This window comes from Inquilinus limosus, assembly GCF_051487185.1.
GTDB classification, from domain to species: domain Bacteria; phylum Pseudomonadota; class Alphaproteobacteria; order DSM-16000; family Inquilinaceae; genus Inquilinus; species Inquilinus limosus_F.
Map to the genome: position 1 here is coordinate 1 of NZ_JAHVDK010000041.1, position 50,904 is coordinate 50,904.

At 65.6% G+C, this 50,904-nt stretch carries 45 protein-coding genes and 2 pseudogenes; 36 read left to right on the top strand and 11 right to left on the bottom strand.

The genetic code is table 11. The features are described from left to right. Window positions 1-993: 993 nt before the first annotated feature. The gene (locus tag KXR53_RS32585) at window positions 994-2,394 is read left to right on the top strand and encodes a PAS domain S-box protein (protein ID WP_437379780.1); all 1,401 of its coding nucleotides are present in this window, start codon (window positions 994-996) and stop codon (window positions 2,392-2,394) included. Between the two features lie 279 nt (window positions 2,395-2,673). On the opposite strand, the pseudogene KXR53_RS32590 reads toward KXR53_RS32585, so the two are convergent. Beyond that, window positions 2,674-2,859 (bottom strand): annotated as a pseudogene (locus KXR53_RS32590) (MbtH family protein); the annotation flags it as partial. Between the two features lie 444 nt (window positions 2,860-3,303). On the opposite strand from KXR53_RS32590, the gene KXR53_RS32595 reads away from it, so the two are divergent. Both KXR53_RS32595 and KXR53_RS32600 read left to right on the top strand, forming a co-directional pair. Further along, a complete protein-coding gene (locus KXR53_RS32595) occupies window positions 3,304-3,699 on the top strand; it encodes a hypothetical protein (RefSeq protein WP_437379781.1) in 396 nt (131 codons plus the stop codon). A gap of 162 nt (window positions 3,700-3,861) precedes the next feature. Then, window positions 3,862-4,632, top strand: coding sequence for a hypothetical protein (locus tag KXR53_RS32600; protein WP_437379782.1), 771 nt, complete (start codon window positions 3,862-3,864; stop codon window positions 4,630-4,632). A 20-nt stretch (window positions 4,633-4,652) separates the two neighbouring features. Here the strand turns inward: KXR53_RS32600 and KXR53_RS32605 are convergent, their stop codons facing one another. After that, window positions 4,653-4,925 (bottom strand): spore coat protein U domain-containing protein, encoded by a 273-nt coding sequence (locus KXR53_RS32605; RefSeq protein ID WP_437379783.1) that lies wholly within the window; start codon window positions 4,923-4,925, stop codon window positions 4,653-4,655. A gap of 894 nt (window positions 4,926-5,819) precedes the next feature. After that, window positions 5,820-6,533 carry a GntR family transcriptional regulator gene (locus KXR53_RS32610; RefSeq protein WP_437379785.1) on the bottom strand — a complete coding sequence of 238 codons (714 nt, stop codon included), beginning with the start codon at window positions 6,531-6,533 and terminating at the stop codon, window positions 5,820-5,822. A 252-nt stretch (window positions 6,534-6,785) separates the two neighbouring features. Between KXR53_RS32610 and KXR53_RS32615 the strand changes: the two genes are divergently transcribed. The 15 genes and pseudogenes from KXR53_RS32615 (at window position 6,786) to KXR53_RS32685 (ending at window position 22,170) form a co-directional block, all read left to right on the top strand. Further along, entirely contained in the window at window positions 6,786-7,907 is a 1,122-nt protein-coding gene (locus tag KXR53_RS32615) for a BMP family ABC transporter substrate-binding protein (protein WP_437379786.1), read from the top strand. A gap of 20 nt (window positions 7,908-7,927) precedes the next feature. After that, window positions 7,928-9,064: an ABC transporter permease gene (locus tag KXR53_RS32620; RefSeq protein ID WP_437379788.1), complete on the top strand. Its 1,137-nt coding sequence runs from the start codon at window positions 7,928-7,930 to the stop codon at window positions 9,062-9,064. A gap of 3 nt (window positions 9,065-9,067) precedes the next feature. Then, window positions 9,068-9,994 carry an ABC transporter permease gene (locus KXR53_RS32625; RefSeq protein ID WP_437379790.1) on the top strand — a complete coding sequence of 309 codons (927 nt, stop codon included), beginning with the start codon at window positions 9,068-9,070 and terminating at the stop codon, window positions 9,992-9,994. A gap of 12 nt (window positions 9,995-10,006) precedes the next feature. Beyond that, window positions 10,007-10,738, top strand: coding sequence for a biuret amidohydrolase (biuH, locus tag KXR53_RS32630; RefSeq protein ID WP_437379791.1), 732 nt, complete (start codon window positions 10,007-10,009; stop codon window positions 10,736-10,738). Beyond that, window positions 10,735-12,270 (top strand): ABC transporter ATP-binding protein, encoded by a 1,536-nt coding sequence (locus tag KXR53_RS32635; RefSeq protein ID WP_437379793.1) that lies wholly within the window; start codon window positions 10,735-10,737, stop codon window positions 12,268-12,270. Before biuH ends, KXR53_RS32635 begins: the two co-directional genes overlap by 4 nt. Beyond that, window positions 12,270-12,938 (top strand): cysteine hydrolase family protein, encoded by a 669-nt coding sequence (locus KXR53_RS32640; protein ID WP_437379794.1) that lies wholly within the window; start codon window positions 12,270-12,272, stop codon window positions 12,936-12,938. Before KXR53_RS32635 ends, KXR53_RS32640 begins: the two co-directional genes overlap by 1 nt. Next, window positions 12,931-13,281: a cupin domain-containing protein gene (locus KXR53_RS32645; protein ID WP_437379795.1), complete on the top strand. Its 351-nt coding sequence runs from the start codon at window positions 12,931-12,933 to the stop codon at window positions 13,279-13,281. Before KXR53_RS32640 ends, KXR53_RS32645 begins: the two co-directional genes overlap by 8 nt. Next, entirely contained in the window at window positions 13,278-15,089 is a 1,812-nt protein-coding gene (atzF, locus tag KXR53_RS32650) for an allophanate hydrolase (protein WP_437379797.1), read from the top strand. The genes KXR53_RS32645 and atzF overlap by 4 nt, the downstream gene beginning before the upstream one ends. Before the next feature lie 639 nt (window positions 15,090-15,728). After that, window positions 15,729-15,890, top strand: coding sequence for a hypothetical protein (locus KXR53_RS32655; RefSeq protein WP_437379798.1), 162 nt, complete (start codon window positions 15,729-15,731; stop codon window positions 15,888-15,890). Next, the gene (locus tag KXR53_RS32660) at window positions 15,887-16,009 is read left to right on the top strand and encodes a hypothetical protein (protein WP_437379799.1); all 123 of its coding nucleotides are present in this window, start codon (window positions 15,887-15,889) and stop codon (window positions 16,007-16,009) included. Before KXR53_RS32655 ends, KXR53_RS32660 begins: the two co-directional genes overlap by 4 nt. A gap of 120 nt (window positions 16,010-16,129) precedes the next feature. After that, window positions 16,130-17,002, top strand: coding sequence for a tyrosine-type recombinase/integrase (locus KXR53_RS32665; protein WP_437379800.1), 873 nt, complete (start codon window positions 16,130-16,132; stop codon window positions 17,000-17,002). Window positions 17,003-17,537: 535 nt separating this feature from the next. Next, a pseudogene (locus tag KXR53_RS32670) lies at window positions 17,538-18,906 on the top strand (IS701 family transposase). A 1,498-nt stretch (window positions 18,907-20,404) separates the two neighbouring features. Continuing rightward, window positions 20,405-20,662, top strand: coding sequence for a DUF1127 domain-containing protein (locus KXR53_RS32675; protein ID WP_437379801.1), 258 nt, complete (start codon window positions 20,405-20,407; stop codon window positions 20,660-20,662). Then, the gene (locus tag KXR53_RS32680) at window positions 20,659-21,273 is read left to right on the top strand and encodes a LysE family translocator (protein ID WP_437379803.1); all 615 of its coding nucleotides are present in this window, start codon (window positions 20,659-20,661) and stop codon (window positions 21,271-21,273) included. Before KXR53_RS32675 ends, KXR53_RS32680 begins: the two co-directional genes overlap by 4 nt. Before the next feature lie 375 nt (window positions 21,274-21,648). Then, window positions 21,649-22,170, top strand: coding sequence for a cytochrome c (locus tag KXR53_RS32685; protein ID WP_437379804.1), 522 nt, complete (start codon window positions 21,649-21,651; stop codon window positions 22,168-22,170). A gap of 295 nt (window positions 22,171-22,465) precedes the next feature. Here KXR53_RS32685 and KXR53_RS32690 read toward each other — a convergent pair whose 3' ends face one another. Further along, on the bottom strand, window positions 22,466-23,077 hold the full coding sequence (locus KXR53_RS32690) for a hypothetical protein (protein ID WP_437379805.1): 612 nt from the start codon (window positions 23,075-23,077) through the stop codon (window positions 22,466-22,468). Window positions 23,078-23,424: 347 nt separating this feature from the next. Here KXR53_RS32690 and KXR53_RS32695 point away from each other — a divergent pair, with 347 nt between their 5' ends. From KXR53_RS32695 to KXR53_RS32720, 6 genes are all read left to right on the top strand, one after another. Next, window positions 23,425-24,081 carry a hydrolase gene (locus KXR53_RS32695; protein WP_437379807.1) on the top strand — a complete coding sequence of 219 codons (657 nt, stop codon included), beginning with the start codon at window positions 23,425-23,427 and terminating at the stop codon, window positions 24,079-24,081. A 119-nt stretch (window positions 24,082-24,200) separates the two neighbouring features. Beyond that, on the top strand, window positions 24,201-24,485 hold the full coding sequence (locus KXR53_RS32700) for a XapX domain-containing protein (RefSeq protein WP_437379809.1): 285 nt from the start codon (window positions 24,201-24,203) through the stop codon (window positions 24,483-24,485). Between the two features lie 107 nt (window positions 24,486-24,592). After that, entirely contained in the window at window positions 24,593-26,449 is a 1,857-nt protein-coding gene (locus KXR53_RS32705; RefSeq protein WP_437379811.1) for an amidohydrolase, read from the top strand. Window positions 26,450-26,499: 50 nt separating this feature from the next. Then, window positions 26,500-28,122, top strand: a complete 1,623-nt coding sequence (locus tag KXR53_RS32710; RefSeq protein WP_437379812.1) for an MFS transporter — start codon at window positions 26,500-26,502, stop codon at window positions 28,120-28,122. Next, on the top strand, window positions 28,119-28,568 hold the full coding sequence (locus KXR53_RS32715) for a DoxX family protein (protein ID WP_437379813.1): 450 nt from the start codon (window positions 28,119-28,121) through the stop codon (window positions 28,566-28,568). Before KXR53_RS32710 ends, KXR53_RS32715 begins: the two co-directional genes overlap by 4 nt. Window positions 28,569-28,740: 172 nt before the next feature. After that, window positions 28,741-29,730: a porin gene (locus KXR53_RS32720; protein ID WP_437379837.1), complete on the top strand. Its 990-nt coding sequence runs from the start codon at window positions 28,741-28,743 to the stop codon at window positions 29,728-29,730. Window positions 29,731-29,850: 120 nt separating this feature from the next. Here KXR53_RS32720 and KXR53_RS32725 read toward each other — a convergent pair whose 3' ends face one another. Both KXR53_RS32725 and KXR53_RS32730 read right to left on the bottom strand, forming a co-directional pair. After that, window positions 29,851-30,786, bottom strand: a complete 936-nt coding sequence (locus tag KXR53_RS32725; protein WP_437379814.1) for a helix-turn-helix domain-containing protein — start codon at window positions 30,784-30,786, stop codon at window positions 29,851-29,853. A gap of 422 nt (window positions 30,787-31,208) precedes the next feature. Further along, entirely contained in the window at window positions 31,209-32,138 is a 930-nt protein-coding gene (locus KXR53_RS32730) for a LysR family transcriptional regulator (protein ID WP_437379815.1), read from the bottom strand. Window positions 32,139-32,327: 189 nt separating this feature from the next. Here KXR53_RS32730 and KXR53_RS32735 point away from each other — a divergent pair, with 189 nt between their 5' ends. The 3 genes from KXR53_RS32735 (at window position 32,328) to KXR53_RS32745 (ending at window position 34,521) form a co-directional block, all read left to right on the top strand. Then, window positions 32,328-33,260: a ring-cleaving dioxygenase gene (locus KXR53_RS32735; RefSeq protein WP_437379816.1), complete on the top strand. Its 933-nt coding sequence runs from the start codon at window positions 32,328-32,330 to the stop codon at window positions 33,258-33,260. Window positions 33,261-33,333: 73 nt separating this feature from the next. Next, window positions 33,334-33,984, top strand: a complete 651-nt coding sequence (locus tag KXR53_RS32740; protein WP_437379817.1) for an alpha/beta hydrolase — start codon at window positions 33,334-33,336, stop codon at window positions 33,982-33,984. 144 nt (window positions 33,985-34,128) lie between these two features. Further along, window positions 34,129-34,521, top strand: coding sequence for a hypothetical protein (locus KXR53_RS32745; protein ID WP_437379818.1), 393 nt, complete (start codon window positions 34,129-34,131; stop codon window positions 34,519-34,521). Between the two features lie 526 nt (window positions 34,522-35,047). Here KXR53_RS32745 and KXR53_RS32750 read toward each other — a convergent pair. Further along, window positions 35,048-37,897, bottom strand: coding sequence for an ATP-binding protein (locus KXR53_RS32750; RefSeq protein ID WP_437379819.1), 2,850 nt, complete (start codon window positions 37,895-37,897; stop codon window positions 35,048-35,050). 246 nt (window positions 37,898-38,143) lie between these two features. On the opposite strand from KXR53_RS32750, the gene KXR53_RS32755 reads away from it, so the two are divergent. The 3 genes from KXR53_RS32755 (at window position 38,144) to KXR53_RS32765 (ending at window position 41,543) form a co-directional block, all read left to right on the top strand. Beyond that, the gene (locus KXR53_RS32755) at window positions 38,144-39,517 is read left to right on the top strand and encodes an ABC transporter substrate-binding protein (RefSeq protein ID WP_437379820.1); all 1,374 of its coding nucleotides are present in this window, start codon (window positions 38,144-38,146) and stop codon (window positions 39,515-39,517) included. Window positions 39,518-39,667: 150 nt separating this feature from the next. Then, window positions 39,668-40,618 (top strand): carbohydrate ABC transporter permease, encoded by a 951-nt coding sequence (locus KXR53_RS32760; RefSeq protein ID WP_437379822.1) that lies wholly within the window; start codon window positions 39,668-39,670, stop codon window positions 40,616-40,618. Window positions 40,619-40,637: 19 nt separating this feature from the next. Then, window positions 40,638-41,543 (top strand): carbohydrate ABC transporter permease, encoded by a 906-nt coding sequence (locus tag KXR53_RS32765; RefSeq protein WP_437379823.1) that lies wholly within the window; start codon window positions 40,638-40,640, stop codon window positions 41,541-41,543. 132 nt (window positions 41,544-41,675) lie between these two features. Here KXR53_RS32765 and KXR53_RS32770 read toward each other — a convergent pair whose 3' ends face one another. Further along, complete coding sequence (locus KXR53_RS32770) at window positions 41,676-42,629, bottom strand: alpha/beta hydrolase (RefSeq protein ID WP_437379824.1); 954 nt, start codon at window positions 42,627-42,629, stop codon at window positions 41,676-41,678. Window positions 42,630-43,429: 800 nt separating this feature from the next. Here KXR53_RS32770 and KXR53_RS32775 point away from each other — a divergent pair. From KXR53_RS32775 to KXR53_RS32795, 5 genes are all read left to right on the top strand, one after another. Continuing rightward, a complete protein-coding gene (locus KXR53_RS32775; protein WP_437379825.1) occupies window positions 43,430-44,122 on the top strand; it encodes a response regulator transcription factor in 693 nt (230 codons plus the stop codon). 99 nt (window positions 44,123-44,221) lie between these two features. Then, entirely contained in the window at window positions 44,222-44,620 is a 399-nt protein-coding gene (locus KXR53_RS32780) for a (2Fe-2S)-binding protein (RefSeq protein ID WP_437379827.1), read from the top strand. A 204-nt stretch (window positions 44,621-44,824) separates the two neighbouring features. Then, a complete protein-coding gene (locus tag KXR53_RS32785; protein ID WP_437379829.1) occupies window positions 44,825-45,226 on the top strand; it encodes a GlcG/HbpS family heme-binding protein in 402 nt (133 codons plus the stop codon). Window positions 45,227-45,284: 58 nt separating this feature from the next. Beyond that, entirely contained in the window at window positions 45,285-46,100 is an 816-nt protein-coding gene (locus KXR53_RS32790) for an SDR family oxidoreductase (protein WP_437379830.1), read from the top strand. Window positions 46,101-46,166: 66 nt separating this feature from the next. After that, window positions 46,167-46,700, top strand: a complete 534-nt coding sequence (locus KXR53_RS32795; RefSeq protein WP_437379832.1) for a nuclear transport factor 2 family protein — start codon at window positions 46,167-46,169, stop codon at window positions 46,698-46,700. Window positions 46,701-46,748: 48 nt separating this feature from the next. Here the strand turns inward: KXR53_RS32795 and KXR53_RS32800 are convergent, their stop codons facing one another. Beyond that, window positions 46,749-47,078 carry a hypothetical protein gene (locus tag KXR53_RS32800; protein WP_437379833.1) on the bottom strand — a complete coding sequence of 110 codons (330 nt, stop codon included), beginning with the start codon at window positions 47,076-47,078 and terminating at the stop codon, window positions 46,749-46,751. 784 nt (window positions 47,079-47,862) lie between these two features. Here KXR53_RS32800 and KXR53_RS32805 point away from each other — a divergent pair. Further along, on the top strand, window positions 47,863-48,930 hold the full coding sequence (locus tag KXR53_RS32805) for a hypothetical protein (protein ID WP_437379834.1): 1,068 nt from the start codon (window positions 47,863-47,865) through the stop codon (window positions 48,928-48,930). Between the two features lie 676 nt (window positions 48,931-49,606). Here the strand turns inward: KXR53_RS32805 and KXR53_RS32810 are convergent. Beyond that, complete coding sequence (locus tag KXR53_RS32810; protein ID WP_437379835.1) at window positions 49,607-49,825, bottom strand: MbtH family protein; 219 nt, start codon at window positions 49,823-49,825, stop codon at window positions 49,607-49,609. After that, on the bottom strand, window positions 49,822-50,904 hold a 1,083-nt coding region (locus KXR53_RS32815), incomplete at its 5' end, for an alpha/beta fold hydrolase (RefSeq protein WP_437379836.1). The genes KXR53_RS32815 and KXR53_RS32810, both read right to left, overlap by 4 nt.

Below are 50,904 nucleotides of genomic sequence, written 5' to 3' on the forward strand. Positions count from 1 at the left end.
ATACGGGGTGGCATAGCGTCGGAAGCTCCCGGTACGACCCGCTTCCGGTGTCAACGTCCGCGTCCCAGCAGCCAGTTCCCCTGGGGATGCGCTTGATCTCGGCAGTAACGCAACCTGTCCGCCCTCTGGGTCACGCGCGGCCAGAACCGTGCCCATGAGCACCCCGACCAGCGCTAGCGACGCTGCAACTTCGAGGGCAATCAGGACGAACAGGAAAGGAGCCTCTGCCGGCACAAGATTGTGCGGCAGAGGCCGACCAGCTCGATCTCGCTTGGATGGAGCGTGGCGGCCCAGCAATAGCATCGGCTCCTGAGGCGCTTGGCTTCAAAATCCGGCTTACGGACGGCACGATTAAGGACACCTGCGGGGCAGCCTTGTCCGGCACTGGCATCACGATGGCCTGGAGATCCGCATGACAATCCCTTTGGCCACGCTCTCGTCCGCATCGTAGCGCCACCGCACGGCGCGTCGGCAAACAGGGATCTGATGAGAGAAGATATCGTCTCCTGGCTGGTGGAAGAACGGAGCCGGGGCTAACGACGGCGCGGTCCGAGGGTGACGGCACGGCATCGGCGCCGCCGGGCCAAGCGCATTCTGTTCCCATCTCGACGGAAGAGACCCAGAGCGCAGCCTCAAGCTGGCCGGTATCAGCCTCGTGGCGGTTCCCCGGACGGATCGCAAGCCAAATCTTTGATCAAGAGGGCTCCTGCGTAGGCTGTCATAATAATACTTATATGATATGAACGCGTTCGTTCTAGGAAGTCGGTACTGTTTGCATGTGGATATAGATTGATTGTTCTAAATAGGCGTCGAAAATAGGGAATTGTGAGGGAAGACTCGCATGAGATGTTTCGGCTGAAAAATTAGCACATGATAATTTCTACTTTATTGTCTATGTGGAACGGTCGCGGGGCTCTATGGTGACGGTATGTTCAGTGGAGCCGGCGCCCAAGCGGCGGCGGCATGCTCCGAAGTGCTGGGCGAGGTTAATGCATGGACGTTCTTGAAAGTGGTGGCCTGCCAACGGAAGCAATGCCGCGAGTGGACTGGGGTCGGGCAGCGGAGGCACTCGAAGCTATCGGTGTTGCCGTGTATGTGTCTGATATCGATGGCCGGATCACCTACTTCAACAAGGCGGCAGTCGGTCTCTGGGGGCAGCGTCCAGCGCTCGGCGAGAGCATGTTCGGCCACTCATGGAAGCTCCTCTGGCCGGACGGCAGCCCGCTTCCCGTCGACGAGAGCCCGATGGCGATTGCCCTCCAGGAGGGACGGGCAATTAGAGGAGGGGAGGCGACTGTAGAGCGAGCGGACGGAAGCCAGGTTCCATTCCTGCCCTTTGCTATGCCGGTGTTCGATCGGACCGGTGCCCCGACGGGTGCGGTGAACGTCTTGATTGATCTGAGCGATCGACGTCAAGTTGATCTGGCGGCACACCGGCTCGCGGCTATTGTCGAATCCTCGGACGACGCCATCGTGGCGAAGGATCTGAACGGTGTCATCACCGACTGGAACCGCGGCGCCGAGCAAATCTTCGGCTATACGGCCGAGGAGGCCGTCGGTCGACCGATCACCATCATCATTCCCTCGGATCGGCGGTTGGAGGAAGTGGAAATTCTCACGCGCATCCGGAACGGCGAGCGCGTCGAGCATTTCGAAACAATCCGGAGACGAAAGGACGGCCTCGAGGTCCCGATTTCGCTCACCGTCTCTCCCATCCGCGATCATGCCCGCCGGATCATCGGCGCCTCGAAGATCGCGCGCGACATCTCGGAGCGGTACAAGGCACAGGAGCGCCAGATGCTGCTGCTGCGCGAGATGAGCCACCGGGTAAAGAACCTGTTTGCTTTGTCGAGCGCCGTCGTCACGCTCAGCGCCAGACAGGCGCGAACGCCGGAGGAGCTTGCGACGGCGGTGCGGAGCCGGCTGGGCGCGCTCGCGCGCGCCCATGACCTGATATTAGCGGAGGTAAATCCGAAGCTCGCATCAACCAAGACGACCCTGGCGGCCCTCATCGGGACCATCGTCGCCCCTTACGACGCGACGCAGATTCGCGTCACGCTGGACGGCCCTGATGTGCCGGTCAGCGGGCACGCCGTCACCGGCCTCGCATTGGCGCTGCATGAGTTCGCGACCAACGCGGCGAAATACGGTGCGCTGAGCCACGAGAGCGGTGCAATCGACGTGAGCTGGTCGGTCGAGGACGACGAACTGATCCTTGTCTGGGCGGAGCGAGGCGGTCCCGAGGTGACCGGACCCTCGGAGGTGAAGGGCTTTGGAACGTTTATGGCGGATATGACTGTCTCGGGCCAGCTTGCTGGGGCAATCGCCCGGGATTGGCGAGCCGAGGGTTTGGTGATCACGGTGAAAATCCCGGTTCAGCGCCTGTCCGCTTAGCCCAGGCGGAACAGTCTTTGGTCGTATTGAGGGGCGGTTCGGGATGTGCGGCAGGAACTCGCGCGAGCGAAGGTGACCGGCCGCAATGCAAGTAGTGATTGAGTGTTCTTCAGCCGTAGAGGACAGAAGTCTTGCTCGACGACGCTAACGTATTCATTCAGTCCAGTGGAACGTGTCGCCTAGGATAAGCCGAGCTCCGACCGGCATTGCCTTTGGTCATCTGGTCGGCAGAGCATCCAGTCCGGCCGGGCAGACCCTGGAAAGATCAAGGATGCTTGCTCATGGGGCTGCACCGCGGACTGCGCTGATGAGGCTCAGAGGGCGCATATCGGTCCAGTGAGTGTCGACGTAGTCAAGGCAGGTCCGGCGATCAGCGGGTCCGAAAACGGTGCGCCAGCCCGCGGGGACATCGATGAATTCCGGCCAACGAGAATGCTGTCCCTCATTGTTGACCAGCACGTGGACGCTGCCAGTCTCGGGTCTCGAACGAGTTGCTCATGCGGTGAGCTCCTCGGTGGATGGGGAGTAGCGCGCTTATGAGCGACCATCCGGACTGTTCTGTCTGCTGCCATTCTCCGCGTGTAACGATTACCGGCAGCGCGGCTGGGTATGCTTTACCATCGTGCTCACGGTTGTCGGTGGTCCACCTGGCGAGTTCACGGCAAGGGAAACGGGTGCGATCTCATACCAGGCGGGGCTAACCCGACGCCTGGACCGCCAGCCCGGTAAACCAGAACTCCCGGTGGGCGGCCGTGAAACCATTACGATGTGTTGAAGATCTCCGCTGTATGTCAAATGACACAGGACTGAAATACCAGATGTTGGGAATATTTAACATTTACTCAGAAAGGAACGCGGCACTGATAATTCATATTGTTGAATCAAGGCATAGGGCCTTGGAGAACTGCAATGTCGAAACAAGTTCAGACGTCCGCAAATCAGATGACCAGCCAACCAGAGCCGGGCAGCCCCGGCGACAGAGATCGTCATCAGGCAGATCAGGACCAAGCCACTCTCGGGCGCGACTCTCGGAGTAGTGAAGAAACAGAAGATGAACAACTCGAAACTGTAATGGAAGAATTGGACGAAGACCAAGAGACGCAAGAAGACGAAGAAGGCGAAGGAGAAAAAGAGGAGAAGGAGAAAAAAGAAGACGAAGAAATCGAAGAAGATGAAGAAGATGAAAAAGACGAAAAAGATGAAGGAGGCGAGCAAGACGAGGGAGGGGCTGGTAACATTGATCTGAAAGACGAGCGGCAGTTTCTCAAGGGTCGTCCGACAATTCCGAATACGCCGGAGGTATAAGGCGGATACCGATTAGCAATGCGAATGGGACGGCGAGCGCCCTCGTGCGCTCGCCTCTCGATTCGGTGGTCGGACCTCCACTGCGAGAGGAAGTTGATGTCCCGCTGCTGAGCAGTTCTTGCCGCGTTCGCCCGGCCGCAATACCCCGAACCGAGCGATCGAATGATGTCCTGCAGCTGCAACGCCGAGAACTGGTCGTCCTCGACCAGGATCCGCTTTGTCATCCGCCCGGCCCAAGGCCCCGGCGGGCCGCGACGGCAGCTGGATGCCGCGGAAACAGCCGGTGGCGCGTGGTTCCGGGGCGGTCCGGTCGCCCAAAGCATAGGCTTTGACATTGTGCAACCGTTTCCAAGCGGGAGCCGTCAGGGATCTGCAATCATTGGTTATGAGGCGGAAGAGGCCGGCGCGCTGAAATTCCTGCTGACAGGCTTCGCCGGTGGTTTCCGCCGCTCCGAGCTCGCCGGCTCAGGGCTCACCTGGGACACCGACGTCGAGAGGGTGCGCAAGATTGTCAAGGCGATCGGCCAGGAGCTCGCGGCCGATCCCGTGCATGGACCGAAGTTCCTCGATCCGCTGAAATCGCAAGGTGTCATCGAGACCGATGATTCGGCCATGATCGTCCGCGTCAAGTTCATGACGCGGCCGGGCGACCAGTTCATCCTGCGCCGCCTCGTCTATGCACGCATCAAAGGCGCTTTCGCCGAGGCGGGCATCCGGTTCGCCAGCCGGGAAGTTGTGGTGCGGCTCGCCGGCGACGGCGCCGTTCCTTCCGAAGCGTCCAGCCTGCCCTCGGAGCGGTCGCGACGACGCTCGCTCGAAGCTCCGATTGAGGCCTGCTGCGACCTGATCGTCGCCCGGCTGAGATCCGGAAACACGCTGCTGCATTGGCGACGTGTCACAATTGATCACAGCAAACCTCGTCCAGATCGCTGATGGTATCGCCCGTTTCGCCGCTAGAGGCAGAGCGAGATGCCGCCATAGGTGACGGTCACGTTGACGGTGTCGGTGTAGCTGCCGGGAACCGCGGCGGTGTTGACCGGAATTTGGCCGTAGAGGGTGATCGGCACGACCCAGCTGCTGCCGATGGCGCCGGCCAGCCGGCAGTGTGACTGCATCGCGGTGCTGCCAATGCTGTCGCCCCAGACGGTGGTCACCAGGTTCAGAGCTGGAATGAGTTCGGACTCGATGAACCTGGTGCTTCGCCCGACGAACTGGCACGCCCACATCGGCGCATTCCGACCGTGATGGAGCCCAGCCCAAAACATGGTGAGGGGAGATCCGAGCTGGGCCTAGCGCCGTGTGTCCCTTAGCGCTGCTGGAAGTTGGCCCACATGTCTGACGAATGGGAAAGGGGCGACGACACCCCTCTTCCCCAGCCGCGACTCCTGCAGACCTCGCGCATATCGGCTTTGAAGGCGCGTGCCGAGCAACGGCTTTCGATAGCCATAGGCTGGCGAAGCCTTCAGAGAAGAGTCGACTCCGGTCATGTCTGCTTTGCTGAGCCGCATGCGATGACCGCTTCTGGGCTCTTCAGTCAACCAAATCGGCCGGGAAGGGTTAGATCCAGCCGGTCCCGGCGATGTCCAGTCTAAGGGCGCCACAACCATGTCCGGAAATGGCGCCCTCCAGCCTGATGCACAGACGGGTGAGGGAACTGCGATTGTGGGCCACGAGGGAACATCGGCAGGGCGATCCGAGAGATCGCCTGCCGCGCTGCCCTGCCGGGCCAAGCGAGGCGTCGCCATCTACCGGGGTTATGGCGACTGCCTGCTCGGACCGACTGAAAGCGATTGTCAATGTAAGTTAGTTAGATTAACTAACTCATGTTGATCGGAATCGTGGGAAGCAGCTGTTTGGCGGCCGGCGGTGCAATGTCGAGATCGAGACGGCATCGCCGCTGACGGTCGGCATGACCGTCGTCGACTGGTGGGGCATCTCCGGTCGCCCGGCCAATTGCCTGTGGCTGACCGGATGCGACGCGCCCGTCTTCTACCGTCACATGCTCGGCCGCCTGGCTGAGTTGCGTTAGCGGTGCATATTTGAGCAATGGCCGCCCTGACCAGCGCCGAAACGCCGGTCTTGGCTGGCCCCTGTTGCCGCCTGCAGGCCTGCCGGAACCCCTAGATCGACGATGCCTGGGCCGCGACGAGCGGCTCGCCTCTCGATGGGCCATCCCCTGACACAAAAGCAGCACTGACTTCGCCCACGATCGAGACATGCGCCCGGGCCGCAGCCTCGGCGGCGCTGGCGTCGCCACGCAGGATGCCGGTCACGATGACATCGTGCTCGGTCCAGGATTTGGTGAGGCGGCCGGAGACGCGGAATTGGGCCCGGCGGAACGGTCCGAGGCGGCTGCGAGTCGTCGTCGCCAGCTCCTGGATGTGGCTGCTGTGCGCGCCCTGATAGAGCCGGCTGTGGAACTCCGTGTTGTGGAGCTCGTAGTCTTCCTCGGCCCCCAGCCGGACGAGGCGGGCGGAGTCGAGGTGGGCCCGCTCGAGCGCGCGCCGCTCGCCCGCGGTCATCCGTATCGCACACAGCCGGGCACAGATTCCCTCGAGCTCGGCCATGGCCTCGAAGACCGATGCCAGGTGGTCCGGCGACATCGTCGCGACGGTCGCGCCGCAATTGGGCCGGCGGTCGACCAGCCCCATGGCGACGAGCTGGCGCAGCGCCTCGCGCACCGGCGTGCGCGACACCTCGAAGCGCTTCGCCAGGGTGGCTTCATCCAGCTTCTCGCCCGGCGGGGCCTGGCCCATGACGATCCGGTCGGCGATTGCCCGCACCATCTCGTCGACGATGGTTCCCGACCGTCTCAGCGCTCGTTTGCCCGCCATGCGCTCCGCTCCCGTCAAGCTCCGCGACCCGGCTTCGCCTGGCCGACGCCCCGGTCTCGATGGGCGGTATGAACATCTAGTAGGCACTATGTCAACGGGTTACAAAATAGGCACAAAGTGCATGCAATTGCCGCGCGTCAGAGCAGGGCCGGCGCAACGGCTGCACGATTTTTCCGAGAACCTGTGCTCTTCGGTCCTGGCATGCCGATTGCATGCAATCTACAGCGATAAAAGAATCCAGGGAGCTCTTTCATGTCGGGATCCTTCACGATCAGCCGCCGCCGGCTCCTCGGGACGAGCGCGGGAGCCATGCTCGGCCTCGCCGCGCCGGTGGTGCCGGGCCGCAGGGCCTTCGCCGCCGAGGCCGTCGTGGGCTTCATCTATGTCGGTCCGAAGGACGACTACGGGTACAACCAGGCCCATGCCGAGGGCGCCGCCGCTCTCAAGGGCATGGACGGCATCACCGTGGTCGAGGAGGAGAACGTCCCCGAAACGGTCGACATCCAGAAGACGATGGCGTCGATGATCAATCTCGACGGCGCGGCCCTGCTGTTCCCGACCTCCTTCGGCTACTTCAGCCCCTTCGTTCTCGAGACCGCAGCACAGTATCCGAACGTCCAGTTCCGCCACTGCGGCGGGCTCTGGACCGACAAGGACCCGAAGAACGCCGGCTCGTATTTCGGATACATCGGGATGGGGCAGTATCTGAACGGCATCGTCGCCGGACATATGTCGAAGTCGAAGAGGGTCGGCTTCGTCGCGGCCAAGCCGATCCCGCAGGTCCTGCTGAACGTCAATTCCTTTCTGCTCGGCGCCCGCAGCGTCGACCCGTCGATCACCTGTCAGGTCATCTTCACCGGCGAATGGTCGCTGGCGGTCAAGGAGGCGGAGGCCGCGAACGCGCTGCTCGACCAGGGCGCCGATGTCGTCACCTGCCATGTCGACGGGCCGAAGGTGGTGATCGAGACGGCGGCACGCCGCGGTGCCTTCGTCTGCGGCTACCATGCCAACCAGTCGCCGTTGGCCCCGGAGAAGTATCTGACCGGGGCGGAATGGAACTGGGCATCGGTCTACACGATGTTCGCCCGGAAGTTCCTGGCCGGAGAGGCGCTGCCGAACTTCACGCGCGGCGGCATCGCCGAGGACTTCGTCAAGATGAGTCCGCTGGGCCCGGCGGTCACCGACCCGGCGCGCAGGCAGTTCGAAGCGACCCTGGCGGAGATGAAGAAGGGTGGCTTCTCGGTGATCAAGGGACCGCTCAAAGACAACAACGGCAACACCGTCGTGGCCGCCGGCACCGCCTATCCGGAGACCGCGATCGAGCTGGAGAGCATGGCTTATCTGGTGGATGGCGTGCTCGGCGCGACCTCCTGACCGGCCGGGAGAGAGCGGCGATGACGTCGATCGAGACGATGGGCGAGGGGGCGCTGCCGGCCGCGGCGGGCAGCCTCCGCAGGGCCTGGCTGGAGGGAACCGCACGGCGGCTGGAGGGCGTGGCGATCCCGCTCGCGGCCCTCGTCGCCGGCCTGGCTCTGTTCGGCGTCTTCATCCTGCTGATCGGCAAGTCCCCGTTCGACCTCTACGGGCTGATCTGGCGCGGCGGCTTCGGCTCCTGGTTCTCGATCCAGAACACGCTGTCGCGGGCCTCGCCGCTGCTGCTCGCCGGGCTCTGCGTCGCCCTGCCGGCGCGGCTGGGCCTGGTCATGATCGGCGGCGAAGGGGCGATCGTGCTGGGCGGGGTCGCCGCGGCTGCGGTCGGCGCGTGGCTCGCCGGCGCACCGGCCTGGCTGGTGGTGCCGTGCATGGCGGCGGGCGGGGCGCTGGCCGGTGCGGCCTGGATCGGCACCGTCGGCGCGCTGCGCCATCACCGGGCCGTGAACGAGACCATCTCCAGCCTGCTCATGGCCTATATCGCGATCGCGCTGATGAACCATCTGGTCGAAGGGCCGCTGCGCGATCCGGCCTCGCTCAACAAGCCCTCGACCGCTCCGTTGGACGCGGCATACCGGATCGGCAGCATCCCGGGCACGGATGTGCATTGGGGGCTCGCCATCGGCATCGCCGCCTGTGCCCTCTCCTGGGTCCTGATCCAGAAGACACGCTGGGGTTTCGCCGCGCGGATCGCCGGCGGTAATGTCCGGGCGGCGCAGATCCAGGGCCTCCCGGTCGGCCGGCTGATCATCGGCTTCAGTGCGCTGGCCGGCGCCTGGGCCGGCCTTGCCGGCATGATCGAGGTCGCGGCGGTGCAGGGCAGCGCCAACGCCTCGCTCGCCGCCGGCTACGGCTACACCGGGATCCTCGTCGCCTTCCTGGCCCGGCACAATCCGCTCGCCATCGTCCCGGTCGCGGTGCTGCTCGGCGGCATCGACGCGTCGGGCGGCCTGTTCCAGCGCCGGATGGATCTGCCGGACGCCACCGTGCTGGTCCTGCAGGGGCTGCTGTTCGTCGTCATCCTGCTCAGCGAGACCCTCTACGGCCGCTTCAAGGCGTTCAGTCCCGAGCGCTGGGCGTCGCATCGGGCGGGGAACTGAGCCATGGCGGCGGACGACATCGGCCTGTGGAGCGTCCCGCTCGCCATCCTCGGCGGGTCGATCCGGGTCTCCACGCCCTTCATCTTCGTCTCGCTCGGCGAGACCGTCACCGAACGGTCCGGCCGCATCAATCTGGGGCTGGAGGGCATCCTGGTCTTCGGCGCCATGGCGGCCTACGCCGTCGCGGTGCTGACCGCCTCGCCCTGGCTCGGCGTCCTGGCGGCGATGGCGGCGGGGGCGGGGTTCGGCCTGTTCCACGGCTGGATCTGCAGCTTTCCGAAGGTCAACGACATCGCCGTCGGTATCGCGCTGATGCTGCTCGGCATGGGCCTGGCCTTCTTCTTCGGCAAGCCGTTCATCCAGCCCGTGGCGCCGCATCTGCCGGCAATCCCCTTCGGCTTCTGGTCGGATATGCCGCAGGTCCGCGTCGCCCTCGACATCAACGTCCTGTTCCTGATCGGCGCCGTGCTGGCGCTGCTGCTGTGGTGGAGTCTCCGGAACACGCGGACCGGGCTGGTCCTGCGGGTCGTCGGCGACAGCGCCGACGCCGCCAGGGCGATGGGGTTGAGCCCGAACCGGATCCGCCTCCTGGCCACGGCCTGCGGCGGCGCGCTGGCGGCGGTCGGGGGCGCCTATCTGTCGCTGTACTATCCCGGCAGCTGGAACGAGCACATCTCCTCGGGCCAGGGTCTGATGGCCGTCGCGCTGGTGATCTTCGCGCGCTGGAGCCCGCTCGGCTGTTTCGCCGCGGCGCTGCTGTTCGGCGGCGCGGGGGCGCTGGGGCCGGCCCTGCAGTCGGTCGGCGTCACCCATGGCTACTACCTGTTCTACGCCGCGCCCTACGCGCTGACGCTGGCGATCATGATCGCGACGTCGTCGCCGAAGCGGTCGCTCGCCGGCGCACCGGAAGAACTCTCCATCACCAGATAGAAGGGACGTGCGATGAGCGCACCGGACGGTCTCGACAGCAGCATGGGCGGCATCGCCGGGGCGGCCGGGCACGCCATCGACGCGGATCCCTATCCCTGGCCGTACAACGGCGACCTGCGCCCGCAGAACACCGCGCTGATCATCATCGACATGCAGACCGATTTCTGCGGCCCGGGCGGCTATGTCGACGCGATGGGCTACGACCTGTCGCTGGTGCGCGCGCCGATCGAGCCGATCCGGACGGTCCTGGCGGCGATGCGGGCCAAGGGCTACCACATCCTCCATACCCGCGAGGGCCATCGCCCCGATCTCGCCGACCTGCCGGCCAACAAGCGCTGGCGGTCGCAGCGGATCCATGCCGGCATCGGCGATCCAGGCCCCTGCGGGCGCATCCTGGTGCGCGGCGAGCCGGGCTGGCAGATCATCGACGAACTGACGCCGCTGGACGGCGAGCCGGTCATCGACAAGCCCGGGAAGGGCTCCTTCTGCGCCACTGATCTCGAGCTCATCCTGCGCCAGCGTGGGATCGAGAACATCGTGCTGACCGGCATCACCACCGATGTCTGTGTCCACACCACCATGCGCGAAGCCAATGACCGCGGCTTCGAATGCCTGCTGCTGGAAGATTGCTGCGGCGCGACCGACCGTGGCAACCATCTGGCGGCAATCAAGATGGTGAAGATGCAGGGCGGCGTGTTCGGCGCCGTCGCCAGCTCGGCTGCCTTCGTCGGGCAGCTGCCGTGACGCCGCCGGCGGCGCTCGCCCGGGCGATCGAGGTCGAGGCGGTCGGCATGACGATGCGCTTCGGCGGCTTCACCGCTCTCGACGATGTGTCGATCAGGATCCGGGCCGGGTCGTTCCACGCCCTGCTCGGCGAGAACGGCGCCGGCAAATCGACCCTGGTGAAGTGCATCATGGGCTTCCACCAGCCGACATCCGGCCAGATCCTGGTCGACGGCCGGCAGGAGATCATCGCCTCGCCGCGCGACGCCGCCGCGGCCGGCCTCGGCATGGTGTACCAGCATTTCACCCTGGTGCCGTCGCTGACCGGTGCCGAGAACCTGGTGATCTCGCGCGCCGACGTGCCCCGGGTGGTGGACTGGAGGCGCGAACGGGCGGATCTCAAGGGTTTCATGGAACACATGCCGTTCCGCCTGCCGCTCGACGTGCCGGTTCGCGCCCTCGCCGCCGGTGAGAAGCAGAAGCTGGAGATCGTCAAGCAGCTCTATCTCGGCCGGCATTTCCTGGTGCTCGACGAGCCGACCTCGGTGCTGACGCCGCACGAGGCGGCGGAGGTGCTCGGGCTGGTCCGTGGCATGACCCGGGCCGGCCGCCTGACCGTGCTGATGATCAGCCACAAATTCCACGAGGTGACGGAATTTGCCGACGAGGTGACCGTCCTGCGCCGGGGTCGGCGAACCGGCGCCGGCAAGGTCGCCGATCTGGACCGCCAGGCGATGGCGGCGATGATGGTCGGCGCCGAACCGGTCGCGGCGCTCGACGCCCGGGCGCCGGTGCCGGGCGATGCGCCGGGCGTCCTCGCGGTGCATGGCCTGCGCGCGCCGGACCGGACCGGGCTCAAGTCGATCAGCATCGACCGGCTCGAGGTGCGGGCGGGCGAGATCGTCGGCATCGCCGGCATCTCCGGCAACGGCCAGAAGGAGTTCGTCGAGGTGCTGGCGGGCCAGCGGCGCCCCGATCGGGGCGAAATCCGGGTCGGCGGCGTGCCCTACGGCATGACGCGGGCCGAGATGCGCGCACGCAAGGTGCGCTTCATCCCGGAGGAGCCGCTGCGCAACGCCTGCGCGCCGGCCATGACCGTGGCCGAGAACCTGGCCTTCCGCAGCTTCGATCTCGGCGCGGGCGGCACCGGCTCGGTCTGGTTCAGCCGGGGTGCGATCCGGGCGCATGCGACCCGGTTGATGCGGGACTTCAAGGTCAAGGCATCGTCGCCGGACGCGCCGATCCGGACCCTCTCCGGCGGCAATGTCCAGCGCGCGGTGCTGGCGCGGGAGCTGACCGGCGAGGTCGACCTGCTGGTCGTCTCCAACCCCTGCTTCGGGCTCGACTTCTCCGCCGTCGCCGAGATCCGCGCCCGGATCATGCGGGCCCGCAACGCCGGAACAGCGGTCCTGCTGCTGTCGGAGGATCTCGACGAGCTGATGGAGCTGTCCGACCGCATCATCGTCATGTCGGATGGCGCGCTGGTCTACGAGACATCGGCCGCAGCGGCGGATGTCCATGTGATCGGGCAGCACATGGCGGGGCATTCCTGATGCTGGAGATCGCGGCCCAACCGTTCCCCTTCGTCCTCGACCGCTCGGCGACGGCCCTGATCGTCATTGACATGCAGCGGGACTTCCTGGAGCCGGGCGGCTTCGGCGAAAGCCTTGGCAACGATGTCGGCCGGCTGCGGGCCATCGTGCCGGCGGTGCGGCAGCTGCTCGACGGGTTCCGCGCCGCCGGCCTGCCCGTGATCCACACAATGGAATGTCATCGCCCCGACCTGTCCGACTGTCCTCCGGCCAAGCGTGACCGCGGCCGCCCGGCGCTGCGGATCGGCGACCCCGGTCCGATGGGCCGGGTCCTGATCGCGGGCGAGCCCGGCACGGCGATCCTCGCGGCGGTCGCGCCGCTGCCCGGCGAGGCCGTGATCGAGAAGCCGGGCAAGGGCGCGTTCCACGCGACGCGGCTCGGCGACGAGCTGTCCCGGCTGGGCACGCGGCAGTTGGTCCTCGCCGGCGTGACCACGGAGGTCTGCGTGCAGACGACGATGCGCGAGGCCAATGACCGGGGCTTCGAATGCCTGCTGGCCGAGGACGCGACCGAAAGCTACTTCCCCGAATTCAAGGCGGCGACCCTGGCGATGATCCGCGCCCAGGGCGCCATCGTCGGCTGGACCGCCACGACCGAACGGATCCTGAAAGGTCTCACGCATGGCTAACCGGAGCTTCGCCGGGCTGGGGCTGGGCGGCTGGCGCGATCTCGCCTTCGAGCCGTTCCGGGACGGCGTCGCCGTCCATTGGCTCGAGCGGGGCGGGCCGGACGCCCCGTCGCTGGCGGTCCTGAGATACGCGCCGGGCGCCTCGGTGCCCCGGCACCGTCATCGCGGGCTGGAGACGATCCTGGTCCTCGACGGCATGCAGAGCGACGAGAACGGCGACTACGGCGCCGGGGCCGTCGTGATCAACCCCGCCGGCAGCGAGCATTCCGTCCGGTCGGCGGCGGGCTGCGCGGTCCTCATCCAATGGACACTTCCCGTCGAGATCATCGAGGACAGCCGGTGAGCGACCTGCGGTTCGACATCGAAAGCCTGTTCCGTGCCTATGCGGCCGGCCTGTCGGCCGAACAGGTGGTGGAGATTGTCTACGCCCGGATCGCGGCGACCGACGATCCCGGGATCTTCATCCATCTCGCCGACAGGGCGGAGCTGGCGACGGCGGCGCGCGCCCTCGGCCGCTTCGACCCGGCGGCGCGGCCGCTCTGGGGCGTGCCCTTCGCGGTCAAGGACAACATCGATGTAGCCGGCATGCCGACCACGGCGGCGTGCCCGGCCTTCGCTTATGTCGCGGAGCGCGACGCCACGGTCGTCGCGCTGCTGCGCGAGGCCGGCGCGCTGGTCGTCGGCAAGACCAATCTCGACCAGTTCGCGACCGGCCTCGTCGGCGTCCGTTCGCCCTACCCGATCCCGCGCAACGCGATCGACCCGGCTCTGGTGCCGGGCGGCTCCTCCTCCGGTTCGGCGGTGGCCGCGGCGCGCGGCATCGTCTCCTTCGCGCTCGGCACCGACACGGCCGGGTCGGGCCGCATCCCGGCAGGGCTCAACGGCATCGTCGGTCTGAAGCCTACGCTCGGAGCGTTGTCGACCAGCGGGGTGGTGCCGGCGTGCCGCACGCTCGACTGTGTCTCGATCTTCGCCCTGACGCCGGAGGATGCGTATCGTGTGCTCTCGGTCGCCGCGCGGCCGGATCCGCATGATCCTTTTTCGAAGGCCGTCGCAATGCCGGCGGCGGTCCGGCCGCCGGTCCTGACGATCGGCGTGCCGGCCAAGCCCGACCGGCGCTTCTTCGGCGATGCGGGGATGGAGGCCGGATTCGAATCCGCCCTGGACCAATTGCGATCGCTCGGCTGCCGCCTCGTCGAGCTCCCCTTCGGCGAGTTCTACGCCACCGCGGATTTACTCTACGACGGCGCGTGGGTGGCGGAGCGGCTCGCCGCGCTCGGCGACTTCATGGACGCGCATGAAGCGACGATGCATCCGGTGACGCGCCGGATCATCGGCGGGGCGCGGGCGCTGAGTGCAGCGGACGCCTTCCGCGGCCTGTACCGCCTGCAGGTGTTGAAGCGGGCGACCGCGCCGCTGGTCGCTTCGGTCGACCTGATCTGCGTGCCCACGGCACCCACGCATTACACGGTGGGAGAGGTGGTTGCCGATCCAATCCTGACCAACAGCCGGCTCGGCACCTACACGAACTTCGTCAACCTGCTCGACCTGTGCGGCATCGCCGTACCGACGGGGCCGCGCGACGGTGGGCCGCCGATGAGCGTGACGCTGCTCGCCCCGGCCGGGCGGGACGGGCTGTGCGCGGCGCTGGCGCGCGATCTCTTCGCCCGCAGCGGGCTGACGCTCGGCGCGACGGGCTGGAGCCGGCCGGAGACCGGGCTGCAGGCCGCCGGGGAAGCGGGGCTGTTCGAGATCGTCGTGGTGGGGGCGCATCTATCGGGCATGCCGCTCAATCGCGAGCTGACCGCCCTCGGCGCCCGGTTCCTCCGGGCCGTCCGAACCGCGCCATCCTACCGGCTCTACGCCATGGCCGGGCCGGGCGTGGCTAAGCCGGGCCTGCTCCGCGCTCCGGACGGCGGGGCTGCGATCGAGATCGAAGTCTGGGCCATGACCCCGGCCGCGTTCGGCACCTTCGTCGCCGGGATCGCGGCGCCACATGCGATCGGCACGGTCCTGCTCGAGGACGGCACAGCGCCGAAGGGGTTTCTGGTCGAGCCCGCCGGGCTCGCCGATGCCCGGGACATCACATCGTTCGGCGGGTGGCGAGGCTACATGTCGACCTCAAGCGAAAGGGAAGGGAGGGGCGGATAACGCTGGCTGCTGCTGGCGTCAAAGTAGGGCGGCGCGAAGCATCGTTCTCCGGTCACGCCCTGACCGGCCAGCTCTCGCACGATGGCCGCTCTTGGGCGCTTGTCGATCAATGCTGGGAGTTGGAGCGGAGCGTAGGTGATACTTCGTGCAATGTCCGCTTCAGAGAGCCGAACTCCATGTCTGGAAAGGGCGCGCTTCGGCCTCCCCGGCCTTGTAGGCATGCTGCATGCATGCAGCATTGCCCGGGAAAGCCAATGCAAGTCGTTGATTTAACGAGCGATAATGGCAGTTATCGCGCATTGGACAGCCTGTTGCGCGGCCGAGATCGGGTAGAATCGCCCGGGTCGACGCGGACGGGGCCGCGGCGACGGACAACCCGGAGGGGACGATGCAGCACCAGGACCTGACGCCGCCGGCGGAGTGAGACGCTGCGAACCGCCCGGCGGTCCTGCAGCTCGGCATTCCTCATCCCGACGCCCGCATCCATCGCGAGGACGGCCGCACCGCCCGCGGCCGCCTGCAGCGCCGGGCGATCGCGGCCGGGCACCTGGCGCCGCGGCCCGGCGTCCGGCACCAGCTGGCGGTCACCGGACGCGACCGCGCCCCGCTCGGCCGCGCCGTGCTCGCCGGCAGCGGGCGATGACGATTCGCCAGTACTGCCCCGCGCGCGTCCTGCGCCACCAGGCGGACGTGCTCCGCCAGGCGTTCGCGGACGGGACGGCGATCACCGACGCCGTCGCGCGGATCCGGGACGGAGAAGCAGCCGCGCTGGACCAGCGGCGCGGGCCGCGGCCCCGATGACCAACCTGGTCGACGACGCTGCCACGTCGATGCTGCCGTCTGCGGCGGCCCCCTGGACGCCGCGGGCTTTGCCCCTGAGCGAGGCGCAGATCGCCGAGATCAAGGCCCTGGCCGAGTAGGCTGACCAGCTGGTCGAAGCGTCGCTTTCGGCCAACACGCGCCTGGCCTATGGCAAGGCCTGGCGAACGTGGAGCGAATGGTGCCTGGGGTTCGGGCTCGATCCCACCGGCGCGGACCCGGTGGCCGCGGCGGACGAGCGCTGGCTGGTCATGCACCTGACCGCCCACTCGGAAAGGCGCTCGCTGTCGACCATCCTGCTGCGCCGCGCCGCGGTCGTGGCGATCCGCAAGCGGCTGAAGCGGCCGCTCGCGCTCGACGACGCCGAGTTCGAGGCGTTCCTGAAGGGCCTACGCCGGACCAAGGGCGTCCGGCCGGTGCGCAAGGCGGCGCTGCTCGAGCCGAATCTGCGCGCCGCCTCCCTGGTGCTGGCCCCCGACGCCCATCCGGATCTCGCTGGCGCCGAGCTCGGTGGCGGTAGAGGGGAGGGGCGCCGGGCCCTACGGGATATGGCGCTGCTGCTGATCGGCTTCGCCGGCGGCTTCCGCCGCTCCGAGCTTTCGGCATTCGATATTCGCGACATGTCGATCTCGCCCGAGGGCCTCGTGCTGTTCGTCGGCCGCTCCAAGGCCGACCAGGAGAGCCACGGCGCTGAGATCGGCATCGAGGCCGTGCCCGGGTCGCCGCTCTGCGCCGTCACCGCCTTGCGCCGCTGGCTCGAGGTCCGCGGCGATGCGCCCGGCGCCCTGTTCTGTCGCCTCGACCGCGGCGGCTACCTCGTGGCCGGCGCCGACGGCCGGCTGCTGCCGGTCGACCCCGCGACGATCGCCCGGGTGGTGAAACGGGTGGTGGCCCGCACCGGTGTCGACGCGGGGGAGTTCTCCGCACACTCCCTTCGCGCCGGGATGATGACGGCGGCGGACCTGCTGGGCATCCCGCTGGAGAAGGCGATGGAGCACGGGCGCTGGAAGAGCTACGCCGCGGCCCGGATCTACCGCCGGCACGAGAGCCTGTGGGTGGGGAATTTCACGGGCAGGCTGCTGCGGAGCGAGTAGGCGTCGGCGGCCGGATTGTCCCCAATGCGGACCTTTCAATCGCCTTTTAAGCTTCTTCTGAGCGGACATTCCCGTCGACCCTCCCCGCAACCGAAAGCCGACGTTTCACGGAGGGCCACTGATCACCATGAGGATGGCCGCGATCCGGTGGCTCATGCCGTGGCATGGACACAGATGCAAGGTGATTGCCTCGATAGGAAGCTTCCGCCGGCAAGGTCGGCCAATCGGATATCGAGGCGGCACATAGATGGGTCGGCACAGATCTCTAAACCCGATCGCAGAGCGCTCCCTGGAACGGCTCGAACGGGCTGATCAATCGGATCCTGGCCCGCGCCCGTAGGTGAGGACAGACGTGGAAGGTGCTGAATGCCGTTCCAGTTTCGTCTCGGCCATGGCAAGGTGCGACCAAACTTCAAATTTCGGCAGCCTCGCTGACTAAACCACTTCCGGCTGGAAGTTTGAGTCGGTCGGCTAACACTACTTTGGCAGATTCGGAGGGTGAGGTCAGTTTGGGGATTCCCAGGCGGCGGCTTGAGTGATTCATAGGAGGTCGGCTTGAGGGAGGGCCGGCCATGGTGGGGGTGGATTGGATTGCGGATCTCGAGCGCTGGCTGGAGCCGTTTGTGGCGGGGCTGGGGCACAAGGCGCGGCGGCGGATGTGCCCGCTCTATGTCGCGGGTCTGATCGGTCCCGGAGATCGCAAGAGCGTGCAGCCGATGGCGGACCGGCTTGTGCCCGGCGAGTATGATCGGCTGCACCACTTCGTGGCGGATGGTGCCTGGGATGCGGCGCCGCTGGAAGCGGAACTGCTGGTCCAGGCGGACCGGCTCGTCGGCGGCCCTGATGCGGTGCTGGTGGTTGACGACACGGCGCTGCCGAAGAAGGGAAGCGCCTCCGTCGGCGTGGCGCCGCAATATGCCTCGGCGCTGGGCAAGACCGCGAACTGTCAGACCCTGGTGTCGCTGACGTTGGCCCGCGGCGAGGTGCCGGTGATGGTGGGGCTGCGGCTGTTCCTGCCCGAGACCTGGACGAACGATCCCGGGCGCATGGTCCGGGCTCGTGTCCCGACGGATCGACAGATCGCTCTGACCAAGCCGGAGATCGCGATCGACGAGATCGACCGTGTCATGGCCTCTGGCGTGCGGTTCGGCTGCGTGCTGGCCGATTCGGGATACGGATCATGCGGGCCTTTCCGTCAGGCCTTGAGCGAGCGCGGTCTGCTGTGGGCGGTGGGCCTGTCGCAACGCCAGAACGTCTACCCGGCCGACGTCGCCCTGATCTTCCCTGTCGCGAAAACCGGGCGGCGCCGCAAGTACCACATCCCCGACAGGCCCCCGGTCTCCGCCGAGGCGATGCTGGCCGACGAGACATGGCAAAAGGTCAGCTGGCGGCGAGGCACCAAAGGTCGGCTGTCCTGTCTCTTCGCGGCCTGCCGTGTCCGGGTCGCGGATGGCCATAAGCACCGGATGCTCGACAATCGCGTGCAATGCATGCCGGGCGAGGAGGTCTGGCTCGTTGGCGAGCGGCGGTCGACCGGGGAGCGGAAATACTATGTGTCGAACCTGCCGGCCGATGCGCCGCTCAAGAGGCTCGCCGCCACGATCAAGGCCAGATGGGTCTGCGAGCAGGCACACCAGCAGCTCAAGGAGGAGCTCGGACTCGACCACTTCGAAGGTAGATCCTGGACGGGCCTGCACCGACACGCCTTGATGACGATGATCGCCTATGCCTTCCTCCAATCCCGCCGCCTCACAGCGGCGGGACGGAAAAAAAAGAGTCGCGGGACCACCGCCGCAGCCGAGCATGCCAGCCGTCCGGCAAGCCATCCTCGACATCCTCGCACAGCCTCCACCCCGACGATGCCCGCACTGCGACAGACTCCTCGCGGAAACCGGACAGCCTAAAGTGCCAAAGTAGTGCAAGGTCCTCGTTCCATTTGAGAATGTAAGTGGCGAAACCGAGCTCTATCTCGAGATTGATATATCGATGTCGATCGCAGTCGATGATAACGGTGAGCCAGAAACGATCGAGGACCTACGCTTCCGAAACGACGACTTCATATATGTCACACTCCACCAGCACGATCATTACTAAGATTTCCTGGTACTAGGTCGCACTCCTTTGGTTGAACGGCACGCCTATCACGGGCCTACATTATAGTAATTTTTCTCCTCTCGTGGACAATTCTCCCGGAGCAGATAGGCGCAGCGCCTCAGAGATGGCTCGTCTGTTCCAAAACTTTCTTCGGAGTGGCCGCAACGGTCACAGGTAACTTCTACCCCTTCGACTGGCCCATAGTCGCCGTCAAGGTCAACGTATGATGTCGTTGTGGATACTCTGGCCATTGGTTCCTCCCAAGCCTCGTTGCGGTACCAGTGGGTGATATGAAGGGATCGTGGTTGGCTCGAACGTTGGATGCGCTCTCCAGGATCCCTAAATCTTGTTGCCCTGCGCATTCAAGATATCTATATATAGATTATTGTTGCCATGAATGTCGGGAGACACCCATGGATACCGAAGCAGTGCCGGTCATCAGCCGGGATGAGTACCCTCTTTTCCAAGATTTGCTCTTGGATAGCCCTCTCATCGGGCTCCATTACGAAGCCTACCAAATGATGCTCCTTGAATATGTACGTGAGGAGCGCTTGCGAGGACGATCCCTACGGGAAACGCCCGTCACCCATGCGGGTTTCTTAAGCTGGATTCGGCAAAATGGATTCCCGCCCAATACTCGATCGCTTCACGCTTATGCGCAAGAGGTGCCGGATCGCAGTGTTCCCGATTGGATTTGCATCAGGTGCAGGTGATCGACTTCGACGCCTGGCGACTTAGAAGCAAGTAATTCCATGAGTATAGATAATTTTCACAACGATAATTCACAATAATTCTGCGCCGAAATTCGGTGACAGTGCGTGAATTCGAGTTTGGCGGCAGCGTTGGTGTCGTCCTGTAAAGCCACCGTATTCTTTAAGTGCATTGTCACCAAATTTCCGGTTCGCTTTAACGGCCACACCCGCTGAGTAGCGCCGCACCGGCAATCGCTGTGATGGGGAGAAGAGGCGCGAGCCACATGGCAGACCTCGCTGGCGTGATCTCGAACAGCCTGTGACCCCCGTAACACAAGAAGTCAGGCTTGCGATGCCATCATGGAAACCATGACGAGGCAGGACCGCAATACGCGTCCGGTCTGAGCTGAGGCGATTCTGAGCGACGAAGATCGCCGTCCGCCTGGTGCGGTGAGCACCGACACAGGATCTGTCGAGCACACGCACCGTACGGCGGCCAGCCAGGCATCGGCACGACGACGTCGGGCGCCAGACCGGCCCGCCGGCGTCCTCTTCCCGGCGCGTTCGAGAGCGGAGCATCGACCATCGAACTTGCATAGCGACACAGGAGGAACCGATGGACTCCAGTCGTCGAGCAATCTTTATTGCCGGCCCAACCGCAACGGCGGGGAAGCGGTCGTGCAGGCAGAGCTATAGCCGAGGGCACATCCGTGGCCCGATCTGGGGCACGTGGTTCTGGCGGTGGTGTGCCCGGTGTGCAGCGCGGTCTCGGCAGCGAGAAGCCCTGTCGGATCTCGACGACCACGTCCTCGAAGACATCGGCGTGACGCGGCAACAGGCGAATGCCGAAGCGGCCAAGCCGTTCTGGAAATGACGCAGCTTCTGGCCGACATGCTGCCCGCGGCGACGCTCGGCCTCTTCATCGCCATCCCGGTCGGCCCGGTATGCTTGATGTGCGTGCAGCGGACGCTGGCTCTGGGCATCTGGTTCGGGATCGCCAGCGGCATGGGTGCTGCGGTCGCACACGCGCTGTTCAGTGTCCTGGCCGCGGCCAGCGCAGGCGCGTTGGCGCAGACGGCGCTCACGGTGGAGGTGCCGCTGCGCATTGCGGGAGGGCTCGCCCTTATCTTCATGGGTCTCAGAACCTGCCTCGCCCCCACCCGCCCGGCGCGCGAAGCAAGGTGTGGGGCCTTGGGCTCTGCCTTCATGTCGACCTTGCTGATCGCCGCCGCCAACCCGATGACAATGCTGCCGTACCTGGCCATCGCGGTCGTGCCGCAGGCCGGTAATCCGCTGATCACGAGTCGCGGGTTCGCAGCGCCCATCGGGGTGATGCTCGGCAGCGCCTCCTGGTACTTGGTCCTCGCCTTGAGCACGAACGCGATGTTTCAAAATCTGCAAAAGGCGACGCTGGATCGGCTCAACGGCATCGCGGGCATCCTCCTGATCGGCTTGGGCGCCGCGTTATGCGGGCGGATCGTCTGATGCCTTCGCTCATCGCGGGGGCGACATGTACCGGGAAGATGATGGCGATGTCGCGTCGCGAAGGGCTGGCATGTCAGCGCAATGTTGCCGTCTCGCGAGCGTACAAGCTGCGTAAGGCGCGGCGCCGACCGTCCGAACGGTCGACAGTCGTTGGCCAGGCGAGCATCCGCTTCGGAGACGCCGGCCCCGTGTTCGCTGTTGGCGCATCTGAGCCAAGCTTAGCCGATCATGCCGGATGGGTAAGCGGCGGTAAGCTTCGGCGTAGGGGCTCCAACGAACTGAGAGCGCCGAGGAATGCTGATTCCGTGCTAAATTTGCGACAAATGCTGTATTGCCGCGCGCACGGGAAGCGAGGCGCGAGCAAGGAGTATGATCATGCTGCGCAGTTGCCTTGCGTTGCTGCTTGCGTCAGTCGTCACGCTGGCAGCGCTCACGGTCCTGGCTGACGATACCCAAATTAAACGCGGCAAGTACCTTGTTACGATCAGCGGCTGCAACGACTGCCACACGCCGGGATATTTCTTCGGCAGGCCCGACACGTCACGCTTCCTTGGCGGCTCGGATGTCGGCTTCGAGATTCCAGGCCAGGGCGTCTTCGTCGGCTCCAACATCACACCAGACAAAGAGACAGGCGTCGGCAGTTGGACCCGGGAGCAGATCGTGACGGCGATACAGGGCGGCCGACGGCCGGACGGCCGCATGTTGGCGCCCATCATGCCATGGCACGCCTTTGCGCAGCTCACGGCGGATGACGCCACGGCGATCGCGGCCTTCCTCCAAAGTCTGGACCCTGTCCGCAACAAGGTCCCCGGCCCGTTCAAACCTGGAGAGAGCGTTTCGACCTTCATGTTCCGGATCATGCCGCCGGGTGAAACGGCAGCTGACGCGGCTAAGTAAACCGGGTCAGACAAAGATACTCAGTGTCGCGACCGATCAGGCCGTGCCGGCCGGGCTGAGGCAATCACCACGATGGGTTGACCGCCGGATGTCCGGAAGTGTCCGCTATCGGGCGGTCTCCGCGATGGCTGGTTTTGGCGCCGTCCGGCTGGGCCGTCCGGTAGCTTGGGTGGATTGCGGCCAGGTGCGCTCAAGGGGCGGCCAAGCAGTCCGGTCGTGCCATTTGCGGGCATAGGCCCGGCGCCTCGGAAGCGGACGTTTCCTGGGGACCAAAGTTCGCGCCAAGCGTCGACGCTTATGAGAATAGGGTCGAGAGAAAGACGCGGACGACGACGGCATCCGCCCCGCCGGCCTTCGCACGATGCAGTACGCGCTCGCGGACCACGCGAGCTCCCCCTCGGGTCAGCGCGCCGTCGACGTGCCACCCCGCCGTCCCGACGGTGTCACCGCCCCCAGGGCAGGCCAGGAGAACATGCATCCCGCTAAGGCTATCGGCGGCGGCATGAACGATCGATGAGAGCGGCCTCAGAAGAACGGCGGCCGCCAGAAAATCGTTGCGCCTCATGATGAGCTGTGCCGCCACGTCGGCCCCTGACGCGTGGCCAATGACAACGACCGGGACGAGGTCAAGCCCCTTTGTAGGGAGCACGCCCTCGATCGTCCTCGCAAGATGATCGATGACGGCGATGTCAGAAGCGCCGCTGTGGCCAGGGACTCCTCTCTCGCGGCAGTCGAGATCGATGGCCAGGATCGTGGCTCGGCGACTGATTTGGCGACAGAATCGGATGATGGCGCGGCAGTCGTCGCCGGATTCCGCAAGCGGCAGCAACAGAGGCGTGTCGTCATCAGTGCCCTTCAGAAAATAATGCCTGAATCGGTCAAAATCGCCTTTCTCTGTTGTGTCCACTGTCGACTCCCCCCCTTGCAGAATCAAGGCAACGATGGTTCGGGATAGAAAGAGCCCGCTCAAAATCTGCCCAGCGGTGATGCGCTTGCCCTAAAGATCGGGGGTCGTGTGACTCACGTTCCTGAAATGCTTCTGGAACGAGGAGGCATCCCACGCATCCTTCATCGGACGAGTTTTTTATTTGCAATACTCTCACAGATACGGCCACTTCACTGTCGAAGTGCGCCGGCCGTGAAGATTGGCGGACGATTCGACAAAATCCCGCACTTTCAGCCAAAGCCGCCACGAGGCTTCGCCCCTAGAGTCCGGCCGAGCCTTAGACAATCATTCGAGACAGGAAAGAGACCATGTCGATCACAGCGAAGCCCGTTGCTGGATCCAAGCTGCTGACTCCGGCCGACCATGCGCTCATTCTGATCGACTTCCAGTCGCAGATGTCCTTCGCGACGAAGTCGATCGATGCCGTGACGCTCCGCAACAACGCCGCCCTGATCTCGCGCGCAGCGGCGGGCTTCAGGGTTTCGACGATCCTGACCACAGTGGCGGAGAAGAGCTTCTCCGGCCCGATGTTCGGCGAGATCACCGAGGCGTTCCCCGGCCAGGCGTTGCTCGACCGGACCTCGATGAACACCTGGGAGGACGCGAAGGTCATCGCGCGGGTCAACGAGATCGGCAAGTCCCGCATCGTCCTGGCCGGCCTGTGGACCAGCGTCTGCATCGTTGGGCCGGCCCTCTCGGCGCTGGAGCAGGGCTTCGAGGTCTACGTCATGGCCGATGCCTGCGGCGACGTCTCGGAGGAGGCGCATGAGCGCGCCATGGACCGCATGGTGCAGGCCGGCGCGCGGCCGATGACCTCGCTCCAGTACCTGCTCGAGCTGCAGCGCGACTGGGCTCGCACCGACACCTACGACATGACCACCGGCATCGCGAAGTCGTTCGGCGGCGCCTACGGCCTCGGCATCATCTACGCCAAGTCCATGTTCGGCGCGCAGGAAGGCCACTAGGCGGCAAGGCGCGGGGATCGTTGCGGATCTCCGCGCCTCTGACGTGGGCTGACCGCAATCGGCCGGTCCACGCCGCGCGCCTGTTCCGCCTGCGGTCCCTGAAGACCCCGGAGTATCGGATGAAGATCTATGTGACGGCCCTGGCCGTCGGCCTCCTCGTTGGCGTGATCTACAGCCTCCTGAATGTCCGATCCCCCGCGCCGCCCGTGGTGGCGCTCATCGGGCTGCTCGGCATCCTCGCCGGCGAGCAGGTGGTTCCGGTGGCCAAGCGCCTGTTCTCCGGCGAGCGGCTCAGCCTCGGCTGGTTGAAGAGCGAGTGCGGCGAGCACGTGTTCGGCGCCCTGCCGACTGGGACGAAGGTCGCGGGAGACGCCGGCGCCGGCCCAGCGGAGCCCCGGTCATGACCCTGACGCGCAGAGAAGCGGCCATCGGTGCGGCAGCGCTTGCGGCTTCGAGCCTTCTAGGCGGCCGCGCGGCGGCAGGACAGACACGCCCAACCGGAGACACCGCCATGACGGCCGACCTGATCCTCGTGAATGGCCGGTTTACGACGCTCGACCGCAGCAACCCGGCCCCGGAGGCCGCCGCGATCGCGGACGGCCGGTTCCTGGCGGTCGGGACGGAACCGGAGGTACGCGCGCTCGCCGGCCCGGAAACGCAGGTGATCGACCTTCGCGGACGCCGGGTCATTCCAGGGCTGATCGACAGCCACATGCACATCATCCGAGGCGGCCTCAACTACAACATGGAGCTGCGCTGGGACGGGGTCCGCTCCCTGGCCGACGCCATGCGCATGCTGAAGGAGCAGGTCGACCGCACCCCGGCGCCGCAATGGGTCCGGGTCGTCGGCGGCTTCACCGAGCACCAATTCGCCGAAAAGCGGCTGCCGACGCTGGCGGAGTTGAACGCCGTCGCCCCCGACACGCCGGTCTTCATCCTGCACCTCTATGACCGCGCCCTGCTCAATGCCGCCGCGCTGCGGGTGGTGGGCTACACGAAGGACACGCCGAACCCGCCGGGCGGCGAGATCGTGCGCGATTCGCACGGCAACCCGACCGGCCTGCTGCTGGCCCAGCCGAACGCCACGATCCTCTACTCCACCCTGGCCAAGGGACCCAAGCTGCCGCCTGAATACCAGAAGAACTCCACCCGGCATTTCATGCGGGAGGTCAACCGGCTCGGCGTGACCGGCGTCATCGATGCCGGCGGCGGGTTCCAGAACTATCCCGACGACTACGCGATCATCGAGGAGCTGCATCGCGAGGGGCTGCTCACGATCCGCATCGCCTACAATCTCTTCACCCAGAAGCCGAAGGCGGAACTCGCCGACTTTACGGCATGGTCGAAGCAGGTCGCGCCGGGTCAGGGCGATGACCTCTACCGCCACAACGGCGCCGGAGAGATGCTGGTCTACAGCGCCGCCGACTTTGAGGACTTCCGGGTCGAGCGGCCGGACCTGCCCGCCTCGATGGAGGGCGATCTCGAGCCGGTGGTCCGGCTGCTGGCCGAGAACCGCTGGCCGTGGCGTCTGCACGCGACCTATGACGAGACGATCTCGACTGCGCTGGACGTGTTCGAGCGGGTGAACCGCGACATCCCCTTCGACGGGCTGCACTGGTTCTTCGACCATGCCGAGACGATCACCGACCGCAACATCGAGCGGATCGCGGCTCTCGGGGGCGGCATCGCCGTGCAGCACCGCATGGCCTTCCAGGGCGAGTACTTCGTCGAGCGCTATGGCGCCGAGGCGGCCGAACGGACGCCACCGATCCGGCGCATGCTGGAGGCGGGGCTGCCTGTTGGCGGCGGCACCGACGCGACCCGCGTCGCTTCCTACAATCCCTGGGTGTCGCTTTCCTGGCTGGTCACCGGCCGCACAATGGGCGGCCTGGCCCTCTATCCGCCAGCCAACCGGCTCGACCGGGAGACCGCGCTGCGCCTCTGGACCGAGGGCAACACCTGGTTCTCGACCGAACTGGGCAAGAAGGGGCAGATCAAGGAAGGGCAGCTCGCCGATCTGGCGGTCCTGTCGGCGGACTACTTCGCCGTGCCGGAGGACGCCATCCAGGACATCACCTCGGTGCTGACATTGCTGGGCGGCAGGCCGGTTCATGGCAGCGGCGATTTCCAGGATCTCGCGCCGCCGCTGCCGGCCGCGATGCCCGATTGGTCGCCGGTGCGCAGCCATGGCGGCTATCAGCAGCGCGCGGAGGCCCCGCAGGCCCAGGCCGTGGCCGCGGCGTGCGGATGCGCCAACAGCTGCGGCGTCCATGGCCACGCCCACGCCGCCGCCTGGGCCGCGAATGCTCCCGTATCGGACGAACGGTCGTTCTGGGGCGTGCTCGGCTGTTCGTGCTGGGCGTTTTGAGGCCGGGTCCCCACGGGGGCCCGTCCGCGGGCCGCGAAGCCGGAGGAATGATGAGCGACGAACCATTGCACGCCGCCTCCGCCGAATCCGCGACGCGCCCGCCTCCATCGGCCTGGTCCGCCTTCCGGCACCGGCCCTTCGCGGTCCTCTGGGTCGCGACGGTCGTCTCCAACATCGGCAGCTGGATGTACAACGCGGCCTCAGGCTGGCTGATGACCGGGCTCGATCCCGACCCGCTGATCGTTTCGCTTGTCCAGGTGGCGACGGCCCTGCCGATGTTCCTCTTCGCCCTGCCGGCCGGGGCGCTGGCCGACATCGTCGATCGCCGCCGGCTGCTGATCGTCATGCAGATCATCGTCATGCTGCTGTCGGCCGGCTTCGCCCTGCTCGTCTCGGCCGGCGCGGCGACGCCCTGGCTGCTGCTGGCCTTCACCTTCCTGGTCGGCGTCGGAGGCGCGCTTGTGGCGCCGGCCTGGCAGGCGATCGTGCCACGGCTGGTGCCGCCGGCCGATCTGCAGCCGGCGGTGACTCTGAACAGCCTCGGCATCAACATCAGCCGGGCGGTCGGCCCGGCCCTGGCCGGGCTGGTCATCGCCGCCCTCGGCATCGCCGCGCCGTTCTGGCTCAATGCGGTCAGCTATGCTGGCGTGATCCTGGCGCTGCTGTGGTGGCGGCCCGCGCCGCAATCGACGAGCCGCCTGCCGGCGGAACGCTTCGGTCAGGCCATCCGCAACGGGCTGCGCCATGCGCGCCGGAACGGTCCTCTGCGGGCGACCCTGTTCCGGGCGGTCGGCTTCTTCCTGTTCGCCAGCGCCTACTGGGCCGTGCTGCCGCTGGTGGCCCGCGACCAGGTGGCGGGCGGCCCGGAGCTCTATGGCGTGCTGCTTGGTGCGATCGGCGCGGGCGCTGTGGGCGGCGCCTTCCTGCTGCCACTGGTCAAGGCGCGGCTGGGCGCCGATCGCATGGTCGCCGCCGGCGCCGCCGGCACCGCGGTCGCATTGGCCCTTTACGCCGGCGCCCGCGAACCCGCCGTCGCCCTGATCGCCAGCGTGCTGGCAGGCCTGTCCTGGATTGCGGTACTCTCCAGCCTCAACGTCTCCGCCCAGATGGCGCTGCCCGAATGGGTGCGGGCCCGCGGGCTGGCCGTCTTCGTCACTGTCTTCTTCGGGGCGATGACGGCCGGCAGCGTGATCTGGGGCCAGGCCGCCGCCCTGTTCGGCCTTCCGGCCGCCCTGGCTGCGGCCGCCGCCGGCGCGCTGCTGGCGATCCCGCTGACCTGGCGGTGGAAGCTGCAGACGGGCGCCGGCGCCGACATGACGCCGTCGATGCATTGGCCCGAGCCAGCCCTCTCGCGCCAGCCGGAGCCCGACCGCGGCCCGGTGATGATCACGGTCGAATACCGGATCGATCCGACGGACCGCGACGCGTTCCTGGCGGCGCTGGATCGCTTCGCCGGGCAGCGGCGGCGCGACGGCGCCTTCGCCTGGTGCGTCTTCGAGGACGCGGCCGAGGACAGACGCTTCGTCGAGACTTTCATGGTCGAGTCCTGGATCGAGCATTTGCGGCAGCACGAGCGCATCACCAACGCCGACCGGGTGTTGCAGGACGCGGTCCATCGGTTCCACGTCGCCGGCCGGCCCAAGGTCGAGCACCTCATTGCGGCTCAACGATGATGCAGAATTCTCTTCTCGACCGGGTCTCGTCCCAGGCCGCGATCCTGCTCCGCACGGCCTGGGTCGGGCTCGCCGCCCGAATCGCCGTGGCAACCCCCTTCCTGGTCAGCGGCGTGCTGAAGCTGCTGGACTTCGGCGGAGCGGTCGGCGAGGTCCGCAGCCTGACCGGGCTCGAGCCGGCGGTGCTCCCCGCTGTGCTGGTGATCTTCACCCAGCTGGCCGGCTCCGTCGCCCTGATCGCCGGCGGCCGCTGGAGCTGGATCGGTGCCGGCGCGCTCGGCGGCTTCACCGTTGCGGCGACCCTCCTGGCCCATGCCTTCTGGATGAAGTCCGGCGCAGACCGGATGCGCGATCTCAACACCTTCTTCGAGCATGTCTCGATCGTCGGGGGCCTGGTGCTGGTCGCCGTGCTCACGAGTGGAGCCCGTGCCGAGAAGCGTCGGTGATGACCAGTCAGTTTGGGCGCCGGCCTCGCGGCCACCGGCGCTGGATGGCCCCGGCAATCGCCGCGTTCGCCCTGGCGTTGCCGAATCCGGTTGAGGCGGAGCCGCAGGTGAAGCTGACCGGCATCGTTGGCTTCCAGGCCACCCAGTCCCTCTTCGACGCGGGGATCGGCAGCTGGATCGCGACCACGACTTCGCCTCGGGCGCCCGGCTGCAGGTCGAGGTCGAAAATGTCACCGATGGCGGGCTCGAATACGGCGCCGGGATCCGGATGTTCGGCGTCGATCGCCAGAAGGACGTGCGGGTCGACCGCGCCTTCCTCTACCTCTCCGGCGGCTTCGGCCGGATCGACGTCGGAGATACGCCGAGCGTCGGCGAGGACCTGTCCTATGTCTTCGCCCACGACGCGCTGATCTCGAAGCTCGGCGTAGCCAGCCATTGGGACGACAACATCGACGGCCGGTATCTGCTCGGCGGCGGAAATTTCTTCTCGCTCGACCCCAGCTACCTCGCGGGGCTCGGCGCCGACACCCGGATCAAATACACCTCACCGACCCTCTCCGGCTTCACCGCCGCCGTCGACTTCGCGCCGGTGGTGGGGGGCGACGCGCACGCCGGTCCCGGCGGACGCAGCGACCTGGCTGATGACAACGCAACGGTCTACGAGAACGTCGCCTCGGCCGGCCTCAGCTACAGCGGCACCTTCGACAAGGTCTCGGTCCTGCTGTCCGGGGCCGTCGCGCGCGGCAATGGCGTCCGCAGCGCCGGCAATCCGAAGGGAAACGATCTGGCCTTCTATTCCCTCGGCGGCCAGGTCGGCTACGGCGACGTCACCGCCAGCGTCGATTGGATTCACAACGAAAGCATCGCCGCTGCGGACAGAGCGGTCGATACGATCACGGGCGACGTCAGCTACCGGTTCGACCGTTTCCTGGTGTCGGTGGCCTACTCCTACACCCTCTCGCCCCGAGGCAACGGGCTGGCTTCGTCGATGACCAACGGCGTTGACCTGAAGGACAATTCGATCGCCGGCCTGACCTTGGTCTACCACGTGGCGTCCGGCCTCAACACCTATGCCGAGCTCATGTACGAGCAGCAGAACTTCCGCAGCGGCTCCAGCTGGGACAGCGCGTCGATCGGCACTGGCCTCGTCGTGAACTTCTGACAGGTTTTCGAGGCGGACGGCCGCGGCCCGCTCCAGGAAGAACGGCTGGACATCGTCAACAGGCTGTTGTTCGGCTTCCCCGATGGCTGACGCGACTGACCGCCTCCGCCAGCGATCCGGTCACTGGCGGCGCTGGCGGCGCCACACCCCCGGGCTCACGCCGACAACGCGCTTGAACGCCTTGGTGATGTGCGCCTGGTCGGCGAAGCCGGTCAGCGACGCGATCTCGGCAATCGGCAAATTCCCGGTGAGGAGTAGCTCCTTCGCCTTGTCGATGCGGGCCTGAAGCAGCCAACGATGCGGCGGCATGCCGGTGGAGATGCGGAATGCGCTGCTGAAATGCGATCGGGACAAATGGGCGATGTCCGCCAGCTCGCGCAGGCTGATGTTGTCGGCCAGATGCTCGATCAGATACTCCGTCATCAGCCGGAGCCGATGGGCCGGAAGGCCGCCGCGAATGGGCGGAGGGCGTTGGGGCCGGTCGAGGGCCGCCAGACGCAGCAGCAGCGCCATGGACAGGCTATCGCCATAGAGCATGTCCGTCGGTTCCTCGGCCTGGCATTCGATCTCGAACAGCTTGGCGAGATGAAGCAGCCGTGCATCGGAAAACAGGAGCCGCGGGACGAACGCGGCAGGATCGATGGCCTCATCGAGGAGCGACGTGACGGCTTCGTCCTCAAAGGTGAAGGAGATGTGGCGCATATAGCGCGTGTTATCGGATTCGGCCCACATCGGCACATGGGCCGGCGCAAAGTTCATCGTGTGAATCGTGTTGTCGTTGGACGGGCTGGGTCGTGATCGGCTGCTGCGGAGCTCGGGATTCTTGCCGACGAGATCGAGCATCACGCTCAGGCGCGAGCAGTCGTGGCACAGTTCCGCCCGATACGGGCCGGTGAATTCGAGCTCGGTGATGTGCGCGCTTACGCCGCTCCAGGTGCGCTGTCGCTGGCTCCTGACCCGTGCGCCGACACGGCGAGGGATGAAGGGGCGTTGCCAGGCCGGCAGGTCGGTGCAGTCGTCAGCCGACGGCAATGAGCGCTTCTGGATGCCGCGCATCTCGTCTCCTGATTCGGCATGGTGGTCCGCTCGCCCGGGCTGCGATGATCCCGGGCGGCCAATGGCTCGATACGTGCAGACGTATGGAACCGGGCTGCTGTTCAGGGTCTTCGGGCGACCCGGCCGGTTCTACGGACGATCCGGGATTGTCTGGCGGTCAGGCACTCCTGGACCCGATCCAGCAGGTGGGGGCCGACAGGGGCAATGCCGGTTCGTAGGCCTCGACAATTCGTGCTTCACTGCCGAGCTCCATTCGAGCTTGGTGATGCGGCCGGTTCGACGGCGGAAATCGTCCATGCCGACCGCGCTGATCATATCCGAGGCGCGGATCATCGCAGCTTATCGGCGCTTTCCAGGCCGCAAGCTGAATTTGCGCTTCTACAAGGATGCCGGACGCTCCCGCCGGGATCGGAGGGAGTGCGTCAGCGGCCGTGGACGATGTGCGCCGTCCCTTCGAACATCGCCCGTTCCTTACCGACCTCAGCCGCCAGAAAATCCAGGAACACACGCACGCGCGCCGATTGCCGCAGGTCGGGATGAGTCAGCAGCCAGAGATCCGCCGCGAAATCGGGGACGGGCTGGCCCAGCCGGACCAGCGTCGGGCGGACATCGCCGATGAAGCAGGGCAGGTGGCCGATGCCGAGCCCGCTCTCGACCGCTTCCGCCAGGCCGAGGACCGTGTTGATCTTGTAGACGATCCGCTCCGGCGCGACGTGCTGGCGAACGAAGCGCACCGCCTTCAGCGCCGCGAGATTGTCGCCGAGCGACACCCAGGGCCGGTCGGTGAGGTCGCGCAGGACGGGGTGCTCCGGCCGCGGGAAATCGACCGCCCGCCCGTAGAGCGCCCAGGCGATCCGGGCGACCCGCCGTCCCACCAGCGTCTCCGGCGGGTTGTCCGTGGCCCGGATCGCGACATCGGCGTCGCGCTTGGACAGGTTCAGGGGCTCGTTGCTGAGCACGACGTCCAGCCGGACGTCCGGGCATTCGCGTTGGAACCGCGCGAAGAGCGGGGTCAGCAGGTGGATCAGCAGGGAATCATTGGTGGTGACGCGCAGTTCGCCGGCCGGCGAGATGGTTCGCCCTGCGACCTTGCGGGTGAAGCCGGTGATGTCGTCGTCCACGCGGGCGGCCAGCTCCACCATCTCTTCGCCGACCGGGGTCAGGACATAGCCGGAGCGGTGCCGCTCGAACAATGTCGTGCCGAGCGCCCGCTCGACCTGCCCGAGGCGGCGGAACATCGTCGAGTGATTGAGGCCGAGCTGCGCCGCCGCCCCCTGGAGTCCGCGGGCGTCGGCGATGGCCTTGATCAGCCGGAAATCGTTCCAGGAGATGTTGCTGAAAGGCTCGCCCATATCCTTGATCCTGCACGCTTCGCGGAGGGTGACGGGGACAGGCTGTTCCTTTCCGCCCCGCAAGGCAAATTGCCTTGATGCAGTATCATCTTTGCGTATGTGCAAGCGCTCGACCATCGGCTTCCGGCGTGAGTGGTACTATCTGAAGGCCTCGGGCGGGCCGTCGGGCTCGCAGTTCGGAGGCACATCATGCGCAGCAACGGCATTCATCACGTCACGGCGATCGCGGGCGCCGCCCAGCGGAACCTCGACTTCTACACGCGGGTGCTCGGGCTCCGCCTGGTGAAGAAGACGGTCAATTTCGACGATCCCGGGACCTATCACTTCTACTATGGCGATGAGACCGGCCAGCCCGGCACCATCCTGACCTTCTTTCCTTGGGCGCATGTGGCGCCGGGACGCCTCGGCGTCGGCGAGACCCAGGAGTTGGTGTTCCGGGTTCCGGAAGGATCGATCGGCTATTGGGTCCAGCGCTTCGTCGAGAAGGGCGTGCCGCACCAGGCCGTCGAGCAGCGCTTCGGCGAGACGATGCTGGCCTTCAAGGATCCGGACGGCATGCGCCTCGCAGTCGTCGCCGTGCCGGGGATCGAGAACGAGCCAGCCTGGGCCGGAGTCGACATTCCCGCGGAGCATGCGATCCGCGGCTTCCACAGCGTCAGCCTGCTGCTGGAGGATTCGGCGCCGACCGGTGCTGTGCTGACCGACGTCTTCGGCTTCACCGAGGTCGGGCGGGAGGGAACCGTGGTCCGCTACCGGGCCGGCGACACGGTGATCGGCGGCATCGTCGACCTGCAGGCAGCCGGCGGGTTCCTGCCCAGCCGTCCCGGTGCCGGCTCTGTGCACCACATCGCGTTCCGCGCGGCCGACGATGCGGCCCAGGCCGAGATGGTGAAGCGGCTCGTCGAGAATCACCGGCTCCTCACCACCGAGCAGAAGGACCGCAACTACTTCCGCTCGGTCTATTTCCGGGAGCCGGGTCACGTCCTGTTCGAGATCGCCACGGACATCCCGGGCTTCGCGGTCGACGAGCCGGCGGACGCACTCGGCAAGGCGCTGAAGCTGCCGCAGTTCCTCGAGCCGCATCGCGCCGAGATCGAGCGGGTGCTGCCGGACGTCGCCTGACGTCCCCTTTGCCGGACGCGGCGGTTCCCGCGGCGTCCGGTCCCTTCTCACGCCATACATCGGAGCAAGCGCGATGACCCAGGCGCAGTCCTTCATCCATCGGTTCGAGCCCGGCCGGGAGCCGGGCGTGCCGCCGCTCCTGCTGCTGCACGGCACGGGCGGCGACGAGACCGACCTGCTGCCGCTGGGCCGCGCCGTCGTCCCCGGCTCGGCGCTGCTGTCGCCACGCGGCAAGGTGCTGGAAGGCGGGATGCCCCGCTTCTTCCGCCGGCTCAGCGAGGGCGTGTTCAACGAGGAGGACGTCCGGGCCCGGGCGCATGAGCTCGCGGACTTCGTCGCGGAGGCCCGCGCCGCCTATGGCCTGCCGGCCCCGGTGGCGCTCGGCTTCTCCAACGGGGCGAACATCGCCGCGGCTGTGCTGCTGCTGCGGCCGGAGTCGCTGGCCGGCGCCGTGCTGCTGCGGGCGATGGTGCCTCTCGGCGATCCTCCCGCCGCGGATCTCCGGGGTAAGCCGGTGCTGCTGCTGTCGGGCCAGTTGGACCCGATCGTGCCGGCCGACAATGCGGCGCGCCTTGCCGGGCTGCTCAGGGACGCCGGCGCGGCTGTCCGGCACCGCGTCCTGCCGTCGGGCCACGGCCTGTCGCAGGCCGATGTCGCGGCCGCGAGCGCCTGGCTGCGGGAGCTGGCGGCGGCACCGCCGGCCCCGGCCCATCAGCACGGCTGAGAGTTGCGGGCGATGCAGTGTCGAGCGGGGCAGGGCTTCCGAACTGCTTCCCGAGGTCAAAGGGTATTGGCGGTCGGGAGGCCGCCGTTGCGAGGCAACCGGCCCATCGGTCCGTCTGTGGCGGAGGCACGCGATGTAAATCGAGTGATCGGCAGTCCAAACAAGACGCCGCTCTACGCCGTCACGGCGCTGCGCCGCTGGCTCGAGGCGCGTGGCAATACGCCCGGGGCCCTGTTCTGCCGCCTCGACCGGGGTGGGAACTCGGTGGCCGGCGCCGACGGCCGCCTGCTGCCGATCGACCCGGCGACCATCGCCCGGTTGGTCAAGTGCGTGATCGCCCGCACCGGCGTCGAAGCGGGGGAGTTTTCGGCGCACAGCCTGCGCGCCGGGATGATGACCGCGGCGGACCTGCTGGGGATCCCGATGGAGAAAGCGATGGAGCACGGACGCTGGAAGAGCTACAGCGCGGCCCGGATCTACCGCCGGCATTCGAGCCTCTGGCAGGGGAATTTCACCGGCAAGCTGTTGGCCGACTAGCAGTTTCCGACGAACACAACCGGCACCTCGACAGCATGCTGCATGCTTGCCGTATGCATGCTGCGGGCGGAATCAACGAACCGGCCGGTTGTCCCGATGGTGTCGAAAAAGTCGGACTGCCATCTCGGCGTGTAACAAAAAGGCCAGGAGAGAATCTGTATAGCGCCGAAAGATGCTTGGAAGCGGCCAGGATGGCAGCGATATTGCCAAAATCTGTATCCCGAGTAGTCGCCAGGGACTTTTTCAACAGTATTCTCCCCATTGCTGACATTCGGAGGCGTTCCGGGCTCCTCCGGACCGGACATTCTCCCGCCATCTCATCGAGCCCCGAAACCAGATGGGGTGGATGGCTCCCGCTCCGAGCGCGATGGCGCGAAGGTGGTTGCTGTCATGCAGCTCCAGCTTGGAGCGACCTAGATCGAGGAATTCTCGCCGAGGCCGGCAGTCAACATGCCATCCCCCGGCGCAGTATGACGTGAAATAGCGGCCCAAAATTCCATCAAGAGCTTAAGAGCCAGCGGCGGCCTCAGCTGCTGGCGCGAAGCTCCTGCAAGAGCTCCTTTGCGACCATGAGATCGTGCGTATCCTGCCCTTCGGCAAAGCGATCGTAGATGGGCGCCAGGAGCGCGAGCGCTTCGCCGGCTCGATGCTGATCCTTCCACAACCGTGCGAGGCTCGTCGCAGTTCGCAGTTCCCAGGCGATCGTCTGCTGTCGGCGGGCCCATTCGAGCGATCGATGATAGTAGGTCTCGGCCTCGTGCGCCCCCTCGGGCCCGCCGCAGGACAGCACCAGCTCGCCTTTGATCCTGAGGATCTCGGCGAAATACCATCGCTCGTCATTCTGTTCGGATCGCGCCAGGGCTTCGTCGATGGCAGCCAATCCCTCGGCTGCATTCCCGGCAAGGCCGAGGGCAGAGGCGAATTCGCTCTGGAAGACGATGTAGTAGACGCCGTATTGGATCTCGCGCAGTTCCGTCAAGGCGGCTTCCAGTTCAGCCAGCCCACGCTGGAGGTCGCCGCGTTTGACGAGCAGGACACCTCGGAAGCACCGCCCCCATCCCTGCCAGAAGGCGAGCCCTTGGGCCGCATTGTCGATCAACTTGGAGACGTAGCGCTCGACGAGCGGCAGATCGCCGACAAACAGGGCCACCGGGCACGCGGCTTGAACCAGGACCTGACAAAGGGTGAGGGTGTCGCTGCCGGACGCGGCGCCGTCGACGATGCTCTTGACCATATGCACGGCCTGCTTCGGCCGGCCCTGCAGCCATAAAATGCGGGCAAGGAAGCACCGGGCCGTGGCGCGTTGGTCGAAAACAAAGCGGATCATCTGAGCGCCGATGACCGGAACTTCGTATTTGCCCAACATCCGTTCGATGTAGTGCCGAGCCTCCGCTTGCTCGCCCAGGAGATGCAGGATGTAGCCGACCATCCGGTCTCCAACCAGGATGCCAAGCTTGTCGCCGGCGCTTGCGGCGAGATCGGAAAATCTCCTCGCGAGCGCCAAGGCCTCCCGGAGCGCCCCCTTGTTCAGCAAGCCGGCCCATAGGCCCCACAGTGCCCGCAACTGATAATCGCGATTGTCCTGCCGCTCGGACGTCTCCAGAACCCGGCTCCACGCAGCCAGCGTCTCCGAACCCAGGCCCTTCGTCTGCATCAAGGACCAGGCTCGCGCCGCATGAAGGCGCATCTCCTGATCGAGATTCCGGCTGATCGCGGGCGCGGCGAGGGCGCGATCGACCCTTTCCTCACATTCTCTGGTGAGCGACAGGTGAAACCACAGTGGGATGGCGACGACCGTCAGCGCGACCCCCGTGTCCATATCGCCGGTTGGTGAAAAGGCCCAGTCGAGCGCGGCTCTGACATTGTCGACGTTGTGCCGGTGATGCTGAAGCCAATCGCTTGCGGGCTCGCGCTCCCATTCACCATAAGCCTGCTCGAGCAAGGCCCGATAGTGTTCGGCGTGGCGCCGCGCGAACCGGTCCCGTTCGCTGCATTCCTCGAGCTTGACGAGCGCATAGGCCCGGGTGGTGTCGAGAAGGCGATAGAGCGCGACTGCGGCGTCTACGCTGGCTGTGACCAACGATTTGGCGATCAGATCGGCGATCGCATCGACGACCTCGGAAGACGGCGTGTCGCTGTCGGCAAGCACGGCGCTTGCTGACTCCATGGTGAACATGCCGGCAAACACGGCCAGGCGACGGAGCACGAGCTGCTGTAGCTCCGGCAGCAGGGCATAACTCCAATCAAGCGTCGTGTGCAGGGTCTGATGGCGGGGCAGGGCGGTGCGGCGACCGCGCAACAGCAGGCTGAAACGTTCGTCCAGCCGAGCCGCGAGCCCGCCCACGCCGAACGTGTCGACCCGTCCCGCTACGATCTCGATGGCAAGCGCGATTCCGTCGAGGCGCCGGCATATCTCGGCAACGAGCGGGGCCTCGGCGTCGCCAAGCTCGAAGGCGTCGAGGCATGCGGCGGCGCGCTCGACGAAGAGCTGAACCGAGGGAAACGCCAGAGCCTGGGCGGCCGTGAGCTCGGGCCCACTCTGGGGAAAGGCCAAAGGGGCAAGCCGGTGTACCCGCTCGCCCTCGGAACGGAGAGCTTCCCTGCTCGTCGCCAGGATGTGGACCCGTGGGGCTCCTTTCAGAACGTCCTCCGCCATCCTTGCGGCGGCTTCGATGAGGTGCTCGCAGTTGTCGAGCACGATCAGCAGGTGCTTCTCTCGCAGGAAGGAGATCACGTTCGATAGCGGCTTTTCCGAACCCACTCCCACCCCGAGGACGGTGGCCAGCGCGCCGGGCACCAGCAGCGGATCGGAGAGAGGGGCGAGGTCGACAAAGCGGACCCCATCCTTGAAGCTGCCGGCCAGGGTGTCAGCGACGGCCACGGCGACGGTCGTCTTGCCGATACCCCCGGCCCCAACGATGGTGACGAAGCGCTGGCGGGTCACTTGCGCGGAAAGAGCGGCCACGGTGTCGGAACGGCCGACCATGCGCGTGAGCGGCATCGGAAGATCCTGCCGCGCCTCGATCCTCTCGACCTGCGGGTCGAGGCCGCCGAGCATGGGGCCATGGTGGACAGGCGCCACGAAGCTGTAACCGCGTCCCGGAATATTGGCGATGAAGCGCTTCCCTGCTTGCCCGTCGCCGAGAGCGCGACGCAGGGCGGCGACATGGACCTTCAGATTGCCCTCTTCCACGAAGGTGTTGGGCCACACGCGGTCGAGCAGCTCCTGCTTGCTGAGGACCTGGCCCGGCCGCTCGAGAAGTGCGACGAGGATGTCGCGTGCACGACTGCCGAGGCGAACCGGTTTGTCGCCTTCGAGAAGGAGCTGTTGTGCAGGAAGCAGCCGAAAGGCGTCAAAGGAGATCTCGCCCGGCATATCGGCTTGGTGTCCGGTCACTCTTCGCCCCTTCGGCTCGTGAGGCTGACAGCGCCCGCGAGAAGCCATACCCAAGCCATACTGGCTCTGTCCATGCCGGCCTCACGCCGATTGAACGGCGATAGAAGAGCAGGGTCGACGCGATGCGCCGGCCAGTATATGGACAGTGCGTTCGCATTGCTACGTCCCCCGGATCCGTGGAACAGTTTGCGGTTCCGCCAGGGGATACAATCGGGAGATTGTCCGATGGCTGTCCGACCGAGACAAGCATCCGTCCAGAAGCCGGAATCTACTCCTCCTGGATTAGGAAATGCTACCAGGCGCGACTTCATCGCGCGGAGCCTAACAGCGGGCCTCGGCCTGGCCGGCGTCGGAACAATCTCGAAGATCGGTGGCGGTGCAGCCTATGCGGCAGACCGCCCGCTGACACCGACAATTTACCAGTGGATCCAGAACTTCCACCCCGGTATCGCGACTGTGAACGCAAGATTTCCGGGGATCAATTATCAGATCGCGCCGGTCGAGGGGTTCGGTATCGAACGCTTTGTCGCCGAGGCGAAAAACAAGGAAAGCACCTGGGATGTCTATGTCGGGCAGACGCCCTTCGTGGAAATGTCGGCCTTGGTCAAGGCTGACGTGATCGAGCCATGGGACAAGTACATCCCGAAGGACGTGATCGACGATCTCATTCCGTCGATCCGCGAGGAATGCACGATCGACGGCAAGCTTTATAACTGGCCGTTCTGTCTGGATGTCATCGGCACGGGATGGCATTCGGGCCTGACGAGCGCGGCGGGAGTGGCCGATGCCGCACCGGCGACGTGGGACGATTTCCTGGCGGCGGCCAGAATGATCGTGGACAAGCAGGCGGCACCCTGGGGGGCCACGTTCGATGGCCACGGCTGGCGCTCGCTGGCGCCGATCGCGCACAGCATGAGCCCCCATGTCTATACGTCGGAGGGTCTTTTCGACTTCACCAGCGAGCCTGCGATCGAAGCGCTGAAGCTGATGAAGCAGATCATGCCGCTCGCCAATCCCGATGTACTGCTCGAAGGCACGTCGGACGCCGGTGTCAGTGGCACCCCCGACGAGGCCGCCTTCGCCGCTCAACGCGTCGGCCTCTACTTCAAGTACTTCAACGCGCCGTTGCGGATGGCCGCGAACTGGGATGACCCGAAAGCCCTGCACCTCGGTCCGCTGCCCAAATTCGCCAACGGCGAAGGCTCGACCGTGTTCTGGACGACCGGTTGCGCGCTGTTCAAGTACGGCCAGAACAAGGAGAAGGCAGCGGAGTATGTCAAGGCTCTGACCTACGACCGGCAGATCTGGAGAGACTCGATCGTGGGGACCCCGAGCGGCCATCCAGGGCAGTTGCCGCCGTACACATCCATCTACGCCGAATGGCGCGCCGACAAGCCCGACTGGATGCCGGACTTCGTGAGCTTGGTGCGCGACCAACTCGACAGAGCCAAGGCGATCACCAATCACCTGTTTGGACTGCAGCAGTTCGTCATCGGCAAGCCGATCTGGGAGACCTACCTCAAGGGTGAGGAGGCCGACCCGAAGTTGGCCATGCAGAAGGTTGCCGAGGCGGTCAACGCCGAGGTGAAGAAGGGCTGACACACGGCTGTCGGACCGGCTCGTCGAATACGACCTGTCGCTCCGAAGCCGCCGTTGTCCAAACGTACCAAGCGGTCAGAAGAGGCTCGCAACCGCCGGGCATTTGGCCTCGCGGATCACGTCCGCTGAGCTCAATACGGGTTCCCAGGCATGGAAGACATGACCCTATCCCGCCCCGCAACGGAACTCCCTTTGCGCCGCCACGCAATCCAGCTCCGCCAGGCAGCCGGCGCATGGCTGTTCCTGCTGCCGGCCCTGGCGTTCTTCGCCCTGTATCAGGTCTACCCGATCCTGCGCGTGCTCTGGATCAGCTTTACCGACTATAAGTTCCTGTCCGATCAGCCCGCCAACTGGATCTGGCTTAGGAACTATGCCGATGCCCTGCAGGATCCTCTGCTGTGGGCCGGCCTCGGGCGTGCCGCGCTGTTCACCATCATGTTCCTGCCTGGGACGATCATTCTGCCGCTCTTCCTGGCAATCCTTGTTGATCGGGTGTCGAACGCGCGCCTGGCGACCTTCTACCGTATCGTGCTGCTGATCCCGGCGGTTATCCCGAGCACGCTCATCTTCGTCTTATGGAAGTGGATGTACAATTACCAGGCGGGCCCGATTAATCATTTTCTCGTCGACACGACCGGCCTGTTCACCTTGCAGAACGCGCCGCAGTGGCTCGGCGGCACGCCGCTGACGCTGCCCTCGATCGCCATCATGGAAGTGTGGTGGGGGCTCGGCTATCACACCATCTTCTTCCTCGCCGGCCTCGCGGCGATCCCCAGGGATCTGCCGGAGGCGGCGCGCATCGACGGGGCGAACGAGTGGCAGATCTTCTGGTATGTCACCCGGCCGCGGCTTGCGCCGATCATGATGGTGCTGGTCGTCCTGCGCTTCGGGACCTCGATGGCGGTGATCGACGAGTATCTGATCTTCGGCGGCTTCAACCGCGCCTCGCCGACCTATACCTGGACGATCTTCATGTACGACCAGGCCTTCAAGCTCGGCCTGTGGAGGCAGGGCTATGCCGCGGCGATCGGGATGATCGGGGCGCTCGCCATGATGCTCGTCATGGTGCTGCTGCTTCGGCTTTTCCGCGCGAAAGACTGACAGTGGGATCGAGCGGCCAATGAGCCTTGACTCCATTCATCGCAGCCGGGTCGCGGCGAAGCGGGCGATCCACGGGAAAACCGGGCCCGGCTGGTCCAGGCGCAGGCGGGCCGCGGTCGCCCGCCATGTGGTGATCAATCTCTTTCTGCTGATCATCCTGCTGCCGCTGGTCTGGGTGCTGCTCATGTCGGTGAAGACGCTGCCGGACGCGATGCGCGGCGATTTTTTCCCGACGCAGCTTGACCTCACTCGCTATTCGTATGTGTTCGAGCGTGTCGCCACGTTGCCGATCAATCTGTTCAACAGCGTGTACGTCACTCTCAGCACGGTGCTGATCACCATGTTTTGTTCCGTCACGGCCGGCTATGCGCTCGTGCATCTGAAGCCGCGCGGCACCGGGCTGGTGATCACGATCTTGCTGGTCTCGCTCTATTTTCCGGTTCGCGTCGTGTCGCTGATCAGCATCTATGAGACCCAGCGCTGGCTGGGGCTGATCAACAACACTGCCGGCCTTATCTTGCCCTATGTCACCCTTCAACTGGCGATCAGCGTCTTGATCATGCGCAGCATGTTCCAACTTGTTCCGCGTGAACTCATCGAGGCCGCGCGGATCGACGGCGCCGGTCACTGGCGGGCGCTCTGGACGGTGGGCCTGCCCATGGTTCGCAACGGTCTCGTCGTCATCTTCATCGTCAATTTCGTCGCTGCGTGGGGTGAGTATCTGCTGTGCGTGACGCTGATCGACGACGAGGCGCGGCGCACAATGCCGGTTGTCCTGGCCGTGGCTCAAGGCGGTCAGGGCCATTGGTCCTGGCCCAATCTCGCGGCCGTGTACATCATCGTGACCACGCCCGGCATTGTCGCCTTCGCATTCGCCCAGAAGTTGTTCTTCAAAGGTTTGGCTGAAGGCGTGACGAAGCTGTAGCGGAGTCGCCTACGAAAGATGGACACGACCGCAATAGCGCCTCGGCTCTCATGATCACGACCGGCTGACCGAGAGAGCGGCTTCGGTGCGTATCGAAAATCCTCGGTGCAACTGATGCGAGTGGATCGGCCCTCAGTCCAGGACGGAGCGCAGAGCGGCGACCGCCTGAGCAATCGCGCTTCGCGTTGCCGGTGTGTCCGCCAGCGCATTCAGCACGACAAACCCGTGAATGGTGCCGTTGCAGCGGACCGAGGTTACCCTCACGCCAGCGCGAAGGAGCTGGCGAGCGTAGCCTTCGCCTTCGTCACGAAGGACATCGTTCTCCGCAACGATGATCAGTGCATCGGGCAATCCACGCAATTGGTCGACGGAGGCCCGCAGGGGGGCGGCGGTAATCTCGTTTCGCAAGGCGGAGTCTGGGAGATAGGCATCCCAAAACCGCTCCATGGCGTTTCTCGTCAGCCAGGGGCCGTTTGCGAAGGCCTGGTACGAGGGCGTGGCGAAATCGGCATCCGTGACCGGATAGAAGAGGATCTGCAGATCGATCTTAGGACCGCGGCGTTGCATCGCGAGGAGAGTGACCGCGGCGGCCATGTTGCCGCCCGCACCGTCCCCCACGACTGCAAGCCTTGTAGGGTCCACACCAAGGCTCTCGCCGTGCGCGGCAACATGAGCAGTGACCGCATAGATTTGCTCCAGGGCGACCGGATATCGCGCCTCGGGTGAGCGGTCATATTCCACGAAGAACAGCGCCGCGCCCGCAGCGACGGCCAGTTCTCGCACGATCCGATCGTGAGTATCGGCACCTCCGAGACACCAACCGCCACCATGGATGTAGACGATGACGGGGAGCGTTCTCTGCGCATCGGTGGGCCGGACGACCCTGACAAGCACCGATCCGGTCGGCCCGACCGGAAATGACATGTCTTCAATCTGAGCGGAGGGCCGTCCGACGGCGCCGGCCTGAATTCGGATCAGTGCGCGGCGCGCTTCCTCAGGCGACTCATGGCGCGACCCGGGGCTCTCACCGACCGTATCGAGAAAGTCCTGCGTTATCGGCTCGAGAATCCAACCTGCGTCATTCATTCTGTGACCTCGGCTCGCGAGACATCGGAGCTCAGAGACGGATCCGGCAGCAGCCTTTCGCGACCGCACGTCCAAAGTTCCCTGCGGTGGCCTGTCCATAGCTCACCGGGTCGCGCCGACGGCTGGCCCCCGAAGGCGCCTCGACGCAGGAGATGCTGCGCCTGCTCGAAAGCCAATTCGAGTTAAGACTGGTAAATTCGGGTGCTGACCGGCGTGGCAACCCGACGGGCGAACGGTCAGATGCCACAGACAAAGAAGGCGGGGCTGACGACGAACTGGCTGGAATAGGCTGAGGGATCTGCTGAAGCCGTATTTCGATCCGGCTAACCAGCGGCGGAGGCATTCCGCCGCGCCGGCTCGGACTGAAGTGGCGGCACCTCGCCGCGCCGATGTCGCTGTGAACCAGAGCCACTATTGCAACAGAATGCGGCAAAACTGCCGGCGGTGGTCGATCGGCCGTCGCGGCCTCCATCGCGCCAGCGAAGGGCGCATTCGCGGGAGGCGGCTGCTGCGGCCATGCCAATTAACCTGGGTTAACGAGTCCTAACTGGCCGAATTCTGCGGATCAGCGTCAAAGTCGACGCAGCAAGCAAGAGCTGGTCGGAGCACGTATCTGAAGTTGGTTAGACAACAAACTCAATAAGGGCGGCCATTTCGCAACTCGGAAGCCGCCAGCCCTCTCCAGCGTCGAGCTGCACACGGCCCGGCTTCTGCACGAAACAATCTGACGCGCCAGCCCACGAAGGTCCTGCTTGCGGCCGTCGGCGGAGCTTTACGCAACCGAGAAATGGAGAGTAATCATGCACGTTGACCAGCCGCTCCTCGGAAGATCGGCATCGTCATCGCAGCAGCGCAGGAGTGAAGCGGAGCAGCCGCTCGTCATTATTGTCGATGACGATGCGTGTGTTCGGGAGGCGCTGTCGGAGTTGATCCTGTCGGCGGGCCTTCAGCCGGTCTGCTTCGCCTCGACCCGCGAGCTGCTTGACGCCGATGTATTGGACAGCCCTGGCTGCTTGATCCTCGATGTGCGAATGCCGGGGGCGAGCGGTCTCACTCTGCAGCATCATCTGGCCCAAAGCGGCAATCTCAAGCCGATCATCTTCCTGACCGGGCATGGCGACATCCCCATGACGGTCCAGGCGATGAAGGCCGGCGCCGTGGATTTTCTCACCAAGCCGGTGCGGGACCAGACGCTGCTGGACGCCGTGTTCGCGGGCGTTGCGATGGACGCTGCGCAGCGCGCCAAGGCCCGGGTCGCCCGGCTGCACGTGGACCGATACAAGACCCTGACCCGGCGCGAGCGGCAGGTGATGTGCGCCGTGGCGCTGGGGCGTCTCAACAAGCAGATCGCCTATGACCTCGCCATCAGCGAGGTCACCGTCAAGCTTCACCGCAGCAACGTCATGCGCAAGATGCAGCTGAATTCCGTCGGCGAGCTCGTTCGCCTCTGGGAGGCGCTGCCTGCCGAGGTGCGCGAGAGGGCAGAGGCCTGACGTGGTTGGAGCCGAAGTTTGGAGCCTGACGCTCCGGATCGCACAGGCAAGGGAGTCGGCGGGCATTAGCTCAGCGCGCCTCGATCGAAGGGATCATCGATGACCTATGCTCTTAACGTGAATGGCAGGATGCATTCGGTCGATGTGGATGGGGACATCCCGCTGCTTTGGGTGCTGCGGGACGTCATCGGACTGACTGGGACCAAATTCGGCTGCGGCATCGGCATATGCGGCGCCTGCACGGTCCACTTCGACGGACAGGCGGTCCGGTCCTGCGTCACCTCTATCGAGCACTCCGCATCATCCGAGATTACCACGATCGAGGAGGTCGGCGAGACCGCGACGGGCGCCCGCATCCAGCAGGCGTGGCTTGCGGAGGAGGTCGTGCAGTGCGGCTACTGCAGTCCGGCCAGATCATCTCGGCGACGATCTCGCTCGCGATCGGACCAGGCTTTGCCGATCCCGCGCCTCAGGGCCAGGATCCGGCCCGTCAACTGAAGGATGTCGCCGCGTTCCAGTCGATCGCCGACATCGGCGACCGCTCTTCGTCGAGGCGGCGGTGGTCATCATCGATCCGCTCTGCATGGACTGCCATCCGATCAAGCGCATCGACGAGTTGCTGCCCTGGAACTGGCGGCCTCTCCATCAGCTCGCCACGCCGCCTGAACCGCGGCCATCGGATCTCGCTTACGGAGATATGACATGTTGACCATCGACAAAGCCCGCAGAATCGTCGCCGCCGGCGAGGACAGGGCCACTCAAATCGGCGTTCCCGTGAACATCGCGGTGCTCGACGCTGGTGTTCACCTGAAGGCGTTCAGCCGAATGGACGGTGCCCTTCTGGGCTCAATTGACATCGCCATTGGCAAGGCCCGCACCGCCGCCCTGTTCGGCATGCGTACCGAAGCCATGGGCGAGTTCTGCAAGCCGGGCGGCACCTCGCCCGGGCTCGAGCAGACCAATGGCGGCCTTGTCGTCTTTGCCGGCGGCCTCCCAATCGTGGACGCCAGCGGCACGTTGATCGGCGCGATCGGCGTGTCCGGCGGCGCGGTCGCTCAGGACCTCGATATCGCCGAAGTCGCCGCAGCGGCGCTCGGCAACTGACCACCACCCCTCGTCACACCTTCGAACATCAACGCACTCAAAACGAAAGGACTGTATTATGACCACCAAGACCATCCTCATCACCGGCGCTGGCTCGGGCTTCGGCAAGGGAGCCGCCATCGGCATGGCCAGGAACGGCCACAACATCATCGCCACTGTCCACGTATCCTCTCAGGTGACGCCGCTGCGTGAGGAAGTCGCGGCGTTGGGTCTTGCTGACAAGATTCGCGTCGAACGGCTCGACCTTGACGATCCCTATGACATCAAGCAGGCGATCAAGTGGGATTTCGACGTGCTGTGGAACAATGCCGGCATGGGCGAGGCCGGGCCGGTCTGGGAGATCCCTGTCGATCTCGTTCGCCGCAACTATGAAGTGAACGTCTTCCTGCCGCTGATGCTGACCCAAGGCGTCGTCCAGCGCTGGGTGCGCGAGGGTAAGGCCCGGGGCAAGAAGCTGGTCTTCACCTCCTCCATGGGCGGCCTGTTCACTCCGGCCAACTGGGGCACCTATGTCTCGACCAAGCATGCGCTCGAATCGATCGCCGAAGCGCTGCAACAGGAGCTGACGCCCTACGGCATCAAGGTCCAAACGATCAATCCGGGCGCCTTCTACACCGGCTACAACGAAACCATGGCGGATAATCCCTTCCGCTGGCTCGACGACGACGTGAACTTCACCAAGCGCGCCGATCTACGCAGGGGCTTCGACGACTTCTTCGCCACGCCCGAGGGTAAGATGGACCCGAAGGAGATGATCGACCGCATGATCGCGATCGTACCGGCCGACGAGGGTAAGTTCCGCAACGTCGTGCCGAAGATCGTCGAGGACATGCTGAAGCAGCATCAGCTCCAGGCCTGGGAAAACCACATCTGACCCCATCCCGGCGGGCGGCGCCTCCAACGGCGTCGCCCTTCCGGCGCACCTGAAAGGAGCTCCACCATGCTGGCCCATCTTCGATCCCGCACCCGCCAGATATTCGACGAAGCCCTTGGTGTCGGCGCGACCGCCCTGGCGCTTGTCGCCCTCCAGCCTGAAGCAATGGCGCAGACTCCCTCGGAAACGGAGAGCAGAAACAAGGCCGCGGTGCAGTCGAGCTTTGACGCTTGGCGCAGCGGCACCGGCAGCCCGTATGACCTTCTTGCCGACGATGTCCGCTGGACGATCGAAGGCTATTCGCTCGCGTCCAAGACTTATCCGAGCCGGGAGGCCTTCATGAGCGAGGTCATCCGCCCCTTCAACGCAAGAATGCAATCGCCGCTCAAACCCACGATCCGCAGCCTCTATGCCGATGGCGACACGGTCGTCGCCTTCTTTGATGGGCGCGGTATCGCACGCGACGGCAAACCCTACGCCAACACCTATGCCTGGTTCCTCGGCATGCGAGCCGGGCGGATTATCCGCGCATCGGCCTTCTTCGATGCCATCGAGTTCAACGACCTGTGGACGCGCGTCGAACCGGCGCCCGCCAACTGACAGGAAACCCACCGGCACAGGCAGCGCCGGCGACGCCGCCGGCGACACCTACAGCAGCATCGAGAATGTGATGGGCTCGGCATATGTCGTCACCATCACCGGCAATGCCGGGGCGAATGCGCTGTGGGCATGGCCGGGAACGACGTGCTGGTCGGGGGGCGGCCGGGCGGATGCCCTGAAGGGCGGCGCCGGCGCCGACTGCTTCGTCGATACGGCAGCCAGCGACAGCACCGTGCCGTCCGCGACAGCATCAATGACTTCTCGAATGCCGAGGGCGACCGGATCGATCTCTCGGCCATCGATGCCGATGGCAATGCCGGCAACGGCGACACCGCCTCCACCTTCCTCGGTGGGGGTGCCTTCACCGGAGCCGGGCACGAGCTGCGGGTGGTGGCCAGCGGCGGCGTGCAGATGGTTCTGGCCGACCTGAACGGCGACGAGGTGGCCGACATGCAGAGATCAATGTCGTCAGCGCCATCGGCCTGGTCGCCGGCGACTTCGTGCTATAGTGGCAGATGGCTCAGGTGCTTCGCAGCGCCTGAGCCATCTCACGCGGCCGGTGACTGAAGTACGAGAGTTGCCTGAGGACCGGCAAGAAGACGCAATATCAACATCGTCGACGGCTGCTTCTCACACGGCGTTGCAGGAAATCCCGTTGGAAGGACCTGCCATCAGGTCCGCTCAGGGAGCCGGCTGCAATGGCCGGTTTTGGGCAGGCTCGGGAATCCGGTTGGCCGGAATGGGCCGGATCCTGCGGATTCAAGCGATGTCCGCTTCGGAGACTCCGCTGTTATGTCCGGATGTGGCGCTCTCCGGGCGGGCCGGTTTGGCAAGTCGGGATTTCGGCAGCCAACATAACAACCAACGAGTCGTGGTAGATCTACTAGCGAAGAATGGGCCGCGGCTTTGCCTCAGCCCCTCTGATGCCGACGCGCTGATCAGGGGCCGCGCCGAGACTGCAAGATTGGCCGCGTAAGCGAGCGACTTGATCCGCCTCTACCGGGGCAAGGGATTGGTGCTACGGGGGAGGAAAGTCTGTTCCTACATTAAGGAAATTTGGCGCATATGTATCTAAAATGCGATTCGATACAGGAAGGGTTGTTCCTAGGCAATGCAAATTTGGTGCATATATATCTAATATGTCTTTGACAGCACAGGAAAGATGGCCTCCTCTCTCTCTGATATCGCCGCGACCCTCGGTCTCGCTTATCAGTCGGTGAAGAGCCGGGCGTGTATACTCCGGCATCGACACCTAAAGGGCGATGCCGTTCCTGAGATCGTCTGGCGAGCTGAAAAGAGTGGCGAGCCGAAACCGGTCGGCGCAGAAACGCGCACCGTCGAGACCGTCGTCCCCGACTACAAGGAGCCGATCGAGGAGCTCCTGAAGCGGGCGATGGACTACAATGACAGGTTCGCCGCGCACCATCGGGCGCGCAATGTCGTCGATCTCAAGATCAACGTGCCAGGCCCGATCGGCGTGGCCGGCCTACCCGATCACCACCTCAACAACATCGGCACGCTGTTGCGCCGGGCCTTCGAGGACGCCTACCTGATCCGAGACACCACGGGCCTTTACGCGATCGGCATCGGCGACTGGATCGACAACTTCATCGTCGGCAGGCTGGAGCGGGAGCGCCGCAAGGACATCATGAGCCATGATGATTCATGGCGGGTCATGGAGGCCTACGTCGAGACGCTGGCACCGAAGCTGATCGCGGCCATCTCCGGAAATCACAACGACTGGACCGCGTCTCTCGGCGGCGTCGACTATACCCGCAAGCTGTTCGAGGCCATGGGCCTGGGGGCGATCTACGACACGGACGAAATCCGCGTCAGGCTTAACTTGCCGAACGACGCCACCTTCACCCATCTTGCCCGACACAGATACCGCGGCTCCTCGAAATACAATGCGGTCCACGGCATTCTGGTCCGGATTGTGGAGGACTGGCAGGGCGAGGACGTTTTCTGGGGCGGGCACATCCACGCCGCGGGCCACATGAGCATCGAGAAGGCGTGGATGGGACAGCGGCGAGTAGTCCACGCCGTGCAGCTGGCCGCCTACAAGGACGTCGACAGCTACCAGCGGTCGGAGGCGTTCCGGCACAATGTGCCATTCCTGGTGCCGATGGTGATCCACGACCCAGACACCCGCGAGACGCACTTCTTCGAGCACATGCGCCTGGGAGTCTGGGTGCTCCAGCAGATGCGGGCGGAGCGCGGGCTGCTCTAAAGGCCGTCTAGAAGCTCGTGGCGGCCCGAACCACTGGCCAGAGCGGCTATATAGCCGAGGTCCTCGACAAATCGCCCTCATTCGCCGGTCCACATCAGCGGCCGCACGTTGATCTCATACCAGCGAGTCGATGAATTCATCGTCATCCCGTGCGCACTGCGCCGCGAAGTGCCGCGGTGCAGACACGGGATCTCGGCGATGCACCAAAGCCCGTGGGCACCCCGTACTCGGCAAGCTGATTCGAGTGGACGAGCTGGTCGAGGCGCTACAGGCAATCACAGCTTCTAAAAAAGGGCATCTGAGGCGGATCGACCCAATGTCCGCTGATCGGGCTGCTGACCGCATGGCCGCTTTCGGCGCATTCGAATCCGCCCGATTCCCGCAAATTGCCGGATCCCTTGGATTCGGGCGACGTCCGCTCTTGGGACTGCGGCGCGGTGACCGCTCTTGGCGCCCTTCAGCCGGCTTCAAATGATGGCGTGAGGTCGGCCCGGCGGTTAACAACACCTAGGGTCGAGCGCTCGAGATATCCGGAATCCAGCCGACGAAGACACAATCGTCATCCGAGCGGGACTGCTGCTTAGGATCGCGCGAGTTCCGTCCGACATTGTCTTTGGTCATTCGGTCGGCAGTGCATTCCTGTCCAGGCTCCGCCCGAGACATCGACGTTGGTTGCTCACGGGGCTGCATCGCGCATGACGGTGACGAGGCTCAGGGGGCGCATATCCGTCCAATTGGTGTCGACGTAGTTCAGGCAGGCCCGGCGATCGGCGGGTCCGAAGACGGTGTGCCAGCCGGCGGGGATATCGATAAATTCCGGCCAAAGGGAATGCTGTCCCTCATCGTTGACCAGCACGTGGAAGCTGCCGGTCTCGGTCTCGAACGGGTTGCTCATGCGGTGAGCTCCTCGGCGGATGGTGAGAAGCGCGCGTCCGCCCGGTCGAGGGCGGCGGCGAGTATCGGGCCGATCGCGGCCAGCGCCTCGGGCCGCATCATCCTCTCGTGCCGGCAGGCGATGCCGTGGACGGTGAATCGGCCCTGGACATAGGGCCGCCAGTCTTCCGGGGTCGGCATCGTGGCGTCGGCGTCATCGCCAAGGGTTGCCTGGAAAAACAAGAGATCGCCCTGGAAGGCGCGCGGCCTGAAGACGTCCAGGAGACGCGGATGCTCCCTGAATGCCATGAGGGTGGCGCCGATGACGTCGTCCTCGAGAGCGGCGAGCGCGGGCTCGGACTGGGCAAGGCGGCGCTTGAGGGCCGGGATGGACAGCGATTCGTCGCCGGGCTCGAATGGCGCATTGGAGAGAGTAGAGACCAGCATCATGAAGAGCTCCTGATCGGTCGGCTCGGGTCTCTCGCGCTTGTCTTTACGCCCCGGCGGGTAGCCGTCGAGGAGAGCAAGCGAGGCGACCGGCCCACCCACGTCCTGGAGCTGGCAAGCGACGGCGTGGGCGACATGGGCGCCGAAGGACCAGCCGAGCAGGTGATAGGGTCCGGCGGGCTGGACGGTGCGGATCTGCGCCAGGTAATCCGCGGCCATGGCCTCGATGCTGGCGGGGCGTTGGTCGGGCTGGCGGATACTGCGGGCCTGGAGGCCGTAGAGAGGGCGGTCCGGCAAATGGCGCAGGAGCCCGGCATAAGACCAGCTGAGACCGCCGGCCGGATGCATGCAGAACAGCGGCGGCCGGCTGCCCTGGGCCCGGAGCGGCAGCAGCACGGCGAACGTATCGGCGGCGGCGCGGTTGAGGCGGAGCGCGAGCCCGGCCGGGGTGGGGGCCTCGAACAGGCTGCGGATGGCGAGCTCGATCCCGAGCGCCGCCCGGAGGCGGGAGATCAGACGGGTCGCCAGCAGCGAGTGGCCGCCGAGGTCGAAGAAGCCGTCCTCGGGGCCGACCCGCTCGAGCCCGAGCACCTCGGCGAACAGGCGGCAGAGCAGGGCCTCCTGCGGCGTCCGCGGCTCCCGGCCCCGGCTCTC

Bases quoted from the DNA above. Each gene is read 5' to 3' on its own strand.
- KXR53_RS32585 (WP_437379780.1), top strand. From the start codon at position 994: ATGGACGTTCTTGAAAGTGGTGGCCTGCCAACGGAAGCAATGCCGCGA.
- KXR53_RS32595 (WP_437379781.1), top strand. From the start codon at position 3,304: ATGTCGAAACAAGTTCAGACGTCCGCAAATCAGATGACCAGCCAACCA.
- KXR53_RS32600 (WP_437379782.1), top strand. From the start codon at position 3,862: ATGATGTCCTGCAGCTGCAACGCCGAGAACTGGTCGTCCTCGACCAGG.
- KXR53_RS32605 (WP_437379783.1), bottom strand. From the start codon at position 4,925: ATGTGGGCGTGCCAGTTCGTCGGGCGAAGCACCAGGTTCATCGAGTCC.
- KXR53_RS32610 (WP_437379785.1), bottom strand. From the start codon at position 6,533: ATGGCGGGCAAACGAGCGCTGAGACGGTCGGGAACCATCGTCGACGAG.
- KXR53_RS32615 (WP_437379786.1), top strand. From the start codon at position 6,786: ATGTCGGGATCCTTCACGATCAGCCGCCGCCGGCTCCTCGGGACGAGC.
- KXR53_RS32620 (WP_437379788.1), top strand. From the start codon at position 7,928: ATGACGTCGATCGAGACGATGGGCGAGGGGGCGCTGCCGGCCGCGGCG.
- KXR53_RS32625 (WP_437379790.1), top strand. From the start codon at position 9,068: ATGGCGGCGGACGACATCGGCCTGTGGAGCGTCCCGCTCGCCATCCTC.
- biuH (WP_437379791.1), top strand. From the start codon at position 10,007: ATGAGCGCACCGGACGGTCTCGACAGCAGCATGGGCGGCATCGCCGGG.
- KXR53_RS32640 (WP_437379794.1), top strand. From the start codon at position 12,270: ATGCTGGAGATCGCGGCCCAACCGTTCCCCTTCGTCCTCGACCGCTCG.
- KXR53_RS32645 (WP_437379795.1), top strand. From the start codon at position 12,931: ATGGCTAACCGGAGCTTCGCCGGGCTGGGGCTGGGCGGCTGGCGCGAT.
- KXR53_RS32655 (WP_437379798.1), top strand. From the start codon at position 15,729: ATGACGATTCGCCAGTACTGCCCCGCGCGCGTCCTGCGCCACCAGGCG.
- KXR53_RS32660 (WP_437379799.1), top strand. From the start codon at position 15,887: ATGACCAACCTGGTCGACGACGCTGCCACGTCGATGCTGCCGTCTGCG.
- KXR53_RS32675 (WP_437379801.1), top strand. From the start codon at position 20,405: ATGGACTCCAGTCGTCGAGCAATCTTTATTGCCGGCCCAACCGCAACG.
- KXR53_RS32680 (WP_437379803.1), top strand. From the start codon at position 20,659: ATGACGCAGCTTCTGGCCGACATGCTGCCCGCGGCGACGCTCGGCCTC.
- KXR53_RS32685 (WP_437379804.1), top strand. From the start codon at position 21,649: ATGCTGCGCAGTTGCCTTGCGTTGCTGCTTGCGTCAGTCGTCACGCTG.
- KXR53_RS32695 (WP_437379807.1), top strand. From the start codon at position 23,425: ATGTCGATCACAGCGAAGCCCGTTGCTGGATCCAAGCTGCTGACTCCG.
- KXR53_RS32700 (WP_437379809.1), top strand. From the start codon at position 24,201: ATGAAGATCTATGTGACGGCCCTGGCCGTCGGCCTCCTCGTTGGCGTG.
- KXR53_RS32705 (WP_437379811.1), top strand. From the start codon at position 24,593: ATGACGGCCGACCTGATCCTCGTGAATGGCCGGTTTACGACGCTCGAC.
- KXR53_RS32710 (WP_437379812.1), top strand. From the start codon at position 26,500: ATGAGCGACGAACCATTGCACGCCGCCTCCGCCGAATCCGCGACGCGC.
- KXR53_RS32715 (WP_437379813.1), top strand. From the start codon at position 28,119: ATGATGCAGAATTCTCTTCTCGACCGGGTCTCGTCCCAGGCCGCGATC.
- KXR53_RS32725 (WP_437379814.1), bottom strand. From the start codon at position 30,786: ATGCGCGGCATCCAGAAGCGCTCATTGCCGTCGGCTGACGACTGCACC.
- KXR53_RS32730 (WP_437379815.1), bottom strand. From the start codon at position 32,138: ATGGGCGAGCCTTTCAGCAACATCTCCTGGAACGATTTCCGGCTGATC.
- KXR53_RS32735 (WP_437379816.1), top strand. From the start codon at position 32,328: ATGCGCAGCAACGGCATTCATCACGTCACGGCGATCGCGGGCGCCGCC.
- KXR53_RS32740 (WP_437379817.1), top strand. From the start codon at position 33,334: ATGACCCAGGCGCAGTCCTTCATCCATCGGTTCGAGCCCGGCCGGGAG.
- KXR53_RS32750 (WP_437379819.1), bottom strand. From the start codon at position 37,897: ATGCCGGGCGAGATCTCCTTTGACGCCTTTCGGCTGCTTCCTGCACAA.
- KXR53_RS32755 (WP_437379820.1), top strand. From the start codon at position 38,144: ATGGCTGTCCGACCGAGACAAGCATCCGTCCAGAAGCCGGAATCTACT.
- KXR53_RS32760 (WP_437379822.1), top strand. From the start codon at position 39,668: ATGGAAGACATGACCCTATCCCGCCCCGCAACGGAACTCCCTTTGCGC.
- KXR53_RS32765 (WP_437379823.1), top strand. From the start codon at position 40,638: ATGAGCCTTGACTCCATTCATCGCAGCCGGGTCGCGGCGAAGCGGGCG.
- KXR53_RS32770 (WP_437379824.1), bottom strand. From the start codon at position 42,629: ATGAATGACGCAGGTTGGATTCTCGAGCCGATAACGCAGGACTTTCTC.
- KXR53_RS32775 (WP_437379825.1), top strand. From the start codon at position 43,430: ATGCACGTTGACCAGCCGCTCCTCGGAAGATCGGCATCGTCATCGCAG.
- KXR53_RS32780 (WP_437379827.1), top strand. From the start codon at position 44,222: ATGACCTATGCTCTTAACGTGAATGGCAGGATGCATTCGGTCGATGTG.
- KXR53_RS32785 (WP_437379829.1), top strand. From the start codon at position 44,825: ATGTTGACCATCGACAAAGCCCGCAGAATCGTCGCCGCCGGCGAGGAC.
- KXR53_RS32790 (WP_437379830.1), top strand. From the start codon at position 45,285: ATGACCACCAAGACCATCCTCATCACCGGCGCTGGCTCGGGCTTCGGC.
- KXR53_RS32795 (WP_437379832.1), top strand. From the start codon at position 46,167: ATGCTGGCCCATCTTCGATCCCGCACCCGCCAGATATTCGACGAAGCC.
- KXR53_RS32805 (WP_437379834.1), top strand. From the start codon at position 47,863: ATGGCCTCCTCTCTCTCTGATATCGCCGCGACCCTCGGTCTCGCTTAT.
- KXR53_RS32810 (WP_437379835.1), bottom strand. From the start codon at position 49,825: ATGAGCAACCCGTTCGAGACCGAGACCGGCAGCTTCCACGTGCTGGTC.